This window comes from Microbulbifer sp. ABF4_107 (assembly GCF_056312215.1).
Window position 1 is genome coordinate 173,015 of sequence record NZ_CM149983.1, and the last position, 57,671, is coordinate 230,685.

Consider the following 57,671-nt stretch of genomic DNA (forward strand, 5'->3'; position numbering starts at 1 on the left):
GCCAACCCGGGGCTGAGAGATTTCGTGGTGCCGGCACGAATGGTCGAGGGACAGCAGGTTCCCGAAGAAATATCCCTGGACATAAACCCTACCAGTCGTCAGGTACTGGAAGAACTGAGTCGCAGTGGCGACCTCAACCGGCTGTTGCTTGCAGGCGCGCGCCTGCACCAGACCGGTTGCAACGGTTGTATCGGTATGGGCCAGGCACCAGCCACCGGACGTATCAGTCTGCGCACGGTACCGCGCAATTTCCCCGGACGCTCCGGCACCAAAGAAGACCAGGTGTACCTGTGTAGCCCGGAAACTGCGACCGCCAGTGCACTATCCGGAAAGATAACCGATCCCCGCGACATGGAGATGGAATACCCTGAATTTTCCGAGCCGGAAACACTCGGCGATATGCGCCCATTGATGCTGGCGCCGGAGGACCGCTCAAACGAAATTCCGGTTGAACTGGAAAAAGGCCCCAATATTCAACCATTGCCGGACTTTGACCCGCTGCCGGAAAAACTGACGGGCCCGATACTACTCAAGGCTGGTGACAATGTCTCCACGGATGAAATCCTGCCAGCGGGCACCGATATCCTGCCGCTGCGTTCAAATATTCCGGCCATTAGTCACTACACCTTTTCCCGCATCGACGAAACCTTTTACGCGCGAGCCAAGAAGCACGCCGGCGACTGCTTTGTCATCGGAGGTGAAAATTATGGCCAGGGGTCCAGCCGCGAACACGCGGCGATCGCACCGCGCTTTCTCGGCGTGCGCGCAGTGATTGCCGTCTCCATGGCCCGTATCCACCGCCGCAACCTGATCAATTTTGGTGTGGTACCACTGTTGTTCGCCAAACCCAGTGACCTCGCGAAACTGAAACAGGGCAGCCCATTGACCTTCAGCGATCTGGCCGGACAGTTACAGTCGGGGGATGTGGTGAACATTGAACTGGAAGACGGGAAGCAGCTCTCGGTCACCCACAATATGAGTGAAGACGAGGTGGCAACCGTGCTGGCGGGAGGGTTGATCAATCAGGTGCGGGACAGCCACTGATTTTCCTCTTGCCCGCTGACTGCGCTTCCAGCCTCCCTGACCTCACCGTTTGGGTTTAATGGTCGGTTCTGGTATTTGCGGGCTAGTGCGAACTTCTGGTTCGTAATTAACCCTGATCTTTAAATGAGGCCACCCTTTGCGGTGGCCTTTTTTTAGGGCTGATTTTACTGACAACGTTAGCCCTATAGAGCTAAGGCGGCCGATTAATCAGGCGCTGTAATTGCGTGTAATGGGTTTTCGGGGCTGAAAGCGTGACGTATTTATCATTTTGTGGCTAGATAGCGGTTTATATCCAGATATGGGCACTTCACGGGCTTTGGTACATATGTGGATACTTTGTGGGCAGATATAGGCATTTCGGTGTGTCCATATATGCACACGCCCACGAACAAACTGTTAAGCCTACAAAGGAATATCAACCGTTGAGTAAGTATGTCAGCTGTATTATTAATGAACTCGACGAGTCAGATTTAGTTGACGGCGATTTTGAATTATTCTTGATTTCTTTGAACATGGATGATTCTGGTGAAATTACATCAACTGAATCTATAGAGCCAATTAGTAAAGTTGGTTTTGATATCGAGAATGAAGAGTGTCTTTTGCATGTGAAGCCCGGGAAAAAGGCCGCAAAGATCTCCGATGCGTACGCGGAAATAGAAACGATGGATTCAGGTTTTTCACTTGTTTCTGCACTAGAGAAAAAATGTCAAGGATCATGGGTAAGGATAGATAATCCAGTGATAGGCTTTGGGGAAAATATCGATGAAAAGCGGTTCTTCATCGTCTGCAGGGCTTAACAAGAAGCGGCAGAGCGACAGCCAACGCTACGCACCTTTTGTGTTACTCGCTGGCGCTCAAACATTAACACAAAATGCGCTCCGCGCTGGCTGCGCCTGCGCTGGGCGTTTTTGGCAACCAAGTTCCCCCAAAAAAGTAGGCATATGAGCATCGAAGAAATTGAAAAAATAGTTACCATTGTTGGAAGCTTCGGTGTTGGAGCGATTCTAGGTGCTGGTGTTTTATTTTACTTCTTAAAGTCATACATTCCTGCGTATCTCTCTGAAAAAGGAAAAAACCTTGCTACAAAAGAAGATGTGGGAGCAATAACTGAAGAGGTAGAATCTGTAAAATCAGGTTATGCAGAGGTGCTAGAAGAAGTCAAAGTTGGTAACCAGCTTAAGATATCTGCGATCGAGCGCGAGCAAAATATAAAGAAAGAAGTTTATATGGAAGCTGTGGAAGCAATAACAAAAAGTCAAAATATGATTGCCAGCTTCTCAAACCTAAATATATCGGAAGAGAAAATCACTTCTGAATTTTCTGAGCAAGCGGGGAAAATAGCTAAGGTTCAAATGGTTGGTACTGCGGAGACTGTTCAAGCTGTAACTACGTTTATGGGGGAAATCGGAACCGCAACTCTTCATTTAATGCTAGAGCGCATGAGCTTAATTAATAGAAAGAATGATATTCAGATTTCAGTCGACCTTCGAGATAAGTACCAGAGTGAAGTGGAACGTTACCTTTCAATAATGAAAAATATGAATCTCGCAGGTAATCAAGACCAAGGCACATGGGATTATGTAAACAAGAGCTTTGAATTTGAGTGTGAGCGGCGAGACAAGCACAATAAAGATATAGACGAGCTTTGGGCTCTGCAAAATAAAGAACATTTAGTATATGTAAGGAAGTGCATGGCTACATTCTTTAAAATATCTGATTTTCTTCCTCAAGCTGTTCTCTCAGTTAGAAACGAACTAGGGTTAGAAATATCACCTGATGAATATTTTAATATATTCAATGAAAATATAGAGAAAGGAAAATCTGTGTTCGGTGAGTTTCTTTCTAAATTGGAGCCTGAAAATTCCTAACAATTTGCTCTAGCTGATGCAGCGGTCTTCGTTTCTTTTTTGTGCATTCGCTGCGCTCATTATCGCACAAAAGTCCACCTCAAACGCTACGCAATTGAGTAAGTCGTTAGGTATCAGTGTTACCCACAGAAAGTTGACGCTATGACAGCAATCGAATGTTTTCGGCCAGTAGGGCAGAAAGAGCTGGATCTGGTAAAAGAGTCCGGCTACAAAGTGTGGCCACCAAGACTGCCAGAGCAGCCAATCTTCTACCCAGTTACCAATGAAGAATACGCGATAGCCCTCACCCAATGGAACGTTACCGATTTTGGCAAGGGGTATGTCACTCGATTCTATGTCAATAAAGAATTTATGGACCGATACCCGATCAAGTGTGTCGGCGCTGCTGGTCATACGGAGTGGTGGATTCCCGCCGAAGATCTGGATGAGCTCAATATAAATATCGTGGGGAAGATCGAAGTGATCCGCGAGTACGGGCCATAGAGATAGTGATCTTACCCCCGCCTTAGCGGACACCCACTGTGGCAGCGACGCATTGCTGCTCACTAGGGCAGTTCCAGAAAATCGGCTTCAGAAATACAGCGTTCAAGATGAGCAACTGTAGTGTGATACGCCACCCGCATTGAAATACTCTTGGGGTCTCAAACGGTAGTACTTCTCTTCGATCTCTTTTGATTGTTCATCATATGGGTGGCTAAGGACCTCCTGCAGCTCCCTGATCAGGCTGTAATCACCCAGTGTGGCCTGTTGATAGGCTGGGACGATCAGCCATTCACGCCACGCATACTTCGGGTTGACGCGTTTCATCTTCTCCGCTGCCGTCGATAGGTCATGACCGGTCAACACGAGATCGCGCCAGCTAATCAACCAGGACTGCCATTTTTCGTCGATGTCAGCGGATGTTTTGACATAGAAACTCTTTTTCAATGGGGCAATATCTTCAGGTATTTGGGATAGCTCGCGAAAGAACATGGTGTAATCCACCTCGGAGCGACGCATGAGCGTAACCAGTTCCTTAAACAGATCCAGGTTAAACTCGGTGAGACCGAGCTTGGCGGCCCACATGCGATGCAACTGGTCCTGCATTACTTCCTGAAAATCACGGCGTATTTGATCCAGCCGTTCTAGCGCTTCATTGTCGTCCGCGAGCAGTGGGCGGATGGCTGTCCAGAACATGTGGAAGTTCGCCTCGGCGGCGGTTGGCTGGTTGAAGAATGAAAAATGCTGCCCGCCGCCGGTCCAGGGCTGGAACTCGGAGTCGAAAACTTCACAAAAACCAAATGGACCATAATCCAGCGTAAAGCCGCCAGCGGCGCAGTTGTCGCTGTTGAAATTTCCCTGGCAGTAACCGACGCGCAGCCAGTTGGCGACCAATACGCTAAGGCGCTGGCAAAATAATCTCGCTAACTCAATCAATTGATCTGAAAAGTTGAGGCTGGGGTCGATTTCGTCTTGGTATTCTCTGGCAATCAAATGCATAACGATCATACGCAGTTCTTCAAGCGCATTGTCATACGCATGGCTGCGGGCGCGGCGGGCAAATAATTCAATTTGTCCGACACGCAGGAACGAAGGCGCTACCCGTGTGGATATCGCGACCGGGTTCTCGGTGATGATGTCTGGATCAAATGCGTTGGAATGATCGGAATACCAGGGGCGGGAAACCGTATCGGTCTTTGATACATACAGGGTTAATGAGCGCGAGGTGGGCACACCCAGCGCGTGCATATACTCCTGTGCGAGAAATTCACGTACGCTTGAGCGCAATACCGCGCGCCCATCGGCTCCGCGGCAGTAGGGCGTGGGGCCGCCTCCTTTTAATTGCATTTCCCAGCGCTGTCCGTTAAATACCCCTTCGAACACGGAGATGGCCCGTCCATCACCATACCCATTGCCGGTGCCAAATGGGCATTGTCGGACATATTCAGTACCGTAAATTGATAGCGCATAACCGGTTGCCCAGCCGAAGTTGCGCATTGGGGCGCGGGCTGCGGAGATATCTCCAGAGAATAGCTGGGTAAATTCGGGGTCTTGGGCAAGTTCGTTGCTGAGCCCTAGCTCTTGAAAGAGACTGCGGCTATGGGCGACATATTCTGGCTGTCCAATCGGTGTTGGTGTTACCGGTACAAAGTGCCCGGAGAATACCTGGCGCGCACGGTGATCATCGCCATCCGTGGTGGCCTCTGGGTCGGCATTCAGGCTATCCATCAACGAATAATCTACCTGCTGGACAAATTCATCGTAGGTGGTCACCTTGGTTTTGTCCGCTGATGTGGATGGCTGAGTCATTGTTGTCAAAACCTATGGTTGTGCAGGCATATGGCTATGCGGGTATTTCGGTTAAATCGGCTTATGGGAAACTTGCTTCAGGCGAGCCTGCTTCATTGTTTTCACATTATATTGAAGTATTTCGCCATCGGCGGCACCCCCTGTCTCGGGAAATCGCGCCTGTATTTTAGGTGGCGATAGGAGGGTTCCGCCTAAAACGCATCCGGGTCGCGAATGATCTGCTGGGCACGGGCACGCAGGGCCCGCTTGTCCTCTTCGGGCATTTTGTCGAGCTGATGCAGCATCATGGACATGCGCGGGTTGTTCTGAAAGGCCTCGCGCTTTTCCATTAAAAAATGCCAGTAGAGGCTGTTGAACGGGCAGGCGTCGTCACTGGTGCGCTCCTGCACCTTATATCGACAAGCGTCGCAGTAGTTGCTCATTTTGTGAATGTAGCTGCCGCTGCTGATATAGGGCTTGGTGGCCACAAGTCCACCGTCGGCAAACTGGCTCATCCCCCGGGTGTTGGGCATTTCCACCCACTCGATGGCGTCGATGTAAATTCCCAGGTACCACCCGTCGACCTGGTCCGGGTGTACCTGGGCCAGTAGGGCAAAATTGCCGGTGATCATCAGCCGCTGGATATGGTGGGCGTAGGCATGCTCGAGACTGTTTTTTATCGCGTGATGCAGGCAGTTCATGTCTGTTTCGCCGGTCCAGTAGAAACCTGGCAGGTCCCGCTGGTTGCGCAGGCGATTATTGCGGCGGTAGCCGGGCATCTCTTTCCAGTAGATGCCGCGCATATATTCTCGCCAGCCCAGAATCTGGCGAACAAAGCCTTCTATCTGACTGACATCGATGGATTCCTGCTTCTCCTGCCAGGTCTCGACTGACTTTTCGATCACTTCCATCGGATGCAGCAGCTTGCAGTTCATGGCAAAGCTGAGTCGGCTGTGGAACAGGTACACCTCGTCCGGATCCATGGCATCCTGGTAGTCGCCGAAGTGCGGTAGCAGTACCTCACAGAAATGCCGGAGCATGGCCAGCGCATCGGTGCGGGTGGTCGGCCAGTTGAACTGCTCGGGGGAGATCGCCCCAAACGTGTTCATCCCGGCGCGCTCTATCCGCTTGAGGGTTTCCACAACCTGTTTGCGAAAGCCACGTTGTGGCGGGATCTTCGGCTCCCCCTTCCACTTGTTGCGATTGTTTTGATCGTAATTCCATTGGCCTCCCACCGGGCTGCCGTCTTTATTGAGCAGTATCCGGTGCTGCTTTCGCATATGCCGGTAAAAGCTCTCCATCAACAGCGACTTCTTACCGTCAAAAAATGTACTGAGTGACTGCCGGTCGGTGAGGAAGTGCTCGCTGTCGAAAGGTTCGCTCGGAATGCTGAGGTCATCTGCGAGCAACTTCAGCTGTTGATCCAGCCGGTATTCGTCTGGCAGTTGATACTGAAATCGTTCGAACTGGTGTTCAGAAACAAGCCGGGCGATATTGCTGCCCAGTTTCTGGGTGTTTTCCGGGGTATCCAGGGTGTAGTAAATGACGTTTTTGCCCCGGTCTTCCAGCCACTGCGCGAATTCGGCCATGGCCTCGAAAAAGGCCACCACTTTCTGAATATGGTGTTTGACGTAATCCGTTTCCTGGCGCATTTCGGCAATGAAGTACCAGGTGTCTTCATCGTCATCACTGAACCACGAGTGTTTGTGGTTGAGCTGGTCGCCCAGTATCAGTCGCAGAGTTTTCACACCGACCCCATCGTTGGCATCTAATAAGAGAATAGTCTCCAGAGGCCTTTGGTACGCGGTTGCAGGCGTTTGGATGACCTGCGCCGGGGACACTCGATAGAAGTGGGCTCTCGAAAGCTGCGGGCGCGCCGTTGTTTTTCCCCGGTCGACAGGCGGGTAACGGGCCTGTCCATGTATTATGCCGGCAGGCGCAGCGCCTCCGGAACGACCGAAACTTCGGGAAAGTGCGCCCCAAAGGTCTCTTCCCGCCAGACGCTTTCCGCCGGTACTAGCATCAACCGGGCAGTTTTTCACTGGCGGTGTCGCCAAGGGTGACATCTCCCCGGTTGTGCTCCAGGTAGACAATGGCGACCTGTTTCAATACAAGGCGGTGTGCTTCGTTCAATGAATTTCGTTTCACTCAGCCAAAGTAGCCGATGCCTTTGGCCATCAGTGCGGCGCACAGGGCCATGGCGAGGATGGCGGTCAACTCGGCGTGCACAATAATGCGCATCCAGCGGCGCTGACGGTCACTGACCACCGGCACTGTGCCCTGCTTGAGGGAGTTCCCCCAGCGCAGAAACTGGATGGTGGGGTAAATGGAAAGCAGTGCTGCGATCACAAACAGAGTCAGTTTTGCGTGGAAGGCACCGTTCTGAAAATAGTAACTGGCACCCTTTTCGAAATAGAAAACCCGTAAAAAACCCACCACCAGAAGCAGTGCCGCGGATCCGCCGAGGATGCGGTCGACAATACGGATCTTGCGCGCATTCTGCAGGGTGAATGCCTGATTCAGCAGCACCAGTTGCATGGTGAGCACGGCGGTCATCGAGAGGAACAGCAGGTGGTGGAGAAAGGCAAAGAGTGCGGGCATCGCTAACGTCCTGTCGTGATACAGACTGAGAAAGGCAACATTATCACAGGCTCGAGAAAGGTTCGTTGCCTGTATCCCACTGGCCCCATGCGGTGGGTGATATTGAGGATTGTCTGAAATACGTACAGCGGCGCAGGGTCGAATCGTGAGGGCAACCTTTGAACCGGCTGCGGCAGTCCGCCATAATCCCCCTCCTGTATCTCTCTTATCTGTCCAAATACCGATCAAAATAACGAGACTCTCGCAGTATGACCGAGCCCTCCGTGTTTGAAGCCTCCGAACGCCAGCACCTGGCGGACTACACCGAGAAGGCGTACCTGGACTACTCCATGTACGTGATCCTCGACCGCGCCCTGCCCAATATTGGCGACGGCCTGAAGCCGGTGCAGCGCCGTATTGTCTACGCCATGAGCGAGCTGGGGCTGAAGGCCAGCGCCAAGTACAAGAAGTCCGCGCGTACCGTGGGCGACGTGATTGGTAAGTACCACCCGCACGGCGACAGCGCCGTGTACGAGGCCATGGTGTTGATGGCGCAGCCATTCAGCTACCGCTACCCGCTGGTGGATGGCCAGGGCAACTGGGGCTCGCCGGACGATCCCAAGTCCTTCGCCGCCATGCGTTACACCGAATCCCGTATGGGCAAGTACTCCGAGGTACTGCTGTCCGAGCTGGGCCAGGGCACCGTGGACTGGCAGCCGAACTTCGACGGCACCATGGACGAACCGGCGGTGCTGCCCGCGCGGGTCCCCAATATCCTGCTGAACGGTACCACGGGTATCGCCGTGGGTATGGCCACGGATATCCCCCCGCATAACCTGCGCGAAGTGGTGGACGCCACCGTGCATATGCTGGAGAACCCCAAGGCCACCGTCAGTGAGCTGTGCGAATTTATCCAGGGCCCGGATATGCCCACCGAGGCCGAGATCATCTCGCCGCGGGCGGACCTGCAGAAAATGTACGAGACCGGCAAGGGCTCGGTAAAAATGCGCGCGGTGTGGACCAAGGAAGATGGCGATATCGTCATTACCGCGCTGCCGTATCAGGCCAGTGGCTCCAAGGTGCTGGAGCAGATTGCCGCGCAGATGCAGGCGAAGAAACTGCCCATGGTCAGCGACCTGCGGGACGAATCGGACCACGAGAACCCCACCCGCCTGGTCATCGTGCCCAAGTCCAACCGCGTGGACCTGGAGCAGGTGATGAATCACCTGTTTGCCACCACCGACCTGGAGAAGAGTTACCGGGTCAACCTGAATATGATCGGCGTCGACGGCCGCCCGCAGGTGAAATCCCTCGACAAGATCCTCACTGAGTGGCTGAGCTTCCGCACCGTTACCACACGGCGGCGCCTGCAATTCCGCCTCGACAAGGTGGAGAAGCGCCTGCACCTGTTGGACGGCTTGTTGATCGCCTTCCTGAATATCGATGAAGTGATCGAGATTATCCGCACCCACGAAGAGCCAAAGCAGGAGCTGATGCGCCGCTTCGAGCTGTCGGACGTGCAGGCGGAATATGTCCTCGACACCAAGTTGCGCCAGTTGGCCCGCCTGGAAGAAATGAAGATCCGCGGCGAGCAGGCGGAGCTGGAAAAAGAGCGCGATACCCTGAGCAAGACCCTGGGCAGCGAGCGTCGCCTCAAAACCCTGATCAAGAAAGAACTGCTGGCCGCCGCCGACGAATTCGGGGACGAGCGCCGCTCGCCCATCGTGCAGCGCGAAGAAGCCAAAGCGTTCAGCGAAACCGAACTGTTGAGCAGCGACCCGATCACCGTCGTGCTGTCCGCCAAGGGTTGGATCCGCCAGGCCAAGGGCCATGATATCGATCCGGAGTCCCTCAGTTACAAAGCCGGCGACGGCTTCAAATACGCCGCCCGCGGCAAGAGCAACCAGCCGGCGCTGTTACTGGACAGCACCGGCCGCAGCTACGCCATAGCCGCCCATTCCCTGCCTTCCGCGCGGGGCCAGGGCGAGCCATTGTCCGGCCGTATCAATCCACCTTCCGGTGCCACCTTTGAAGGTCTGTTGATGGGGGGGGATGACCAGAAGGTATTGCTGGCCAGTGATGCGGGCTACGGCTTTATCGCCAAATACGCCGACCTGCAGTCTCGCAACAAGGCCGGTAAAGCGATGCTGAGCCTGCCGAAAGGTGCACAGGTACTGCCGCCCCGGGAAATCGAAAACCCGGAAACTGCAGTACTTGCGGCGGTGACCAGTGAGGGACGTATGCTGGTGTTCCCGGTGTCCGAACTGCCGGAGCTTTCCAAGGGCAAGGGCAACAAAATCATCAATATCCCTGCAGCCCGCGCTGCGAGCCGCGAGGAAATTGTGGTGGGTATTGCAGTGCTGGAAGGTAAAGATCAGCTGATCATCCATGCAGGCAAGCGCCACACGAAGATCAAGCTCTCAGAGCTGGAACACTACGAAGGAGAGCGTGGACGGCGTGGCAACAAGCTGCCCCGTGGCTTCCAGAAGGTGGATAAGGTAGAGGTTGAAAGCAAGTAGAGCCGCTTTCAACCAGAGCTAAAATAAGAGGGCGTTATGCCCTCTTATTGGCTTATTTCGCCGGGTACCAGGTCTGGGTGCGGTAGAAGAAGCCCAGATAGCCGCGAACCTTCAGGTTGCCGCCTTCCTCCCACATCTTGCAGTCATAGACTTTGCCCTTGACCGGGTCGAGAATCTGACCGCCTTCGTACACATTGCCTTTTTTCACCATATCGGTGATCACATTCATGCCGACAATTTTCTTGCCCTTGTTGGAGCCAGGGCAGGCTTCACAGACGGTGTCATCCGGCTTCATCAGCAGGTCCACCACCTTGCCGTAATATTTGCCACCCTGTTCGTAGATTTCCACCACCGACTTTTTCTGGCCGGTTTCATCGTCAATGGTGGTCCAGCGACCGACCACATCGGCAAAGGCCAGCTGGGTGGAGAGAAGCAGGGCGCTCACAGCAGTAATCAGTGTTTTCATGGGGAGATCCATCGCTATTGGTCAGGGTGTGACCATAACATTTTTTATGGTCACAACAGCATTGGGACTTCAATATTAGTGTAGATGTTCCCGCTTTCCATGGGCGGTGAGTATCTGCTACCCGTGGAGTGGCAGTTAGTGGCAAAACTACGTAAACACAGGACTCACGATGAGCAGCTGATTGGCAGGTGCTTTCCTGCCTCCGGAGGTGCGGCTGCCCACTGCGCGTGTTGCCGGTGCTCGTCGAATGGCGACTGCAGCAAGTCAAACAGGGTCGCCAGGGGCTGGTAGTCCCCGGCCTCCGCCGCCTCGATTACCTGTTGCGCCAGATAGTTGCGCAATACGAATTTGGGATTGGTCAGCAGCATGTCCCGGCTGCGGGCTTCCGCGGTGCGGGTCTCCTTTTGCAGCCGTCGGTCATAGTGCGAGAGCCAGCTGGCGAGTGCTCCCTGTTCCGCCGGTTGTATCAACAGTTCCAGCGAGGCGGCGGGGCGCTCACCTTTGTAGTGGGAGAGGGTGCGGAAAAACAGTGGGTAATCGACGCGCCCCGCTTCCAGTACTTGCAGCAGGTCGGCACACAGTTGCTGGTCGCCATCATCTGCAATGGCGAGCCCAAGCTTTTGTCGCATACGCGCCGCGTAACATTCGATTAACAGCGGTTGGTACTGCCCCAGGCAATCTTTCAGTGTTTCCGTATCCAGCAGGCTGGAAAATGCGTGGGCCAGTGCATTGAGATTCCACAATACAACACCGGGCTGTGCGTCGAAGGCGTAGCGGCCGGTATGATCCGAGTGATTACAGATAAACCCCGGCTCGTAGTCATCCAGGAAGCCGTAAGGACCGAAGTCGAAGGTGTCGCCAATGATCGACATGTTGTCGGTATTCAGTACTCCGTGCGCAAATCCCACCGATTGCCAGCCGGCGACCAGCTCTGCACTGCGCTGAACGGTAAAGCGCAGCAGCGCTTCGGCCTGTTTCTGTATCGATTCGCCGGCGGACTCTGGCAGAAATTGCGCTGTTACAAACTCTACCAGCTTTTGCTGCGCTTCCAGCTGACGGGTGTAAAACAGGTATTCAAAATGCCCGAAACGGATATGGCTCTGGGCCACTCGGATCAGCGCTGCTCCGGTTTCCATTGTTTCGCGGGCGACCGGCTCGCTACTGCCGGCGATACTGAGGGCGCGGGTGCTGCGAATACCGAGGCCGGTCAGCGCCTCGCCCGCCAGATATTCGCGGATGGTCGAGCGCAGTACCGCGCGGCCGTCGCCAAAGCGGGAGTAGGGCGTTTTGCCGGCGCCTTTCAGGTGCAGGTCCCAGCGCTTTCCGCTGTGCTCGACTTCGCCCAGGAGCAGGGCGCGGCCATCCCCCAGCTCCGGGTTATAGCTGCCGAACTGGTGGCCGGTGTACTTCATCGCGAATGGCACACTGCCCGGGAAAAGCTTTGCGCCGCTGGTCAATTGCGCCCAGTCCGGGTGTTGCCGATCATCGGCGTTCAGCCCGAGATCTTCCATCACCGCCGGATTGACGTGAATGGTATGTGGATTCTGTAGCGGGGCAGGCTGCGTGGGGGTGCCAAACACGGCGCCAAGGTCGGCGTAGCGATGCTGCAGGTGCAGTTTGTTCAGGGGTGTTTTTGAACTCACGGGGACGATAATGCCAGCTTGATGCTTTTGTCTTCCCAGCAGTCCACTTCCATGTAGAGAAGGTCTTCGATCGCCGGGAACTGATACAGCCAATTAGCGGGCGCCTGTAAGTGGTAGCCCGGGCCTTCCGCGGATAGCTGCAGGCCATCGATTGCGCGATCCACATGGTCTCTATGCACAATGCAGGCGAGGCGCAGGCACAGCAGCAGGTCGTTGTTGGGATGGAAACCGTAGTGTTCCTGGACCGCCTTGATATCGCCGCGCTGGTTGCGCACCAGATAGGCGAGGTTTTCCTGCTCACTTTTACTGAAGCCTGCCATATCCGCGTGCTCAATCATGTAGGCGCCCAGCTTGCGGACACTGCTGTGGGACAGGGATAGCCCGAGCTCGTGTAGGTCCGCTGCCCAGTGCAACAATCGCCGTTGGCTCAGCATGGAGTGGGGATTGAGCTGGCCAAAAAACTGCAGCGCCGTATTGGCGACGCGTTTAGCCTGCCCCCGGTCAATTTCCCCTCGCTCCATGAGATTGGCGACGGTATCTGCGCGGCGGTCGCCGCCTGATGCGCGTCCGGCGAGATCGTGAACGATCCCTTCGCGAATGGCATAGGGGGAAATGTGCATCTCCTGGATATCCAGCTCGCGGAAAATACCGTGCAAAATAGCGAGGCCCGCCGCGAACACCGGTCGCCGCTCCGGGTCGAGATGCGGAAGTTCAATGGCATCAACGGTTTTGAACCTGGCCACTTTCTCTGCCAGGGCATCGATATCTTCGCGCAGGATTGGCAGCAGCTCGCCATCGTTGAGTACCCGGGCCACCGACTTGACGGTGCCGGAAGCGCCCATTACCAGTGCGTCATCCGCCATATGCTGCAACTCCTGCAGCTCGGCCTGGGCCGCGCGACGGGCGCGGACAAAGTTATTGTGCTTGCCATTTTCGATCTTGCCGCTGTCGAAAAAGCGTCGGTTAAATGCCACGCAACCCATGCTGATACTCTGCAGCTGGCGGGGCGCTTCCATGCCTCGTACCAGCTCCGTGGAGCCACCGCCGATATCAATGACGCACCGCAGGCGGGTCGGGCCCTCGGCGGCCGCCATGACACCGGAATAAATCAGACGCGCTTCTTCTATTCCGGAAATGATTTCGATGGGCGCGCCGAGAATTGCCTCCGCGGATTCCAGGAAACCATCGGCGCGTGTGCTGGCTGCACGCAGGGTGTTGGTGCCGACGACGCGCACACTGTCCAGTGGCAGGTCCTGTATGACTGGCGCAAAACGCCGCAGCGCTTCCAGTGCCCGTTCGGCTACCATGGGGTCGAGATTGCGGGCTGCATCCAGGCCCTCCGCCAGGCGCACCATGGCGCGATCAGTGTGCAGGCGCACCATGCGCTGATCGCGGAACTCTGCCAGCAGCAGGTGGAAGCTGTTGGAGCCGAGATCCAGTGCCGCGTAGCGTTCGTGGAGCTCTTCCTGCGGGGTGGCTGTCGAGGACTCTGTTGTCATGTTTTTCGCTGTCAAATCGCTGTAACAAAAATGTAGCAAACTGTGTCGCAATGAACTATGGCTTCAATGGAAGTTCACACACTTGAAACCGAATAATTTGGCGCAGCCAACGGGGCTGATACCCTCGGAAGACACCGGCGCCGCAACGCCTTCCACCGTAACTGCAGTAGAGAGTATGGCAAACGACATCCCCATCTATCCCAAAGAGCTCAGCTGGCTGTCTTTCAATGCCCGCGTATTGCAGGAAGTGGAAGACGAAAGTGTACCGATGATTGAGCGGGTGCGTTTTCTGGGTATCTTCTCCAACAACCTGGACGAATTCTACCGGGTTCGCGTAGCGGATGTGCGCCGCCTGGCCACTTTTACCAAAGGCAGCAAGAAGAAAGATGATTTTTCTGAACTGCTGGGCAATATCAATGAGAAGGTATTGCGTCTGCAGGCACGCTTCGGGAATGCCTACACCAAGGTGCTGGAGGATCTTGGCAAGAACAACATCCACCTGATCAATGAGCGCCAGCTCACCGAGGGCCAGCGGGAATATGTCGAAGAGTATTTCCACCGGGAAGTTCTGCCGGAGCTCGAACCCTTTTTCATAGACGATCGCGACACCATGCCGCTACTGAACGAAGCGAGCATTTACTTCGGTATTTATCTGGAACTTGAGGACGGCAGTCTGCGTTTTGCCGCATTGGAGATCCCCACGGATATCCTGCCGCGCTTTATCGCCATTCCCCACCGGGAGCAGAAGCACGAGAAGGTCTATATTGTGCTCGACAATGTGATCCGCGCCTGTCTGGTGGAAGTGTTCCGCTATGTGTTGCCCATTGAAAAAGCGGCGGCGTTTACTTTCAAAATCAGCCGCGACGCAGAGCTGGAGCTGGGGGAGCACGTTACCCAGAATATCGTCGACCGGGTGGCGAAGTCCCTGAAGAAGCGCAAGCAGGCGGAACCGGTGCGTTTGGTGTACGACTCCACCATGCCGGAAGCGCTGCTGCAGCTGATCAAGAAAAAACTGAAGATGGGGCGCTACGACAGCTACACCCCGGGTGGCCGCTATCACAACTCGAAAGACTTCATGAGCTTCCCGGCGGATATCAAGCAGCACACCTACCGCGCCATCAAACCCCTGCCAACACTGCCGGATAGCGCGAATATTTTTGACTGGCTCGACGCCAAAGAACGGCTTTGCTATTACCCGTATCACGACTTTCGCGTGATAACCAAACTGCTGGCCTCGGCTGCCATTGACCCCAAGGTACGGGAAATCCGTATCAACCTGTATCGGGTGGCGAAAAACTCCCGGGTGGTGGCTGCATTGGTAAACGCGGTGCGCAACCAGAAGCAGGTGACGGCTGTGGTGGAGTTGCAGGCGCGTTTTGACGAGCAGGCGAACATCCACTGGTCCAACGAGCTGAGCGATGCCGGCGTGGACGTTATTTACGGTGTGCCAGGCCTGAAGGTGCACTGCAAGTTGATTTCCATCGTGCGTGAAGAAAACGGCCGCGACCGCTATTACAGCCACTTTGGTACCGGAAACTTCAACGAGAGTACCGCGCGTTTTTACTGTGACTTCAGTCTGCTCTCCAGCGATACCAAGCTGGGGCAGGATGCCTACCGGGTGTTCGATTTTATCAAGCAGCCGCACCTGCAGCCCGAGTATCACCACATCTGGAGCTCGCCCCACAGCAACCGGCCCAATATCCTGGCAGCCATTGAGCGGGAGATTGACGCGGCCGCCGCAGGGCAAGCGGCGGAAATATTCATCAAGTGCAACAATCTAGTGGATCGCGAGATAATTGAATATCTATACCGCGCCAATGTGGCGGGCGTGCGAGTGCGGATTATAGTGCGCAGCATGTGTGCGCTGCAGTGTCAGGAAAAGGGGCTCTCGGACAATATCAAGGTGATCAGCCTGGTGGACAAGTTCCTGGAACACGCGCGGGTGTATGCTTTCCACAACGGCGGTGATCAGCGGGTGTACCTGTCCTCTGCAGACTTGATGACACGCAATCTGGACCATCGCGTTGAGGTCACCTTTCCGCTGCTGGCCGAGGAGCACCGCGAGACGGTGATGCATATTCTGGAGTTGCAGTGGCAGGATAATCAGAAAGCGCGAATACTGGATGCGGAACAGACCAACAGTCGTATCGCCAATCGCGCGAGTAAACGCAATGTGCGTTCGCAGGATGCCATTTACCGGTATCTGAAAAAACGCGAAATTTAGTTTTTGCTGAACCCCACCAACTTTCCGTTTTCGAATGAAAAGCGGTAGCGCTCACCCACTTTCAGGTGTGCTTTGCAGCGGGATTCTATGGTAATTCGTGGAAACTGGGGGGTGACAACCCAGGTGGAGAAGTCACCCTCGGGGCCACGGCCAATCAGCCAGTAGTGGTCGCCGTGGGCACAGTTGCCCTTCGCCATACAGTTGTCGTATCCCCATACGAAGGCGCGCACGTCGTATTTTGCGGGTGCATTTCCGGCGGGTCGGAAGGGATCTCTGGGATCGCCGGTGATCTCGTAGAGGTCGCCAAAGGTCACTACGTCATAGCCTTTGGCGCGAGTGTCGCAGCTGGCGGCGTGAACATTCACCCCCGCAGCAGTCTCCGGGGCTTTTGATGCGGTGGCCTTGGGTTTCGGCGCCATTTCACTGGGGAGATATCCACAGCCAGTCATTGCCATGCTCCACAGCGCCAAGCCTGTGCACAGTGTGCTACCACCGAAAAACCGCACTTTCTACCTCCTCGGTATCAATCCGCTCATTTAACTATAGCCGTAGTTGCCCGCCGTCCAGCCGCGCAAATGTGGATTTCAAGTCATGTACTTACTGGCGTGGCGTTTTGCTGCGCTTGAAGCGTACCTTGCGGCGATACGGGAAGGTGCTCTCCACGCGCCCGGCACGGATACGCTCCTGCAGTTTCTGCCAGTAGCGATAATCGTACAGATCACTGTGCTGGTCTGCGAAGGCCTTGCGCGCCACCGGGTTGCCGGAAAAAAACAGACGGAACTCTTCCGGGAATACATCGGCTTCGGCCACGGTGTACCAGGGCCTGTCCGCCAGTTCCTGTTCGCTGGTTTGGGGTTCGGGAATCTTGCGAAAATTGCACTCGGTGAGAGGGCAGAGCTCGTCGTAATCGTAAAACACCACGCGGCCATGTCGGGTCACACCGAAGTTTTTCAGCAGCATATCGCCGGGGAAGATATTCGCCGCCGCCAATTGTTTGATCGCATTCCCGTATTCTTCCATGGCCTCAATGGTCTGCTGTTCATCAGCCTGGTCGAGATACAGGTTGAGGGGCTCCATGCGCCGCTCTACATACAGGTGCTTGATGATCACCCACTTGTCGTCCACATGCAGCTTGGAGGGCGCCAGTGCCTGCAGCTCGCTCAGCAGCTCTTCACTGAAGCGGTTGCGGTAGAAAATAAAGTTGGTGTACTCCTGGGTATCCGCCATGCGTCCTACCCGATCGGCGCGGGATACAAACTTGTACTTCTCCTTGACGATTTCCTCGGTGACCGTCTTGGGATTGTCGAACTTGTCCTTGATGACCTTGAATACCACTGGGTATGAGGGCAGGGTAAACACGCTCATCACCATCCCCTTGATCCCCGGGGCGATCACGAACTTGTCGTTGCTCACCTTCATATGCGCGAGGATATGGCGGTAGAACTCGGTCTTGCCGTGCTTGTGGAAGCCGATGGAGTTGTACAGCTCGGACTTTTCCTTGAGCGGCATGATGGTGGACAGGAAGCGCACAAACCGCGAGGGAATGGGTGCATCCACCATAAAGTAGGAGCGGGTAAAACTGAAAATGATACTGGTCGAATCGTTGTCGTGGATCAGGGTATCCACAAACACATGGCCGCGACCGTTGTTGAGGCAGGGCAGGATCAGCGGGATGACCTCGCCGGCAAACATCAGGCGGCCCACCAGGTACGCCGCCTTGTTGCGGTAAAACACCGACTCCAGCATATCCACCCGCAGCCGCTGCTCGTCTTCCTCATCCTCCAGCTTGCCGGCGAGCGGACCCGCGCGCAGGGCCTCGCAGATGTTGTTCACATCCCGCGCCATGTCTTCCCAGGGAATTGAGAAACTGTAGTCGGCGAGGATATCCTCAATCATCGCCGTCAGGCCATCGCGCCCGCTGTAGCTGATATAGATGGAGTAGTCCCGCAGCGGCTTCTCGTCCGGTGCGCGGGACGGCTTTACGAAGATGTGGCTGTCGTGAATATGTGCGTGCTGGAACTGGCTGCAGAACACCGAATTGAAAAACGTCTCGGCAATCTCGTAGTTGTTGTGATTGGCAATCAACTGGCTGTAGGTGGACTTGGCCTGCCCCCAGAGCTCCAGCTGGGTGGTGTCCTTGCTGGTCACCGAGTGCACCAGTTTCAGCACCTGATTGACCTTGATCTTGTAGAGATCGATGCGCTCCTTGTTGGTCTCATGCACCGCAGGCCATGCGGCAGTCTCAAAGCGCGCCTTTGCCCCTAGTGTCATGTTCTGAAAATCCGCAAAATACGCATCGAACCCATTGAGGATGGTTTTGGCGATTCTGCGCGCTGTCGGGGAATGGTTTGTCATGCACTAGACTCTTATGGAATCATGTCCTCTATTTCTTCGATACTAGCACGGGCGAACGGGCAACCACTTGAACGATTGGATCAGCAGCTTTGTCTTTTTCTTTGCCGTCATTGACCCGGTGGGCACACTGCCGGTGTTTATTGCGGTCACGTCCCGCCATACCGAGTGGCAGCGGCGCAAAATTGCGCTGCTCGCGGTCGCGGTAGCAACCGGCATCCTGACGTTTTTCCTGTTGCTGGGGCAATACCTGCTGGAGGCCATTGGTGTGCCGCTGTCTGCGTTCCAGGTGGCGGGCGGCATCGTACTGTTCCTGTTTGCCCTGACCATGATCTTCGGCGAGGGCAAGCCGGAAAGTGAAGTGGAGATCATTCGCGATGGTCGTGAAACCGCTATTTTCCCCCTTGCCGTGCCCTCCATTGCCTCACCCGGTGCCATGCTGGCTGCGGTAGTGCTGACGGATAACCACCGTTTTGATCCCATCCACCAGGTAAAGTCCGCCACCGCCATGTTCGCGGTGCTGGGTATTGTGCTGGTATTGCTGCTGGCGGCGAACTGGATCTATCGCTGGATTGGCGATTCCGGAGCCAGTATTGTCAGCCGCGTAATGGGGTTGATTCTCGCCTCTGTCGCCACAACCAATGTACTGGTTGGGCTGCAACAGTTCTTTATGACCTGATCTTCCCTGGCAGCTAAACTGCCGCACAATTCTAAAACGCCGAACAATGGACGGTGCGCTTTGTGGTGCCCGTAAAAAAGAGTTCTCAGGAGGGGATTTGCACCACGATATCGCACTGATCACAACCATTTCTGTCGCCCTGGGCCTGGCGCTGATTCTGGGATTTGTCGCCGTGCGCCTGCGTATGCCGGCCCTGCTGGGCTACATGATCGCCGGTGTCCTGATTGGCCCGGCAACCCCGGGATTCGTGGCGGATGTGACGCTGTCGCAGCAGCTGGCGGAAATTGGCGTCATTCTGCTGATGTTCGGTGTGGGCCTGCACTTTTCTCTCAAGGACCTGATGGCGGTGCGTCGCATTGCCATCTTCGGCGCCATCGCCCAGATACTGGTGGCGACCGCCCTCGGTGCCGCGGTTGCACATTGGTGGGGGTGGAGCATTGGTGCCAGTGTGGTGTTCGGCCTGGCGTTATCGGTGGCGAGCACCGTAGTGCTGTTGCGGGGGCTGGAGTCGAGAGGCCTGCTGGACAGCCAGAACGGACGCATCGCGGTGGGGTGGTTGATCGTAGAAGACCTGGTCATGGTGTTTGCCCTGGTTCTGCTGCCGGCACTGGCGGGTTGGCTCGGGGGTGCGGTGGGCGCTCAGGACGCCGGCGCGCACGCCGGGACTGGTGGCGAGGCAACACTGCTGGTTACCGTTGCCCTGACCCTGGGCAAGGTGGCGATATTCATTGCGCTGATGCTGCTCGGCGGCAAGCGATTTTTTCCCTGGCTGTTGTGGCAGGTGGCGCGCACCGGCTCCCGCGAGCTGTTTACCCTTGGGGTGATCGCCATTGCCATGGGAATCGCCTATTTCTCCTCGATTATCTTCGGCGTGTCTTTCGCGCTGGGTGCGTTCTTCGCCGGCATGGTGTTGCGGGAGTCCGCTCTCAGCCATCGCGCGGCGGAAGAGTCGCTGCCCCTGCGCGATGCCTTTGCGGTGCTGTTCTTTGTATCGGTGGGAATGCTGTTCGACCCGGCCATGCTGGTCGAGGAGCCCCTGCGGGTCCTGACTGTGGTGGCGATCATTGTTTTCGGTAAGACCCTCGCGGCCTTTGTGCTGGTACTGCTGTTCCGCTACCCGCTGAATACGGCGTTTACGGTATCGGCGAGTCTGGCCCAGATCGGTGAGTTTTCTTTTATTCTCGCGGCGCTCGGGGCCTCTCTCGGGCTGCTGCCGGTTCAAGGGCAGAACCTGATCGTTGCCGGTGCGCTGATTTCAATTGCGCTCAATCCATTGCTGTTTAATCTGATTGAACCTGCCCAGCGCTGGGTGCGCAGCCGCTCCAGGCTCGCGCGGTTTATGGAGCGTACCGACGACCCGCTGGCGGAGCTGCCGATGACTACCGACCTGCGCTCCCTGACCGGGCATGCGCTGATTGTGGGATATGGAGGACTTGGCAGTCATATCGGTGCGCAATTGCGCAACACCGGGATGTCCGTGGTGGTGGCAGATATTCAACGGGAGCGGGTGGAACAGCTGCGCGCGCAGGGAATTCCTGCGGTCTGCGGCGATGGTGCTGACGAGGAAGTGCTGATTCAGGCGCATGTGGCCCGTGCGCGCATGCTCATCATTACGGTGGCGGATACGGTGCGCACCCAGAAGATGATGGCGACGGCGAAGCTGCTGCGACCGGAGATCAGTATCCTGGTGTGCGCGGAAAACGAAGAGGTGGAGCCGCTGCTGCGCAAGGAAGGGGCCACCGCGGTATTCGTCGGCGAGCGGGAGCTCGCGAACAATATGGGGGATTTCGCGGTCCAACGTCTGGCGGCGGAGGCCTGAGTACTTCCGTGGCGGCCGCTGAACGCCTCCCGAAAGCGTGTAAGAATCGGCCCGCAATGACGACCAACTCTCAATAGCGGCTTTAATTTCAGGAGAATACCGTGCTGATCAAATCGCCCCCTCGCCATCAGCTGTCTGAACAGCAGACCACTCCTGAATCCGCCTATGTTTCCCGGCGCCGTGTGATCTCGGGCCTCGGCGCCGGAATCGGCAGCCTGCTGCTCGCCGGTAACGCCCGCGCCCTGGATCTGTTCGGCGGCGAGCCGGAAAAGGCCGCCCCGCGCAAACCGCTCGCCTTCACGCCGCAGAAACCCGTCCCGGACCTGGTCCTCACCCCGCAGGCGAAGGTCATCAGCCACAACAATTTCTACGAGTTCGGGACCGGCAAAACCGATCCCGCGGAAAACAGCCAGGGGCTGAAAACCGAACCCTGGACGCTTACCGTGGAAGGGGAAGTGGAAAAGCCAGGCACCGTAGATGTGTGGAAGCTGATGGGGGAGATTGGCCTGGAAGAGCGCATTTACCGCATGCGCTGTGTGGAGGCCTGGTCCATGAATATTCCCTGGGTGGGCTTCGAGCTTGGCAAGTTCCTCAAGCGCTTTGCGCCGACAAGCCGCGCCAGGTATGTCGCCTTCGAAACACTGTACGATCCGCAACAGATGCCTGGGCAGCGCAACCGCTACATCGGTGGTGGCGTGGACTATCCCTACGTGGAGGGCCTGCGGATTGATGAGGCCACGCACCCGCTCACCATTCTTTCGGTGGGGCTTTATGGAAAAACCCTGCCGCCCCAGAACGGCGCCCCCATTCGTCTTGTGGTTCCGTGGAAATACGGCTTCAAGGGTATCAAGTCCATCGTCAAAATCAGACTGCTTGAACAGATGCCACCCACCAGCTGGAACAAGCTGGCGCCACAGGAATATGGCTTCTATGCCAATGTGAACCCGAAGGTAGATCACCCGCGCTGGTCCCAGGCCAGCGAGCGATTTATTGGCCCCGGCGGTTTATTCTCGGTGAAGCGACAGCCGACCCTGCCATTTAATGGCTACGCAGAAGAGGTCGCATCCCTGTACAGCACTATGGATCTGAGGAAGTTTTACTAGTGACGGGGCAGTGGAAAAAGCCCGTTGCCACCGGCCTGCAGGTCGCTGTGCATATCGGCGCTTTGCTACCGCTGCTGTGGCTGTTTGTCGCCATCAATCAGGGGCGTCTCGGCGGCGATCCGGTCAAGGAGCTGATTCACTACCTGGGTATGGGCACCATTCGCCTGCTGCTGCTCACCCTGCTGGTCTCGCCACTGGCAAAAACGCTGCACTTCGGCCAGCTTAATCGGTTGCGCCGGCCCCTGGGACTCTGGTGTTTTGCCTGGGCCAGCCTGCACTTTACCGCGTGGCTGGCACTGGATCTCGGCCTCGACTGGTCACTGATCGGTGCGGAGCTGATCAAGCGCAGCTATATTTTGCTGGGCTTTTTTGCCTGGCTGATTCTGCTGGCACTGGCGGTGACTTCCGTTCCCGCGCTGCTCAAAAAAATGGGGCGCAACTGGAAGAAGCTGCACGGCCTGCTCTACCTTGTGGTGCTGCTGGCCTGCTGGCATTTCTGGTGGGCGGTAAAAAGTGGCTGGATCGAGCCGGCCATCTACGCGGCGGTGGCACTGGCGCTCATGGCCTGGCGACGCCAGGCCGTGGTGCGGTGGGTGAAAAGCTTCCGCTAATCACACGTCAGCTGAATTCGCCAGAGATATATTCCTTGGTCAGGGTCTGCTGCGGATTCTCAAATACCTGCTCGGTATTGCCCATTTCTACCAGGTAGCCGGTGCGCCCGCCCTGGGAGATATCCACAGAGAAAAATGCCGTGTTGTCCGCCACGCGCATGGCCTGCTGCATATTGTGGGTAACAATGGCGACGGTGTAGCGGTTTTTCAGTTCGAGCATCAGCTCTTCGATCTGGCGGGTAGCGATGGGGTCGAGGGCGGAGCAGGGTTCGTCCATCAGCAGCACTTCGGGTTCCGAGGCAATGGCGCGGGCAATGCACAGGCGCTGTTGCTGTCCACCGGACAGCGATAGACCGCTGGCCTTCAGTTTGTCCTTCACCTCGTCCCACAGGGCCGCGCGCTTCAGTGCCTTCTCGACCTTCTTGTCCATGTCCCCTTTGAACTTATTCAGCTTGAGACCGAAGGCCACATTCTCGTAAATGCTCATGGAGAAAGGGTTGGGTTGCTGAAACACCATGCCGATATAGCGGCGTACCACCACCGGGTCTACATCCTTGGCATAGATATCCTGGCCGTGATAGTGCACCTGACCTTCAAAGCGAAATGTCTGGATCAGATCATTCATTCGGTTCAGACAGCGCAATACGGTACTTTTACCGCAGCCGGACGGCCCGATAAATCCGGTTATCTTTTTTTGCTCGATGGGAATCTTGCTGTCCCGCACGGCGAGAAAATCACCGTAGTGGATTTTGTCGATCTGACAATCGATAACGGTTTCTGACGGCGCCGTGTCGGCGGCTTGACTGCGAGGTAGGCTCATTTCCGTGCTCAGTTTTTCTTGCGGCTGATTGCGCGGGCAAACAAATTGAAGATCAATACGATGATCACCAGAACCAGTGACGCGGTCCACGCCAGCTCGATCTGGTTGTCAAAGGGCATTCCCGAAAAGTTGTAGATCAGCACCGACAGCGAGGCAGTGGGCTCGTTCATATGGGAAAGGTAATAGTTGCTGAACAGCGCGGTGAATAACAGCGGCGCGGACTCGCCGGCTGCACCGGCCACCGCCAGCATGACCCCGGTCATGATACCGGGCAGTGCCGTGGGCAGGGTGATTTTCCACATCACCTGGGTGGGCGTGCAGCCCATACCATAGGCGGCGTCGGTCATGCGTTTGGGTACCTGGCCGAGCGCTTCTTCCGCAGCGATGATAATGGTGGGCAGCATCAGTACCGCGAGCGCTACACCACCGGCCAGCGCCGAGTAACCGAATTTGATGACCAGCACCGCGTACACGAACACCCCGGACAAGATCGAGGGGAAGCCGGTAAGTACCTTGGCGGTAAAGTGGGCCCCATGAGCGAGCTTGCTTTCTCTTCCCAGTATTTTGATCGAGATGGCGGTGAGAATTCCCATGGGTACCGCGATGGTACTGGCGATAGCCACCATGACCAGAGTGCCGATAATCGCGGGGCCGATACCTCCGCCCATTTCAAATCCCGCAGGCGGCAGCTCGGTAAGTACCGGAACAAACTCACTGAACAGTCGCGCACCGCCGTGTTTCAGCAGCATGTAGATAATGGACAGCAGCGGAATGGCGGCGATCAGGGCCAGCAGCCACACCATACCGCTGAACACGCTGTTGCCGAGGGAGCGGCTCTCGAAGGGTTCGCGCTTGAGGTTGAGGCCTTTCCAGCCTTCCTTGCGCAGCTGCTTCGGCGTTTTCAGGTCCTTCACTTGCTGCCCTCGAATTTACGCATGGTGAGCTGCTGGATATACAGGCCTCCGAGGTTTACCAGGAAAGTGATCAGCAGCAGCACCAGTGCGGCGTACATCAGTGCCTGCACTTCCACACCGCCCGCTTCGGGGAAGCTGGAAGCCATCAAGGATGCCAGGGTGTTGGCAGGAGAAAACCACGACAGGCTGATCTGGTTGCTGTTACCAATCAGCATGGCCAGGGCCATGGTTTCGCCGAGGGCGCGGCCAAAACCAAGTACCAGGGCTGCAAGTAACCCGGAAGACGCGGTTGGCAGCAGCACCTTGAAGATCGCTTCCGCACGGGTAGTGCCCATACCGTAAGTGGCTTCTTTGACTTTTGCCGGGATCTGGCGGAAGGCATCCACAGAGATGGCGGCGACGGTGGGCAGAATCATTACTGCCAGGACCAGCGCCGCCGGCGCCATGCCGGGGCCACTCAGTTCCGTGCCGAAAAACGGGAACCAGTCAAAGTGTTCATGCAGCCAGTGCGCCACCGGGCGCAGCAGGGGAATCAGCACATAAATACCCCACAGGCCGTACACCACCGATGGGATTGCCGCGAGTAATTCCACGGTGAGGCGAAAGACACTGGCAATCTTGGCGTGAATGAAATCCTGGGTAAGAAAAATGGCAATAGTCACGCCGAGGATACCGCCCCAGATCAATGCCAGGATCGAGCTGTACAGGGTGCCCCAGATTTCGGGTAAAACGGCAAACTGCTGTTTATTCACATCCCAGGTGGTACCGGTAAGAAATCCGAAGCCATATTTTTCCATGGCGGGGATAGCCTGTTTGCCGATCATCCACAGGATAAACAGGATCAGCAGAATGATGGACCAGGCGCAGGCAATGGAGAAAAAGCGAAAACCCACATCCCCATAAATTTCACTGTTTCCCGGGGGGCGCGTAATACCTTTGCCGATTTTTTCTTTGAATAATGCTCTGGACATGCCCGGCTTCTGAATTTCTAAATTGCTGGTCAATAAACAGAATGCCCCGACTGGATTTTCCGGGTCGGGGCATTATCTGAATCTAATGGTGGCCGATATCTGTGTTGCCACATTTACTGGATATGTTTTGCAGCCTCGCGCACCTTCGCGCGCACATTCTGTGGCAGGGGGATGTAGCCCAGGCTATCCGCCTGATTCTGCGCCTCATCGCTCAGCATATATTCCACCAGCTTCTGCATCGCCGCGGCTTTCTGGTCGTCTTGGTCGGCGTACACCAGCAGCCAAGTAAAGCTGGCGATCGGGTAGGCGTTTGCACCGGCCGGGTCAGTGACCCACACGATCAGATTTGGAATCTCGGTGCCTGGAAGATTGCCTTGCGGAAATTCGGCACTGGCGAGTGCGGCAATACCCGCTTCCGGTCCTGGCGATACGAATTCACCGGCTTTGTTCTCGAGCTGCGCGACGGGCAGGCCGGTCAGCTTGGCAAAACCGTACTCCACATAGCCGATAGCGCCTGGAGTCTGTTTGATTTGCGCGGCAATACCGTCGTTTTTAGGAGCCTTGACGAAATTGGCACTATTCGGCCAATTGGGTGCCTTGGCCTGGCCTACAGCGGACTTGAAGTCGGCGTTGACAGCGCTCAGATGACCGGTAAATACGTAAGAGGTACCGGAGGAGTCCGAGCGGGTGACTACCGTGATTTTTGTGTCAGGGAGTTCGATGCCCGGGTTGGCGGCAGTGATCTTCGGGTCGTTCCAGCGGTCGATCTTGCCCAGGAATATTTCCGGATATACATCCCGGGGCAGTTTGAGCGCTTTCACACCTTCGAGGTTGTATGCCAGTACTACTTCACCTGCGGTCATCGGCAGTAGCACTGCACCTTTTTGTACCTTGGCGATTTCATCTTCTTTCATAGCGGCATCGGATGCGGCGAAATCCACTACGCCGTTGATGAAGTCCTGAATACCTGCACCGCTTCCCTTGGCCTGGTAGTCCACACGGATTCCGCTCTCGTTGCGAGAGAAGTCCTTGAACCACTTGGAGTAAATGGGAAAGGGAAAGCTGGCGCCGGAACCATTCAGCTGCACGCTGCCACTATCACCTGGTGTGTTCCCACCTGTGGCGTCGGAGCTGCTTTTTCCGTCGGATGAACCGCCGGAACAGGCAGTAATCATCGTCGCGGTAAGTAGAATCCCGGTGCCGGCGCAAAGCGCGCGATTGAATCGTTTCAGAATTGACAGCGTGAACATCATGCTAGGCCTTTTGATGAATGTGGAAAGCATCCGTGAGCAAAGCCACGTCAGGTAGTTAAGTGCGGCAAGCAGCCGTTAGGTACGCACTTCCGTAGATACTAGTTAAGCCAGTGCGCAAGGTGCACAAAGATTGTTGCAATTATGTGAACTTGTACAGGTATGCCAATTTAACCGTCAATTGTTACCCTGGTGTGACCGAATTGTTGCGATCAGTTGATTTTCCCGGGCAATCGCATTGCATCTGCCGGGTTCCTCGCGAGCCTTTGCTATACAAAGATCTAGTGATCCTTTTCTTCGTGGTGAAGTGCTGCACAAAAGGAATTTAATAAGCATGGTACTCGGATGAACCGGCGCAGAAATATAGCTCCCAATCGATCGCTACAGCTGATACTGCTGTTGGCGCTTATCGCCGTGCTCGTGGCGGTGGGTATCTCTCTGTTCAAGGATATCTCGCAAAGCCGGCACGACGATAATATCGACGGCCGTGCGCGCATACTTGGCGCTGGCGCCAGTTTCCCGGCACCACTGTATCTGCGCTGGTTCAGGGACCTGTACAAGAAAGAACAGCAATTCCAGGTGGACTACCAGAGTATTGGTAGTGGCGCCGGAATCACCAACTTTATGCAGGGGCGAATCGATTTTGCCGGTTCCGATTACCCACTGGATGACGAACGCATACAGCGGGTGGAGGGCGGCGTCCTACAGTTGCCGATGGCCGCCGGCGCTATTGTGTTTATCTACAACCTTGAGGGCGTGGAGCAGCTGAAGCTGTCTCGCGAGGTGTTGGCGAAAATTCTGCTCGGGGATATCCGTCAGTGGAACGATCCACTGGTGCAAAAAAGCAACCCGGGTGAAGACCTGCCAGACCGGAAAATAACGTTTGTGGCGCGCGCCGAGGCCAGTGGTACGACGCTGCATATGAGCCGGCATATCGAAGCGTATAGTCAGCACTTTGCCGAAAAAATCGGCGCTTCAAAAGACCCTCAGTGGCCATCCGAGCTGAAGGACAGTGGCAGTCTGATACGCGCTCGGGGCAACGCCGGTATCGCCAGAATGGTCGGCTCGGTGCCCGGTGCGATTGGCTACGTGCAATACGCCTACGCAGACAATGCGAAACTTGCCATGGCATCGCTGGAAAATCGTGCGGGCAATATGGTTGCACCAGGACCGGCGAGCTTCCAGTCTGCACTGAGCAGTTTTGAGGGACATCTGACCCGGCAAAACATTGCCGACCCCGGCGGCGAAAACGGGTATCCGATAATCAGCTTTTCCTGGCTGATCATGCGTAAATCCTATCGCAATCCGGATGTGTTTCCGGCGATGAATGCGATGGTGCACTACGGCCTGGGTGAGGGTCAGGAAGTTGTGGAAGAAATGGGTTATATCCCCTTTCCGGAAAGTGGCCGTAGGAAACTTCTCGAATATTTCGATTCCCGCGGCGCCAGCGGGCCGCTACCACAGCCGCAATAATGTACCGCAGCGGTAACGGCCCGTGAGCTGACTGCGCATGCGCGGTCAGCTGCCGACACTGCCCCCGTCGTTGCGGCGGATCGCAAGCACCGACGGACGCGGCGGCAGTTTGGGATCGTTGTCCGGCCAGCGGTGCAGGGGGTTGTCGAAGGTGGAGTTATCCGCATCCGCCGGGTGTTGCACCGCGACGAACAGGGTTTTACCGTCCGGAGTGAATTCAGGGCCGCAGATTTCGCCACCTACCGGGCAGCCGAAAAAGTGCTTGGGTGCTGCGCGAAGCTCACCCTCGGTCGCCATGGCCCAGAGGCCATCGTGAAAACCGAAATCTTCGCAGCCATCCGTTGCGATCCACATATTCCCCAGTTGATCGAAGGCCACATTGTCCGGGTTGGCGAACCAACCGTGGGCGGAAATATTGCCTGCTTGCTGTTGGCCGTAAGCACCGCGTTCGGCCGGGTCTTCCGCATTGGGGTTACCGCCGAGTAGAAAGGTATTCCACTGAAAGGTGTCACTGGCGTGGTCGCGCAGCCCGCTGCGCCCGGGCGGCACGATTTCCAGTACGTGGCCGGCGGTATTGCGCGCACGGGGGTTGGCCGGGTTTTCATCCCCGGGTTTGCGCCTTTTGTTTTTTGTGAGCATCACATAGGTGCAGTCATTCACCGGGTTGGTTTCGACATCTTCCGGGCGGTCCATGGGGGTGGCCCCCATCAACCTGGCCGCGCGGCGGCAGTCGATCAGTACGTCCGCCTGGTTGCGGAAGCCATTCTCCGGTGTGAGTGGGCCCTGTCCAAAAACCAGTGGCAGCCAGGTGCCGGCGCCACCTTCCCTGAATTGGCCGGCGTACAGTGTGCCCTCGGTCATCAGTTTACGGTTGTGGGTGTTTTCGCCGGGTCGATAAACATCGCTTGAGACAAACCGGTACACAAACTGGTGTTCGTCGTCGTCGCCGCCGTACGCCACGATAGGTTCCCCGGGTTTGCTGACCACGGTAAAACCTTCGTGCTCAAAACGGCCGAGGCTGGTCAACTTGCGGGGCTTGGAATCCGGGTCGTAGGGGTCGAATTCCACCATCCAGCCGAAGCGATTGGGCTCATTGGGCTCGACGGTGATGTCAAATCGGCGGTCGTAGTCTCCCCAGTTGCGGTTGCCTTCCTCGATGCCAAAGGCGTGGTGATTACGCGCTTCCACCTCGTCCGCCACGTTGTCCGGGTCGCCCTGAAAGGCGCCGCCAAAACCTTCCTCGGCGATCAGTACCGTGCCCCAGGGCGTTTTGCCGCCTGCGCAGTTGCCCACGGTGCCAAATACCTGGGTACCACTTGGGTCTTCACTGGTTTGCAGGCGCTTGTCGCCGGCGGCGGCGCCGACGATGTCCATCGCGGTGCTCAGGGTAATACGCCGGTTATACGGGCTGCCCAGTACCGGCTGCCAGCCGTCCTCGGTCAACTCGATCTCTACCACGCTGTGGCCGCAGGCCTGCTGTTCCACTGCGACATGCGCGTCACTGGTGCCGCGCACCGAACTGGCCTCGGTGTATCCCGCAAACATCAGATGCGGCTGTGTGTACTCGTGATTGACACACAGCAGCCCCCGCGCGCTGTTGTTACTCCGGCTGTGCGCGTCGCGATCGCCGGGGGCGGCTTCGGGATCCAGTGGCATAAACGCAATGAAGTCGTTGTTGTAGCCGAAGCGGCGGGACTGCTCCCTGGCGTCGAGCTTGTGCGGAGAAAAGGATTCGGCGAAGGCATCCAGTGGATCGCCCCAGCGCAGTAACAGGTCGGCGCTGTAGTCCTCCGGAAGGTGGTGTTTAAAGTCGAGCTTGTGGGGAATTTCTGAAAATCCCAGATTCTGTGTGGATGCCTTCTTCTGCTCACCGCAACCAGGCAGCAGGGCGGCACCCGTTGTTGCTGCGGTGGCAGCGCCGATGGCTTTGAACAGGGTGCGGCGGGTCAGGCTGGCGGGCTGCTCGTTGCTGGCGACGTCATCTGTGGGGCTTGTCATAAATTATTCACCATTTGGTTCACTTCCCTTTCAGGTGGCAGCAATAGGCCGGAAACGTTCGCTGCGCCTGTGTTGTCGGGAATTGGTTCGCGAATTCGAGAGCAAGATTACAGGCGCAATATGACAAATTTAAAAAAACGGTAACGCAAATTTCACATGCCAAGTCTAGCCTGCGCGCACAAATCAACAGGCCGGGCATGGTTTTTCACGTCATAGCGCCGGTCGTGCAACTGCTTCTTGTATTACAGCCAATTCCATAATGGGGACGGGGAACTATGACTAAGCCTGTATTTAATTTGAAGATGGTGGCGCCTCTTGCCGCAGCTATCATCAGTGTCAATGCTACCGCCCAGAGTGCGGCCAATGAATCTGTCGCAATGAGCGCGAGCTCCGGAGTTGAGGAGATCGTTGTCACCGGTACTAACGTGTACCGCGATCGCACCGACGACATTAACCCGACACTGTCTTTCGACCTGGACTTCTTTCAGCGCTTCGAGCCCCTGACCGTTGGTGAAATGCTCAAGCGCACCCCGGGTGTTGCCTTCACTTCTGATGTTCTTGAGTACGACGCGGTACAGCTGCGTGGTATGAACGCCGAGTACACTGAAGTTCTGATCAATGGCCGTCCGATCCCGGGCCAGGGCGCAGACCGCACCTTCTTTGTTGATCGCATCCCCTCCGAGCTGGTTGAGCGTATCGAAATCATCCGCTCTCCGTCTGCGGACATGACTTCTCAGGGCGTCGCTGGCTCTCTGAACGTGATCCTGAAAGATGGCGCCAAACTGGAAGGTATTACTACCCGCCTGGGTAGCACTTACTACGCCGACTCTGAAGATTTCCGCACCATTGGCTCCGCCGCCATCGCGCATGCCGGTGAGAGTTATGACTTCTGGCTGGGTGCGAACATTCAGGAGCGCTTTAACCCCAAGCGCAAGACCGAAGCCTACTTCGATGAGGAAGTTCTGGAAGGTTATGCCTTCGAAGAGGACACCCGCGATGGTAACGATAACTCTCTGAACGGTTCTCTCGGCTTCCAGCTGGACGACACCTCCGAGGTGCGTTTCAACGCCTACTACGTATTTACCGACCGCACCGAAAACGAGCTGGTTACCGAATACGAAGGTGATGTGATCAGCCGCACCGAGGGTGATCTGGTGGCAATCGCTACTCAGGAAGAGCAGATTGATCAGACCAGCTGGGGTATCGACGGTGTGTACGTCACCGCACTGGGTTCCGGTGAGCTGGAGCTTTCTGCGGCTCTTTCCCAATTCAAGGAAGACACCGTCAACTTCGAAACTGAAGAAGAGTTTGACGACGGAGTTTCCGAAGGTGTGGAAGAGGGCGATGAAGTCCTGTTTATCGAAGACAAGAACTACTCCCTGGAAGGCAGCTATAAAATCGCCCTGGGTGCGACCGAGCTGAAAACCGGTCTCTCCTATGGCGCCAGCGAGCGCACCGGTCTGCAAGCGGGCTTCTTCGATGTGGATGCCGATATCGAGGAAACGCGCGTTGCGCCATACGCCAAGCTGACCTTTGATATGGCGGAGAACCTGAGCCTGGAAGGTGGTCTGCGCTATGACATTTACGAGCGCGAAGTTTCCAACGAAGATGGCAGCGCGAAAAGCGATAGCAATGAACTGCTGCCATCCATGAGCTTGCGCTGGGACATGGATGACGACAACCGTGTGACCGCCTCTGTTGCGCGCACCCTGCGTCGCCCTGAGTTCGACCTGGTATCCCCGTTTGAAGAAGACGAGACGCCGGACGATGAAGACGTAACCGTGGGTAACCCGGATCTGGCTTCCGAGCTGGCCTGGGGCTTCGACCTCGGCTTTGAACACCGCCTGCCCGGTCGCGGCATTCTGGGGGTAAACTTCTTCTACCGCGATATCGACGACGTCATCGAACTGACCGACACCGGTGTTGAAACCGAAGCCGGCGGTGCACTGTTTACCCCGATGAATGTGGGTAACGGTACTTCCCGCGGCGTCGAATTTGATATCTCCATGCCGCTGGCCTTCGTCGGACTGGAAAACACCGGTTTCTACGCCAACTACGCCTACCTCGATTCCGAGATCAAAGATCCGTTCACTGGCGAAATGCGCACCTTCCGCAACCAGCCGGATTCCGTGTACAACATCAGCCTGACCCAGGACCTGCCGGGCTTTGGTGGCGCCGGTATCTCTTACCAGAAGCGCAGCGAATCCCTCGAGACCGAATTCGAGGAATACGTCATCACCGAATACGACGGCAACCTGGAAATGTTCGTCGAATGGAATGTTTCCGAGCAATCGGTACTGCGTTTCAGCGGCACCAACCTGCTGGATCAGGAGAAGGTTGAGTACATTCGCGACTACGGTGAGCCGGTCAACGAAATTCAGTATGAAGACAGCACGCCGACTTACAGTCTGACCTGGCGTTCTGCTTTCTAAGGTTGGATTTATTTCACAAAAGCCCGGTACCGGTGGAAGTCGGTACCGGGCTTTTTGCTATTTTTTATATATCGAACAGATGCGTCATCTGTTTGCCACTTTACTGTAATGCTGTGGGTGTAAATTGCTGCCCACAATATTCACCCTGCCAGGGAAACCCGGATAGTCGAAAAATCATGTCATCAAATACCTTCAAAATTGCCGGTTTACTGGCCTTTACCGGTCTGCTCGGTGCCTGCCAACCTCAAGATGATGTTACCGCAGAGGCGCCTCAGCCCATCCAGTCTCAATCAGCCCTTGTTCTTACGGACGTGGTGTCCAGTCAACTCGCGCCGGTAAGTCTGGCGGGAGAGGATTACTTGCTGCTGGCCAGTGAAAAGCGCGGACTGGTTCTGGTGAGTGCGCGCGGTGAGGAGAAGCTCGCGCTGGATGGCGGTACCGTGGAGCGCTTCGCTCTGCAGAAGCTGGCTGATGATCGCTGGCTGGTTGCGATGTATAACGAAGACAGTGCCGAATTGCAGCTGCGTCTTCTGGATATGGAGGATGGGAGCCCGCGAATTCGCTATCTGGCAGCAATGGCGACCAGCGCTCCGCAGGTGGCCATGTGTTTCTCTCGCCAGGCAGGGCGCACGCACCTGTTTGCCATTGATGAAAACGGCCTGGGGCATGAATACGTGGTGCACCCGCGCGAGCAGGCGTGGGAATTTACCGGCGTGCGCCCTGTTTATTTCGGTGAACAGGTTTCTTCCTGTGCAGTGGACGATCGCAATGGCAAATTGCTGGTGGCGCAACCGCCACTGGGCATCTGGAGCCTGAATGCCGATGCAGAAATGGATGAGGGCCGCGAAGTATTCGCCGCCTCCGCCGACCTGCCTGAAGGTGAATTTGGTGGTATGTGGCTGGATGATGCCAGTGGCAACCTCTGGCTAACCGCTGGCGAGCGGGTGCTGGCATTCAATATCAACACTCCGCGCCAGGCGCCGCGTTTTGTCGAGACTCTGGCAGAGATCGAGCCGGTTTCCGCCGCGATACAGCAGGGCGCTTTACTGGCGCTGGCGGAGGAGAGTGATCAGGTGCATCGCTTTGCCGTCACGCTGCCGGAGCCGGCTGCAGAGATGCAGGCATTCCGCGGGCCAGTGGAAATCCCACGGGTGCGTGCCAGCGGCCAGACCGCGCCGGTGGCCTCTGGTGGCGACGCTGCAGATGACCCCGCCATTTGGGTCAATCCAGTGAACCCGTCTGCCAGTCTGATTCTGGGCACCGACAAAAAGAGCGGTCTCACTGTGTACGACCTGAACGGCAAGCTGCTGGAGCACTTTGCTGTCGGGCGGGTCAACAACGTCGACCTGCGCCCCATGCAGCACGGCAAGTTTGTCGCCATCGCCGCGGCCAGCAACCGTACCGACCCCGGTGTCAGTCTGTTCGGTATCACCGCCGAGGGTGTGGTGGAACACCTGGGCCTGCGCAACCTGAAAATGGACGACCCTTACGGTCTGTGCGTATATCGCAAGGGCGCGGACCTGATGGCATGGGTTTCCGATAAAGAGGGCCCCTTGCAGCTTCTGCAAATAGTGCCCGGCACCGGCGATGTGGACTGGAGTCTCAAAAAGATTGCCGCGTTACCGGTGGCCAGTCAGGTGGAAGGTTGTGTCGTGGATGACGAGCAGCAGATGCTGTTCTTCGGTGAGGAAGACGGCGGCATCTGGCGCCTGGATATCGCGGCCTTTACTGCCGGCGAAGCTAAACCGCAGCTGATTGCACCGGTAGACGGTGAGCGTCTGGCGGCAGATGTGGAAGGTATGGGCTTCTACCACGCCGGCGACAAGAGCTATCTGGTGGTGTCCAGCCAGGGTAATAACAGCTACGCACTGTTCTCGCGTGACGGCAGCCAGTTTGTGGGCCACTTCAAGGTGGATATCAATCTGGATAAAAATCTCGATGGCAGCTCTGAAACCGATGGTCTGGAAGTCTCCAGTGCGGCTCTAGGCAGCCAGTACCCGCAGGGGCTGCTGGTGGTGCAGGATGGCCGCAACCGTATGCCCAGTCAGAGCCAGAACTTCAAGCTTGTTTCCTGGGCGGATATCGCTGAAACGCTGAAACTGCAGTAAGCCTGTGCGGGGGGAGGAACAAGCCTCCTCCCATATGTGCGAGAATCCGCCGGACTCTTCTGATCCGGCGGATTTTTTATGCAGCGCACATCTTCCTCTCTCGCACCCGATCTTTCTTTTTCCCGCATCGCTTTTGGCCTATGGCGCCTGACCGACTGGGGCTATTCCCCGGCCGAGCGTGTGTCGCTGTTTGAGCAGATGCTGGACCTGGGTGTGACAACCTTTGATCTTGCGGATATCTACGGGGACTATCGCTGCGAGCAGTTTTTTGGCGAGGCACTGAAGCTGCAACCACAATTGCGCGAGCGCATGGAGATTGTCAGCAAGTGCAGTATTCGCCTTGCGGGCGAGGCATCCGGTGCGCGGATCAATCACTACGATACCAGTGCGGGGCATATCCGCTCGGCGGTAGAAACCAGCCTGCGGGATATGGGCGTCGAGCAGATGGATCTGTTACTGCTACACCGCCCCGATCCGTTGATGGATGCGGACGCGCTGGCCGGCGTTCTCGAGACCCTGGTGCAGGAAGGCAAGGTAAAACACCTCGGGGTTTCCAATTTCCTTCCGCACCAGTTCGACCTGTTGCAGTCCCGCCTGTCTCTACCCTTGGTTGCCAACCAGATCGAAGTGTCACTATTGCATTCTCAGTCTATGTTTGACGGCCAGCTGGATCACTGCCAGCAACACAAGGTAATCCCCATGGCCTGGTCACCATTTGCGGGCGGACGCTTGTTCAGTGGCGACGACACAGATGCGACGCGAGTACACCAGGAGTTGGCTCGCTTGAGTAAATCACTCGGGTTAGATGCGGAAAACGGCCCCATGCAATTGGCGCTGGCGTGGTTGCTGAAACATCCCTCACACATGGTTCCGGTGCTGGGGAGTGGTAATCCCAAGCGTCTGGTTGCAGCGCTGGCCGCGTTGGAAATGGAACTGGATCGAGAAGTGTGGTTTGAGTTGTTGCGTGCTGGGCGTGGCAGAGATGTGGATTAGTTTGGGTTTGGTGGTATTTCTTCTTGCGGCCCTCCGGTGGCGCCGGAGCACTGGGGTGTTGTATTTGGAACCGAGCTGGGCGCCCCCCTGTGGATACATCCCTGTACGCTGCGTCGCAAACGTCCCTGTTTGCGACGCTTCCAAATACAACACCCCAGCACTCCAGCTTCAATTTGAACGAGTGTGCTTCGTAAGCAAATGTTGAATCGGGGTAGTTTAGCCAGATGTGAAGGTGCCGACGGTGGGGGAAGTTCGCGAGACCTTCAAAAACAGGATGTTTTTGCAGAGCCCCCAGGGATGGGTTCACGGCGTGTCTCGCGAACTTTCACCACTGGCGGCGCCGCCAGTGGAAGTGCTACGAAGTACCGTAGCAAAAACCACAGAGGTTTAAATTACCCTGCGTAAGCGTTATCCGGCACCAGATCGTAATTCACATCCCCGAGGTCAAACTGCTCAAGAGGAGCAAGGTGCATGGGGACGCGGTAGCAGCGAAGCAGTTCGTCACCGCGGCGATCCATCACTTCCAGTTGTTCACCGGAAATGCTGTGCAGCAGACGATCGAACTCGGTAACGGCAGAGGCAATTGCCATCTTGTATTCCAGCTCGTCGCCCAGCTTGATATAGCGCGCATCGCCATCCACCAGCTCGATTCGCAGCCAGCCCGGTCCGCGCTCGGCGCCGGCGACGCCCAGAACCAGCGGGCCCTGTTGATCCTGGCAAATAGGGGCGAGCTCGTAAGTGGAAGGCTCCGCATCCGCCTCCTGGCCAACCCACACCCATCCAGGCAAGCCGATACGAGTGAGGTGCCATTCCGAGAGCCACACCGTCTGGTCGTCATCCACGCGGAACTCGCTGTACTCCCGCTGGCCGCTGCCCGGCGCCAGGCTCACATTGGCCTCAGGGTTTTGCTTGCGGAAATTGTGCAGTTGCTGGGTCATCTCATAATTGACTTCCCACTGCTTTTGCAGGCGCCACTGCATGGGGTATTCACCCCATTCCACCAGATATTCCTCGCGCTCGCGCAGAGTTTCCGCTACGCGCCAGAAGGCTCCGTCGATCAGAATGCAGGTATCGCCGGGCTTGCTACCGGGGGCAATAATGCTGTGCTCGGGGGAGGCCTCTGAGGCGTTGACCACGTGTTCGCTGCGGCCCTCAATCACCTCGTACCAGGGGAAACCGTGGCGCAGGGGTGGCGGGAAAGCCAGGGGCGGACGGCCGGCGAGAAGGCGACGGAAAAGGACGGATTTCTCGATTTCCAGGTCAGACAGGGTATAGCCTTCTTTCTGGGTGATCTGGCCCCAGGCAAAGGCTGCCCGTACCAGTTGTTTTTCTCTGTCTGAAAAGCTCATCTCGGCGGGTTCGTTGCTTATTCTGTAGTCAAACGACGGCAAACCATACCACTCGGCGCCGACGGACGCTACGGCAATCTCCTGTATCCCCGGAGGTTTGCCGGAGTGCGGTGAATGGAGAGCACAGCGGTGGCGGGAAAACTTCGGTAGACTGCGGAAGCGACAAATAATGCGCGGGTATCCGATGTTGAAGCAAAAAAGAATGATAAACGGCAGCAAGCGACTGTTTTTGGCGACAGCCCTGGGGTTATCGGGTGTGTGTGCCATGGCTGAGCCGACGCCGGTGACACAGCCTCTTGAATCGAAGCCTTGCTACGGCAGTGGCTGGTCCGATGCGCTGCGCTGTTACCGGGTGCCGGTCACTGGCCCGCAAGCCGGGCAGGGAGCAGAGCTTGCGGTACTGGTGGCGCCGGCATTGAACGGCGGCCAGCAGGAGCCGCTTTATATGCTGGCGGGGGGGCCGGGGCAGGCGGCATCGGATCTGGTGCAATTGCTCAATCCGCTGCGCAAAATCAATCGTGAGCGCGATGTGGTGTTTGTGGACCGCCGCGGTGCCGGATTGTCAGATATGTTCGACTGTGGCGTAAGCACCGCGCCGCCCTCTGACCTGGAGCGGTTTGCCGCGCTGATTGCCCAGTGCTATGCGCGCGCCGCCGACCGGCCAATGACCCTCAATAGCCGCCAGACAGTGGAAGACCTCGAGCAGGTACGCAAGGCGTTGGGGCACGACAAGATCAGTCTATGGGGCGGCTCCTGGGGCACGCGGACGGCACTGCTGTACCAGCAGTGGTACCCGGATTCCCTGCGCAGCCTGGTACTCGACGGCGTGGCCCCCATTGAAAGTAAAGTATTCCTGACCGCTCAGGAGGCGGAATCCGCGCTGCAGCAGTTGCAGCGCGACTGCGCGGAAGACCCCGTATGTCGAGAGTTTGGCGACTGGCGCGCGGCGCTGGATCAGATGCTCGCAAGCTGGGACCGGGCGCGTGCGGTAAGTTTCCCGGATCCGTTTACCGGTTTCCCTGCGGAAGAGCCGGTGGAGGGGTGGATGTTGGCCAATGCGGTGCGCACGGCTCTATATGATCCCGGTGCCGCGGCGCAATTGCCGTTTGCTGTGGATCAGGCCGCCAAGGGGAACCTGATGCCGCTGGCCGGTATTGTGGGCCTGTTTTCCGCAATGGAAGGCAGCATGGCCATGGGACTGACCTTCTCCGTCGCCTGTGCGGAGGAGATACAGCGTATCAGCGCGGACGAAATGGCCGCGGACAGCGCGGGCACATTTCTGGGGAATGCATTCCTGCAACCGTTTGTGCGCGGCTGCGAGAATTGGCCTGTGCCCCCACGCGGCTATGCGCCGAGTGAATCCCGCGCGCATCCTGTATTGCTGATCTCTGGAAGTGCGGATCCGATCACCCCACCGCATTACGCAGAGGAATCACTGGGTTATCTGCAAAACAGCCAGCACCTGATCGTGCAGGGCGGGGGGCACATCAATAGCGCCCGCGGCTGTATTCCCGATCTGATCCTGGAATTCCTGGACGGTGAAAGTGCCGAGCTGGATCAAAGCTGTGTGGCGGATATCAAGCGTCCACCCTTTATGGCGGCGGCCTTTGGGCCTGAATTTGCGCCGGAGCAGGTGCCGGGCGCATCGATGGAAGGTGCGGCTATGACCGCCAGCGAACAAGATGGAGGCCAGCCGTGATTCGAGTACAGGGAATCAGCAAGTCGTTTGCTGGCCAGCCGGTTTTGCGCGAGCTCAGCTTCGAGGTCCCGGATGGGCGTATTACCGCATTGCTCGGTGCCAATGGTGCCGGTAAAACCAGTTGCCTGCGGATTGTCTGTGGATTACTGGGTGCCGAAAGTGGTCAGGTGCTGGTGGGAGGCCTGGATCCGGCCGTGGACCCGCAGGGCGTGCGCAGGCAGCTCGGTGTGGTCGGTGATCGGGAGGGGCTGTACGAGCGCCTGACCGTTGACGAATACCTCAACATTTTTGCGCGTATGCAGGGACTGTCCGGCAGCGAGCTGAAACGGGCGCTGGAATCCATTTGTGAAGAACTGGAGCTCCATGCACTGTGGCGGCGTCGCATGGGGGGCTTTTCTCAGGGGGAGCGCATGAAGGTTTCTCTGGCCCGCGCCCTGGTGCACCGCCCTCAGCATCTGATCCTCGATGAGCCAACCCGCGGCCTGGATGTGCTGGCGGTGAGGCTGTTGCGCCGCACGCTATTGCGCCTGCGCGAATCGGGTACTTCAATCCTGTTCTCAAGCCATGTCATGCCGGAAGTGGCAGAGCTCTCCGATCGCGTGCTGGTAATGTCCCGGGGGCAAATTGTTGGGCGCGGTACCCCCGGAGAGTTGTTGCAGCACACAGGTTGCGACAATCTCGAAGACAGTTTTGTGGCGCTCGCCTACGGTGAGCGCTCAGCGCAGGTAAAAGAGGCGCTGGTATGAGTGGAGCAGGTAAATTCGTGTTGCGATATGAACCGTTGAAATTGATGTGGCCGCTACTGCGCAAAGAATTTCTCGAGGCCTGGCGCGACCGCCGCGCATTGATCATGGCCGTGAGCTTCGCTTTGATGTTCCCGGCAATGATGGCTGGTGGCTCGATGTTTATGATCAAGAAGAAATCCGAGGAGGTGACGCGGGTCGCGATACTTGGCGGAGAGTATGCGCCATTGCTGGCAGAGCGGCTGCGCGGTCCAGGGGTTGAGATTGATAACCTGGTCGGCGGTGAGCCCCGCGCGTTGCTTGCGGCGGACTATCATCTGGTATTGGAATTTGGCGAAGACTTCGCTCAGCGCTACCGGGATTTTCGTGCGCCGCCCCTGTATCTGTATGTCGATACCTCCAGCACCGATGCCGGCCGCACCCAGCGCCAGCTACAGGAGCGGTTGGGGGGCTTGCAGCAGATGGTGGTGACCCAGCGGCTGGCTGCGCGTGGTGTTGCGCCGCAATTACTGTCCCCGTGGAAGCTGGAAACCCGCGATGTGAGTACCCCCTCTGCACGCGGTGCGCTGCTGCTGGCCATGGTACCGGGGCTGCTGATTCTCACCCTGTTTGTGGCGAGCCTGGCAACATCGGTGGATACGTCCGCGGGAGAGCGAGAGCGGCTCAGTATGGAGACGCTACTGCTGCAGCCGCTGCCGGCGTGGCAGATTATTACCGCCAAAATGCTCGCAGTGGCGAGCCTTGGTTGGCTGGGGGCGCTGTTGGCCATCGGTGCGCTTGTGGCCCTGATGCCGGTGATGCCGCTCGCCGAGCTGGGTATTCAGCAGGCCACCACCGTATCCGGTGTCATTAGTATGGGGCTTTTACTGCTGCCGCTGGCGCTGTTGGTTGCGGTGCTGCAGATCTTGCTGGCGCTGCGTTCGCAGTCGTTCAAGGATGCCCAGACCCAGCTGAGTATCCTGCAGATTGCGCCGCTAGTTTTGTTGATGGGGTTGGATATGGCCCAGGTCAGCCTCGTTGATTCCTGGCAATTGCTGCCGCTGATCGGGCATCAGCAGTGGTTAAAAGGTTTGCTTGTGGGTGAAGAGGTTTCACTGGCCTGGATGCTTGCCGGGTCTGTGGTCACTCTACTCTTTGTTGCTGCTGCCGTGGTGACGGGCGCCCGCGCCCTGCGCCGGGAATCCCTCCTCTCTGCCGGTTAAATGAGGTAAAGGTGTCAATAACGGAATCCGAACGCGAAGGACTGCTGAGCATTGATCGGGGGGCGATTGTCGCAAACTACCAGCGCTTGTGCTCAATGCTCTCTGAGCCCGGCCAGTGCGCGGCAGTGGTCAAGGCTGATGCCTACGGCCTGGGCATGGCGCAGGTGGTGGTACCCCTGTATCGCGCCGGCTGTCGGGAATTTTTTGTCGCCACTCTCGCCGAGGGGCTTGAACTGCGCGAGGTGTTTCGCGGTGAGTTTGGCAGCGAGGCTGAAAGTGATCGCGTGGAAATCTACCTGCTCACCGGTGTGCGCCAGGGCTGTGAGTTGGCGTGTGCGGCCGCCGGTCTGACCCCGGTACTGGTGACGCTCGACCAGGTGCAGCAGTGGTGTGCGGCAACGGCCAAGAGAGGGTCGGCCGCACCCTGTGCGCTCAAGGTGGACACGGGTATGACCCGGCTCGGCATGAGTGCCGAAGAGTTCGATCAGTTACTGGCAGACTTGCCCCTTCTGGCGCGCAGCAATATCCAGCTACTGATCAGCCACCTGGCGTGTGCCGAAGAGGTCGGGCACCCGCAAAACCGCTGGCAGCTGGATGCGTTTACCGAATTTCTCAAGCGACTGCGGGTGCACCGCCCCGAGACGCGCGCGAGCCTCGCCAATTCCTCCGGCATTTATCTTGGGCCGGAATATCATTTTGACCTGGTGCGTCCGGGATCAGCCCTTTACGGCATCAATCCAGTGCCGGGGTCAGAAAACCCTATGAACGCAGTGGTAAACCTTCGCTTGCCGGTACTGCAGCAGCGGAAAATAACTGATCACCGCGCGGTGGGGTATGGGGCTACGCAATCGGTTTCAGCCGGTAGCTGGCTGGCAGTGGTGAGGGGGGGCTATGCGGACGGTATACTGCGCACCCAAAGTGGCCGGGGGCGTGGCTGTGCTGTGATCGGGGAGCGCCGTGTGCCGGTGCCTATGGTGGGGCGGGTATCCATGGATACATCGGTGTTTGATATCAGCGCACTGAGCGAAACGGAGCGTCAGCAGCTTGAGATTATTGAGGTGCTGAATGACATCCTCACCGTCGATCACATGGGTGCCGCCGCGGGAACCATTGGCTATGAAATTCTTACCGCTCTCGGCCCGCGTTACCGTCGTCGCTATTTGTAGAGAGGATGTGACAAGTGGGCATTGAAATGAGTAGTCACCAGAATAAGTTTGGCGCGCGGGAGAGCTCGCTTTGAGCGTGCAGACAAGCGCTACCCTTGGAGCCTTGCGTCCGTTGCTGTCGCAGTTGGCGGACGGCAATGTCCATTCTGGTGAGGCCCTCGGGGAGGTGCTGGGGGTGAGTCGTGCGGCGGTTTGGAAGCAGCTGCAAAAGCTCGAGGCATTTGGGTTGCAGGTGGAATCGGTAAAAGGGCGGGGCTACCGCCTGCCCGGTGGCCTGGATCTGCTGGATGGCGCGCGTATTCGCGCGGCGATGGATTCCGATGCTGCACGGCAGCTCGCCGAGCTTCAGGTGTTCGACCTGGTGGACTCCACCAATGCGCAGGTGCTTTCTGCTCTGGATGCCGGGCGCGGACATGGGCTGGTCACTCTGGCCGAGCAGCAAACCGCTGGCCGCGGACGTCGCGGCCGCCAGTGGCAGAGCCCGTTTGCCGCCGGTATCAGTCTCTCTATCGGTTGGCAGTTTAATGGTGGTGTGCAGTTACTCGAAGGTTTGAGCCTTGCTGTGGGCGTAGCCCTCGAGCGCGCGCTCGCGCGATTTGACGTGCCGGATATCCGCCTCAAGTGGCCCAATGATGTGTGGTGTCGCGGACGTAAACTGGCCGGTGTTTTGCTGGAACTGAACGGCGACCTTACCGATCGGTGCGGCGTGGTAGTGGGCATCGGCCTGAATATGCACCTGCCGGAATCTGTGTCGGAAGCCATCGGCCAACCTTGGATCGATCTCGAGGCGGTACACCCGGGTATTTCCCGCAACGAGCTGGTTGCGGCGATGCTGGATGAATTGCTGCCAATGCTCGCGGAGTATCCGGAAACGGGCTTCACTCCCTGGCGTCAGTCCTGGATGTCTCTCGACCAGTTTGCCGGCGCCGAGGTATGTGTGCAGTCGGCGCAACAGCGCTGGTGTGGCATTGCCTGCGGGGTCGACAGCAGTGGCGCCCTGCTGCTGGAAATAGACGGGCAGCAAAAGGTATTTCACGGAGGGGAGGTCTCTCTCCGCCCCGCCACTGGCTCAGCGGGCGAATATCGTGAGTGACATTTTTCTCGAGCTGGATCAGGGGAATACCCGCGGTAAGTGGCGATTAGTGCGCAGCACCCAGGCCGGAAGTGTGGATATCATTGCCCGCGGTGCTTTTGCGCCCGGGCCCTGGTGGCAAGACGGGCGTTTGCCTCCGAGCTGGTCGCAATATCGGCTGGCAGGGGTCCGCTGTGCGAATGTTGCCGGTGCAAAGGTCTCCCTCGCGATTGATGCGAGACTCCAGCGGGAATTGGGTATCTCCGTGGCATTTGCCCGGGTAACAGCCGAAAGTGCCGGGGTGTCTTGTGCGTACGAGGATGTATCCCGCCTGGGAGTGGATCGGTGGTTGGCGGTGCTTGCGGCACACGGGCGGGCAAAAACGCCGGCACTGATCGTGGATTGCGGTAGTGCGGTCACTCTGGATCTGCTGGCGGAAAGTGGGCAGCATCTGGGCGGGTATATCGTTCCAGGCCTCGGGCTAATGCGCCGAGCCCTGTACAGCGACACAGATGCGGTGAAAGTTGCTGAGTCGTTTGCCGGAGGGATGTCTCTGGCGCCGGGCTGCAATACAGAGGATGCGGTCAATCGGGGGTTGCCGCTGATGGTGTTGGGGGCGGTTGAAGGAGCGCGTGAGGCTTTGCTGGGACGATTGTCGGGCGGTAAAGGCATGCAGCCCCGGGAGTCGGCCTCGGCGATGCGGCTGTTGTTCACTGGTGGTGACGGTGCCCTGATCGCCGCACTCTGCCCGCATCCGGCGGAGGTGGTGGAGGATCTTGTCATGGAGGGGTTGGCGTACGCCGCCCTTGCTGGGCCCAGCGTGTGATGCGTGGCTGCAGCGCACAATCTTCGATGACGCACTTACTTTGATGAATGGTGCCGTGCGCGCACAACTTATTAACTGATGAATCAATAAACTTGTATGCGCTGGATATTTTTCTTGTTGTTGACTGTAAACCTCGGGTTGCTCGGGTGGTTTTTGAGCGCAGACCGCACACCTGCGGCCAAGGCAGTTGCGGTGGCGACGGACACCGGGGTGAATACTATCTCGCTGCTGAATGAGGTGGACCCCGATCAGCTGGTGCGAGAGCGGCCGGCGCCTGCGGTTAAGCCTGGGCAGGCGGAAGCTGGGGAGTCTGTTGTTGAGGCTGCACCCTTGTGTACTTTGGTGGGTCCATTTGAGGAGGCCTATCAGGGCGAGGATGTGGTGCGGCGTTTGCAGGCACTCCAGGTCGACGCGGCGCTAAGAGATGTCGAGATGCAGGGGCAAATGCGCTACTGGGTCTATCTGGCACCGTTGAACTCCACCAGGGAGGCTTTCCGCAAGTTGCGTGAGCTCCAGGCGGCGGGTGTCGATAGTTATGTGATTCCAAAGGGATCGCTGGAAAATGGTATCTCCTTCGGTATTTTTTCCGAATTGGAGCGAGCCGAAGCTCTGGCCAGGGAGTTGCAGGGGCGTGGATTTGCCGCGGAGTTCCGCGAAGAGCCGCAGACCTATCTCGAGCGCTGGGTTGTCTTGTCGGGAGCGTCTGGTGTGAAAGGTACTGAGGAGGGCGCGGTTCTGGGGGAAGAGTTTTGGCAGCAGTTGCAGCTCGACTACCCGGATATTGGGCGCCGGCAAAACCTGTGCAGCGAGATTCAGCAGGGCAGCAAAGAGTTGTAGCCGAAGAGGAAAAGCAATTTGCCTGCCGGGGTTAAGAAAAGCGACAACAGGCTGTTGCTTGTCGAGATCACTTCCCCTAGAATCCCGCCTCCACTTCAGGGGGTGTCAACAGTCGCTGAAGTGTGCGGAGCTTTCGGGCTTCAAATTTAGAGATGCTGGCGTAGCTCAGTTGGTAGAGCAGCTGACTTGTAATCAGCCGGTCGGGGGTTCGACTCCTCTCGCCAGCTCCATCTCTTTTCCGTTTCGCGGGCTGCTGAAGAAGATCAGTTAAGTGTGTGAAATTTAAGGAAAAACTTGTTGACATAGAAGAGGTCGCTGTAGAAAATACGCACCGCTTTCGAGCAGGGGTTCCCGAGTGGCCAAAGGGATCAGACTGTAAATCTGACGCGCAAGCTTCGGTGGTTCGAATCCACCCCCCTGCACCATTATTTCGAACAGTTTGCCCTATGGGTGGCAGGCAGTTCAGCGTAGCCCCTGAGGGGTGGGTGAGAACCGCCGCGGTTCGACCCCGACTGCGCAGCAGGCGGTGAGCGTCGCATAGCGACGACCCGAAGGGTGAGGCCGAAGGCCGAATAATCCACCCCCCCTGCACCATTATTCAGATGCCTGTGTGCTGGCATCGAAGGTAGAAGAGGATTTTTGGTCTTCTATCTGGAGGTTATCGCACGCGATAGCGCGGGCATAGTTCAATGGTAGAACCTCAGCCTTCCAAGCTGATGATGCGGGTTCGATTCCCGCTGCCCGCTCCATTTCATTGTGCGGAGCCTGGTTGGCAAGCTTGAATGAGCTTGGTTCTAAAGTCGTCCAGCTTGTTGGGTTGGGCGCATGCAGGCAGCCCCGCCTGCGCCGGCAGGATTGCTGGCTTCTGGAGTAAGCTCATGTAGCTCAGGGGTAGAGCACACCCTTGGTAAGGGTGAGGTCGGCGGTTCAAATCCGCCCATGAGCTCCATTATTCGTAGCCGCGGTGACCTGTGTCTCCGCGGCTATTTGTATCCGGGTTTTTTGTCGTTAGGCGCCCCGGGTGCGCAGGCTCCCGAACGGACTCTTGTCTGTGGCTATATGGGAGCCGTTCTTGGTAATAGTCGCTAGTTCGGCTCACGCTTATATTGGGAGGCCCGCAATGGGAAAAGAAAAGTTTGAACGTTCCAAGCCCCACGTAAACGTGGGCACCATCGGTCACGTTGACCACGGTAAAACCACCCTGACCGCTGCGCTGACTCGCGTATGTGCCGAAGTGTGGGGCGGCGCTGCCGTTGCCTTCGACGGTATCGACAACGCTCCGGAAGAGCGTGAGCGCGGTATCACCATCGCGACCTCTCACGTTGAATACGAGTCCCCGACCCGCCACTACGCGCACGTAGACTGCCCGGGACACGCCGACTACGTTAAGAACATGATCACCGGTGCTGCTCAGATGGACGGCGCTATCCTGGTATGTGGCGCGACTGACGGCCCTATGCCGCAGACCCGTGAGCACATCCTGCTGTCTCGTCAGGTAGGTGTACCTTACATCGTTGTATTCCTGAACAAAGCAGACCTGCTGGCAGAAGACTGTGGCGGCGTAGGCTCTGAAGAATACGCAGAGATGCTGGAACTGGTAGAGATGGAGCTGCGCGAGCTGCTGGATCAATACGAATTCCCAGGTGACGACACTCCGATCATCGCTGGTTCTGCCCTGATGGCCCTGAACGGCGAAGACGACAACGAGCTGGGCACCAGCGCTGTTAAGAAGCTGGTAGAAACTCTGGACGAGTACATCCCGGAGCCAGAGCGCGCTGTAGACCAGCCGTTCCTGATGCCGATCGAAGACGTATTCTCCATCTCTGGTCGCGGTACCGTAGTAACTGGCCGTGTAGAGCGTGGCATCATCAACACTGGTGACGAAATCCAGATCGTTGGTATCAAAGAAACCACTTCTACCACCTGTACCGGTGTTGAAATGTTCCGCAAGCTGCTCGACGAAGGTCGTGCGGGTGAGAACATCGGCGCCCTGCTGCGTGGCACCAAGCGTGACGAAGTTGAGCGTGGTCAGGTACTGGCGAAGCCGGGCTCCATCACCCCGCACACCAAGTTCGAAGGTGAGGTTTACATCCTGTCCAAGGACGAAGGTGGCCGTCACACCCCGTTCTTCAAAGGCTACCGTCCGCAGTTCTACTTCCGTACCACCGACGTAACTGGTGCGGTTGAGCTGCCGGAAGGCACCGAAATGGTAATGCCGGGCGACAACATTCAGATGTCTGTGACTCTGATCTGCCCGATCGCCATGGAAGAAGGTCTGCGCTTCGCGATCCGTGAAGGTGGCCGTACCGTTGGTGCTGGCGTGGTAGCCAAGATCATCGAGTAAGCGATGTATTGTGTGGCCGTCAAATGAATTGGCGGTCGCGCTTGCAAATGTGGGGTTGGATGGTATGATCCGCCCCTCATTTTTTCCGGGGTGGCGCTGTCTGCTTCCGGGAGTGTTCCAGGCCAGTAGTTCAATTGGTAGAGCACCGGTCTCCAAAACCGGCTGTTGGGGGTTCGAGTCCCTCCTGGCCTGCCAACTTTCAGATGCCCGCAAGGGGCCTGCAGTTGGGCTATCCTGTACTGCTGTCGCTCTTTGTGGTCGTTGGCAATAAAGGCGCCTTGCGGTATTGGGGCGCGCTAAAGGCTTCTTTGTATGAACGCTAAAGTAGAGGCGAAAACCTTTCGTCTTGACGGCCTCAAGTGGCTGCTGGTGGCGCTGTTGGTAGGCGCTGCGGTTGCCGGCAATTCCTACTACGCCGAAATTCCCCTGCTGTATCGTGTGCTGGCAATTGTTGTGCTTTGTCTGGCGGCAGTATTTGTTGCGGTGCAGACCGAGAAGGGTAGTGCCTTCTGGAATCTGCTTCGGGAAGCACAGAATGAGGTGCGCCGCGTAGTATGGCCGACCCGCCAGGAAGCGACCCAGACCACTCTGATTGTGGTGGTGTTTGTGCTGCTGATGGCAGTCATTCTGTGGGCATTGGATTCCGGTCTCGGCTGGATTGCTTCCAAGATCATTGGCTAAAGGTTAATCCATGGCAAAGCATTGGTATGTGGTTCAGGCCTACTCCGGCTATGAAAAGCGTGTAAAAAACACGCTCAAGGAGCGCATTGAGCTGCACGAGATGGATCACCTCTTCGGTGAGGTTCTGGTTCCCACCGAGGAAGTGGTGGAAATGCGTGCCGGCCAGAAGCGCAAAAGTGAGCGCAAGTTTTTCCCCGGTTACGTGCTGGTGGAAATGGAGCTGAACGACGACACCTGGCACCTGGTCAAAGAGACCCCGCGTGTGCTGGGCTTTATCGGTGGCAAGGCGGATAAGCCGGCCCCGATTACCGACCGCGAAGCGCAGGCGATCCTGAATCGCATCGACGACTCTGTCGACAAGCCCAAGCCCAAGACGCTGTTCGAGCCGGGCGAAATGGTGCGCGTTATCGATGGTCCGTTTAATGACTTCAACGGTGTGGTTGAAGAGGTCAACTACGAGAAGAGTCGCCTGCGGGTGGCGGTGTTGATCTTCGGACGCTCCACACCGGTAGAGCTGGAATTCGGCCAGGTAGAAAAGAGCTGAGTTCGAGCTGAAAGGATTCGGCCCTCTTTCGCTGTGTGCGGAAGGGGGCTTTCGCGTCCCTGAAATCCCGGTATGCCTGTTTCGGCTGTCTGGTTCAGGGCAAACAGGGGAGCTGAGCGTTGCACGTTTGTATAAGTGTACAGCGCAGGCGCTAGTACCCAGTTAAAGAGGAAGCTGTAATGGCTAAGAAAATCGAAGCTTACATCAAGCTGCAAGTAAAGGCCGGTCAGGCCAACCCGAGCCCCCCCGTCGGCCCTGCACTGGGTCAGCACGGTGTGAACATCATGGAGTTCTGTAAAGCGTTCAACGCGCAGACTCAAGGTCTGGAGCCGGGCCTGCCGGTGCCGGTTGTGATCTCTGTATACAGCGATCGCTCCTTCACCTTCATCATGAAGTCTCCGCCCGCCGCAGTACTGCTGCGCAAGGCTGCCAAGATCAAGAGCGGTTCCGGCCGTCCGAACACCGACAAAGTTGGTAAAGTGACCCGCGCTCAGATCGAAGAAATCGTGGAAATGAAAAAAGCTGACCTGACTGCTTCCGATATGGACGCAGCGGTGCGCACCATCGCGGGTTCTGCGCGCAGTGCCGGTATCGAAGTGGAGGGTCTGTAAGTGGCTAAATTGACCAAGCGTCAGCGCGCAATGGCTGAAAAACTGGAAGCTGGCAAGGCTTACGGTATTGAAGAAGCAGTCGCGCTGCTGAAAGAGTTCTCCAACGTTAAATTCGCCGAAACCGTTGATGCTGCCATCAATCTGGGTATCGATCCGCGTAAATCCGACCAAGCTGTTCGCGGTGCGACCACCCTGCCGCACGGTACCGGTAAAGAAGTACGCGTTGCCGTATTCACCCAGGGTGCCAATGCCGACGCCGCTAAAGAAGCTGGCGCCGACATCGTAGGCATGGACGAGCTGGCTGCAGAAGTGAAAGCTGGCAAGATGGATTTCGACGTGGTTGTGGCTTCCCCGGACGCCATGCGCGTTGTGGGTCAGCTGGGCCAGATCCTCGGCCCGCGCGGCCTGATGCCGAACCCGAAAACCGGCACCGTAACTCCAGACGTTGCGACTGCGGTTAAGAATGCCAAAGCTGGTCAGGTGCGTTTCCGCGCTGACAAAGGCGGCATCATCCACGGCGGTATCGGTAAAGTGAGTTTTGACGCCCAGTCTCTGAAAGAGAACCTGGAAGCGCTGGTTGCTGACCTGAAAAAGGCCAAGCCGGCTTCCGCGAAAGGCGTGTACCTGAAAAAGATCACCCTGAGCACCACCATGGGCCCGGGTCTGACTCTGGATCAGGCATCTCTGGACGTTAAGTAATTCCTGCGGGATTCACTGCGTTCAGTAAAAAGAACTTTGGGGTCCGCTGATTGCTTTGGCATGAGCGCGGGCCGTCAAAGACCGTAGGTGCGGCGGGTGTTTGAGGTTTAAATGCCCCCGCTTAATCCACTCTCTGGCCAGGTTTGGCCGCTAGGTGTTAATAACCGAAGAGAGTGAGCCTACGCAGACGGTGTGCCCAAACCAGTATTTTTACTGGATTTGAGCTTGAGCGAAGTTAACCGCTTCGCTCGTACACCGGGAACGGATCGGGTTCATGATGTCCCGATCTTTTTTCAAATCCAGGAGTGACACTATGGCTATTGGACTCGTAGACAAGAAAGCGATTGTCGCGGAAGTCCAGCAGGCTGCTGAGGGTGCTCTGTCTGCGGTTGTTGCGGATTCCCGTGGCGTAACCGTGAATGACATGACTGCCCTGCGTAAAGAGGCTCGCGAGAACGGCGTTTGGTTGAAGGTCGTCCGCAATACTCTGGCGCGTCGCGCTCTGGCCGGTACCGAATTCGAATGTCTCATTGAGAACTTCGTCGGTCCCAGCATCATTGCTTTCTCCAACGAACACCCGGGTGCCGGCGCGCGCATCCTGAAGGCGTTCGCGAAAGACAATGAAAAGCTGGAACTGAAAGGTGCCGCCTTCGAAGGCGTAGCGACTGACATCGCACTGTTGGCAAGCCTGCCGACTTACGATGAAGCAATCGCTAAGCTGATGAGCTGCATGAAAGAAGCGTCTGCTGGCAAACTGGTTCGCACTATTGCGGCCGTTCGCGACCAGAAAGAGCAGGAAGCTGCGTAATTATTTCGCAAGAGCGAAATGGCAGTTTTCCACTTTTAAAGAAATTACGAGCAGTTTCCTGCTCACACGAAATCAGGTACTAACTCATGTCTCTGACTAAAGAAGATATCATCAATGCGATCGCCGAAATGTCTGTTAAGGACGTTGTTGAGCTGATCGAAGCTATGGAAGAGAAATTCGGCGTAACCGCAGCTGCTGCTGTTGTTGCTGGTGGCGCTGCTGGCGGCGAAGCTGCTGCAGAAGAGAAAGACTCTTTCGACGTAGTTCTGGCAAGCGCTGGCGACAAGAAAGTAAACGTGATCAAGGCTGTTCGCGGCATCACCGGTCTGGGCCTGAAAGAAGCCAAGGCACTGGTAGACGGCGCTCCGAGCCCGATCAAAGAAGGCGCTACCAAGGACGAAGCCGAGGAAGCGAAGAAGCAGCTGGAAGAAGCCGGCGCTACTGTAGAACTGAAGTAATTCGGTTTTACACATTACCGCCAGTGGCTGCTTGAATTAGCGGTGGCTGGCGGAAAGGCTGGTGGACTTTTGTCCGCCGGCCTTTTTGCCGTTTGCGGCATGGGCGTTTTATCCGCCATTTCGCAACGGAATTTCGAGAGGTTTGTGCACAGGGCAGCTTGTTTTTTGAGCGCCTGTTTTGAAAGCATAGTGCAACGGCTGCTGCATTGTGCAGAGACTTCTCGCCCGGATGGACTGCGTATCGTCAGAAATCTGACCGCAGTTCTGATGAAGTCTTGTCACCGATCAAGCTGGGGAATATGAATGGCTTACTCATACACTGAGAAAAAACGTATCCGCAAGGATTTTGGCAAACTGCCTAAGGTCATGGACGTGCCTTTCCTGCTTGCGATACAGCTGGACTCGTATCGCAAATTTACTCAGGCCGACACGCGCCCGGATGAGCGCCTGGATATCGGCCTGCAGGCTGCGTTCAAGTCTGTATTTCCGATTGTCAGCTACTCTGGCAACGCTGCTCTGGAGTATGTGAGCTACACACTCGGCAAACCTGCCTTTGATGTCAAGGAATGTACCCTGCGCGGCGTGACCTACGCCTGCCCGCTGCGTGTACGTGTTCGCCTGATTATTTACGATAAGGAATCCGCGAATAAGTCCATCAAGGACATCAAGGAACAAGAAGTGTACATGGGCGAAATTCCGCTCATGACTGAAAACGGTACCTTCGTTATTAACGGTACCGAGCGCGTAATCGTGTCCCAGCTGCACCGCTCCCCGGGTGTATTCTTCGATCACGACAAAGGCAAGACCCACTCCTCCGGTAAACTGTTGTACGCCGCGCGAGTAATTCCTTACCGTGGTTCCTGGCTGGATTTCGAATTCGATCCGAAAGACCTGGTCTACGTACGTATCGACCGTCGTCGTAAGCTGCCGGCCACCATTCTGCTGCGCGCCCTGGGGTACAGCTCCCAGGAAATGCTGGAAATGTTCTTCGAAACCAGCAAGTTCACCCTGGAAGACGAAACCGTCAGCCTCGACCTTATCCCGTCCCGCCTGCGCGGTGACGTTGCCTCCTTTGATATTAAGGACGGCAAGGGCAAGGTGATCGTAGAGGAAGGCCGTCGTGTTACCCCGCGCCATATTCGCCAGCTGGAAAAAGCCGGTGTGGAGAAGCTGGAGGCGCCGATCTCTTACTTGTACGGCCGCGTACTTGCACACGATGTGATCGATGACTCCACCGGTGAAGTGGTTGTAGAGGCGAACGCGGAGATCACCGAAGAAGTGATCACTAAGCTGCGCGTCCTCAACGTCAAGAATATCGAGACGCTGTACACCAATGACCTGGACTGTGGTCCGTTCATCTCCGATACCCTGCGTGCCGATCCTTCCCGCACCGAGCTGGAAGCGCTGGTAGAAATCTACCGCATGATGCGCCCGGGCGAGCCGCCTACCAAAGAGTCTGCTGAGTCTCTGTTCGAGAACCTGTTCTTCTCCGACGAGCGCTATGACCTGTCTGCAGTTGGCCGCATGAAGTTCAACCGCCGCCTGAACCGCGAAGACGAGACTGGCCAGGGTACCCTGAGCAAAGACGACATCGTCGATGTTCTGAAAACCCTGATCGAGATCCGCAACGGCCGCGGCATGGTGGACGATATCGATCACCTGGGTAACCGTCGTGTGCGCTCCGTGGGCGAGATGGCCGAGAACCAGTTCCGCGTGGGTCTGGTACGTGTAGAGCGCGCGGTAAAAGAGCGTCTGTCCATGGCGGAGTCCGAAGGACTGATGCCGCAGGACCTGATCAATGCCAAGCCGGTGGCCGCTGCGGTGAAGGAATTCTTCGGTTCCTCCCAGTTGTCCCAGTTTATGGACCAGAACAACCCGCTGTCGGAAGTTACCCACAAGCGTCGTGTATCCGCGCTTGGTCCGGGTGGTCTGACCCGCGAGCGCGCGGGCTTCGAGGTGCGAGACGTGCACCCGACCCACTACGGCCGCGTATGTCCGATCGAAACGCCGGAAGGTCCGAACATTGGTCTGATCAACTCCCTGGCGACCTATGCCCGCGCCAACCACTACGGCTTCCTGGAAAGCCCGTACCGCAAGGTTGTCGACGGCCAGGTAACCGACCAGATCGAATACCTGTCTGCCATTAACGAAGCCAACTACGTGGTTGCACAGGCTTCTGCAGCGGTCGACGAAAACGGTCGCTTTACCGATGACCTGGTGAGCGTGCGTCACCAGTACGAATTTACCCTGAAGACCCCGGACGAAATCCAGTACATGGACGTGTCCGCCCGTCAGGTAGTGTCTGTTGCTGCGGCAATGATTCCGTTCCTGGAACACGATGACGCCAACCGCGCATTGATGGGATCGAACATGCAGCGTCAGGCGGTTCCGACCCTGCGCGCTGAAAAGCCGCTGGTAGGTACTGGCATGGAGCGCACCGTAGCGCGCGACTCCGGTGTCTGTATCGTGGCCAAGCGTGGCGGTGTGATCGAGCGTGTTGACGCCAGCCGTGTGGTTGTACGCGTACGCGACGAAGAAGTGGAAGCCGGTGATGCGGGTGTGGATCTGTACGGTCTCACCAAGTACACCCGTTCCAACCAGAACACCTGTATCAACCAGCGCCCGATCGTGAAGACCGGCGACGTGGTTGCCCGCGGTGACATTCTGGCCGACGGCCCGTCCGTTGACCTGGGTGAGCTGGCTCTGGGTCAGAACATGCGCATCGCGTTCATGCCGTGGAACGGCTACAACTTCGAGGACTCCATCCTCGTATCCGAGCGTGTGGTTCAGGAAGACCGCTTCACCACCATCCACATTCAGGAACTGACCTGTATTGCCCGTGACACCAAACTGGGCAGTGAAGAAATCACCGCGGATATCCCCAACGTGGGCGAATCTGCGCTGAACAAGCTGGACGAGTCCGGCATCGTGTACATCGGTGCAGAAGTGGGCGCTGGCGACATCCTGGTTGGTAAGGTGACTCCGAAAGGCGAAGCCCAGCTGACGCCGGAAGAAAAACTGCTGCGTGCGATCTTCGGTGAGAAGGCCTCTGACGTTAAAGACACTTCCCTGCGTGCGCCTTCCGGCACCCGCGGTACCGTGATCGACGTACAGGTCTTCACCCGCGACGGTCTGCAGAAAGACCAGCGCTCTCTCGCCATCGAGAAGGCCCAGCTGGACGAAGTGCGCAAGGACCTGAACGAAGAGTACCGCATCGTTGAAGGTGCAACCTTCGAGCGTCTGGCGGCTGCACTGGACGGACAATCCGTTGCCGGTGGTAAGGGCGTCAAGAAAGGCGACGTACTGAACGCTGAAATCCTCGCCGGCCTGCCGCGCGAAGACTGGTTCAAGCTGCGCATGAGCGAAGACAGCCTGAACGAGCAGCTGGAAAAAGCCGAAGCCCAGCTGAAAGAGCGTCGCAAGCTGCTCGACGAGCAGTTTGAAGACAAGAAGAAAAAACTGGAATCCGGCGACGACCTGGCGCCGGGCGTGCTGAAAATCGTCAAGGTTTACCTGGCGATCAAGCGTCGCATCCAGCCTGGTGACAAGATGGCCGGCCGTCACGGTAACAAAGGTGTTATCTCCGTGATCAAGCCTGTCGAAGACATGCCGTACGACGAAAACGGCGAGCCGGTCGACGTGGTTCTGAACCCGCTGGGTGTACCGTCTCGTATGAACGTTGGTCAGGTTCTGGAAATGCACCTGGGTATGGCGGCGAAAGGTCTCGGTGTGAAGATCGATCGCATGGTCAAGGAGAAGCAGGAAGCGGCGAAGATTCGCGGATTCCTGGAAGAGGTCTACAACTCCACCGGCGGTCGTTTCGAAGATCTGAACGAGCTGTCTGATGAAGAAGTTCTGGCCATGTCCGAAAACCTGCGTCGCGGTGTACCCATGGCGACTCCGGTATTCGACGGTGCCGCTGAGCCTGAAATCAAGAAGCTGCTGCGTCTGGCGGACATCCCGGATTCCGGCCAGATCACGCTGTACGACGGCCGTACCGGTGACTCTTTCGAGCGTCCGGTAACCGTGGGCTACATGTACATGCTGAAGCTGAACCACCTGGTAGACGACAAGATGCACGCGCGTTCTACTGGTTCCTACAGCCTGGTTACCCAGCAGCCGCTGGGTGGTAAGGCGCAGTTCGGTGGTCAGCGCTTCGGTGAGATGGAGGTGTGGGCACTGGAAGCTTACGGTGCCGCTTACACCCTGCAGGAAATGCTCACGGTCAAATCCGATGACGTGGAAGGTCGTACCAAGATGTACAAAAACATCGTGGATGGCGACCACCGCATGGAGCCGGGCATGCCCGAATCCTTCAACGTACTGGTCAAGGAAATCCGCTCGCTGGGTATGAACTTCGAGCTGGAAAACGAGTAACACTGGTATTAATCGGATTTAGTAGACAGAGGCCGGTGGCGGCGATCGGGAATCACCACCACCGGCACTTCCGGCCCCAGAGGCAGTTGGCCGGAATGACTACCCCCTAGTGGAGGAAAGGCCTTGAAAGATTTGTTAAACCTGGTGAAAGCCCAGGATCAGCTCGAAGAATTTGACGCTATCCGTATCGGTCTGGCTTCGCCGGACATGATTCGCTCCTGGTCCTACGGCGAAGTGAAAAAGCCGGAGACCATCAACTACCGTACCTTCAAGCCGGAGCGCGAAGGCCTGTTCTGTGCCAAGATTTTTGGCCCGGTAAAGGACTACGAGTGCCTGTGCGGTAAGTACAAGCGCATGAAGCACCGCGGCATCATCTGTGAAAAGTGCGGCGTTGAAGTCACCAAGGCGAAAGTGCGCCGTGAGCGCATGGGCCACATCGAACTGGCGAGCCCGGTTGCGCACATCTGGTTCCTGAAATCCCTGCCGTCCCGTATCGGCCTGCTGCTGGATATGACCCTGCGTGATATCGAGCGCGTGCTGTACTTCGAATCCTACGTGGTGACCGACCCGGGTATGACTACCCTGGAGCGCGGCCAGCTGCTGAACGACGAGCAGTACTTCGAGGCGATGGAAGAGTTCGCCGATGAGTTCGAAGCGAAAATGGGTGCAGAAGCCATCCAGGAGCTGATGAATGACATCGAGCTGCCGTCCGAGATCCAGCGTCTGCGCGAAGAGATCCCGGCGACCAACTCCGAAACCAAGATCAAGAAGCTGTCCAAGCGCCTGAAGCTGCTGGAAGCCTTCTACAAGTCCGGCAACAAGCCGGAGTGGATGATCATGCAGGCACTGCCGGTACTGCCGCCGGATCTGCGCCCGCTGGTACCCCTAGACGGTGGCCGCTTCGCGACCTCCGACCTGAACGACCTGTACCGTCGCGTGATCAACCGTAACAACCGTCTGAAGCGCCTGCTCGAGCTGAACGCGCCGGACATCATCGTGCGCAACGAAAAGCGCATGCTGCAGGAGTCTGTGGACGCACTGCTGGATAACGGCCGTCGCGGTCGCGCCATCACCGGTTCCAACAAGCGCCCGCTGAAATCCCTGGCCGACATGATCAAGGGTAAGCAGGGTCGTTTCCGTCAGAACCTGCTGGGTAAGCGTGTGGACTACTCCGGTCGTTCCGTGATCGTGGTTGGTCCGACCCTGCGTCTGCACCAGTGTGGTCTGCCGAAGAAAATGGCCCTCGAGCTGTTCAAGCCGTTCATTTTCGGCAAGCTGGAAGCCCGCGGCCTGGCCACCACCATCAAGGCGGCCAAGAAAATGGTCGAGCGCGAAGAGGCGGTGGTATGGGACATCCTCGACGAAGTGATTCGCGAGCACCCGGTACTGCTGAACCGTGCACCGACCCTGCACCGTCTGGGTATCCAGGCGTTCGAACCGGTACTGATTGAAGGTAAAGCGATCCAGCTGCACCCGCTGGTGTGTGCGGCGTACAACGCCGACTTCGACGGTGACCAGATGGCGGTACACGTACCGCTGACCATCGAAGCGCAGCTGGAATCCCGCGCGCTGATGATGTCCACCAACAACATCCTGTCGCCCGCCAACGGTGAGCCGATTATCGTACCGTCTCAGGACGTGGTACTGGGTCTGTACTGGATGACCCGTGAGCGTGTGAACGATAAAGGCGAAGGCATGTTCTTCTCCGATATCAAGGAAGTGAGTCGCGCCTTCTACGCCAAGCAGGTTGGCCTGCAGGCGAAGATCAAGGTGCGTATCGACGAGACTTCCATCGGTGAAGACGGCGAGAAGCAGGTTACCCGCACTGTGTACGACACAACCGTTGGTCGCGCACTGCTGTGGAACATCGTGCCGGAAGGGCTGCCCTTCGAACACGTGAACCAGCCGATGAAGAAGAAGGCGATCTCCCGCGTTCTGAACGAGTGCTACCGCAACGTGGGCCTGAAGGCGACCGTCATCTTTGCTGACCAGCTGATGTACACCGGTTTCGATTTCTCCACCAAGTCCGGTTCCTCCATCGGTGTGAACGACTTCGAGATCCCGGCGGCCAAGGCCGACCTGATCGCTTCTGCGGAAGAGGAAGTGAAAGAGATCGAAACCCAGTTCGCGTCCGGTCTGGTAACCGCGGGCGAGAAATACAACAAGGTCATCGACGTTTGGTCCCGTACCAACGACAAGGTGACCCAGGCGATGATGGCCGGTATCAAGAAAGAGCCAGTCATCGATCGCGAAGGTAATGAGACCGAGCAGGATTCCTTCAACTCCGTATACATGTACGCCGACTCTGGCGCACGGGGTAGTGAGGCGCAGATTCGTCAGCTCGCCGGTATGCGTGGTCTGATGGCGCGTCCGGACGGTTCCATTATCGAGAACGCCATTACCGCGAACTTCCGCGAAGGTCTGAGCGTACTGCAGTACTTCATCTCGACCCACGGTGCGCGTAAAGGTCTGGCGGATACCGCACTGAAAACCGCGAACTCCGGTTACCTGACCCGTCGTCTGGTAAACGTGGCCCAGGACGTGGTAATCACCGAAATCGATTGTGGTACCGACGATGGTCTGACCATGGCACCGGTGATCGAAGGCGGTGACGTCATCGA

The 57,671-nt window shown here is 57.1% G+C and carries 44 protein-coding genes, 5 tRNA genes and 1 other RNA gene (2 of these 50 running past the window's edge); 36 read left to right on the plus strand and 14 right to left on the minus strand.

Annotated features, from left to right (window positions below; translation table 11 throughout):
* From ACYX4K_RS00575 to ACYX4K_RS00590, 4 genes are all read left to right on the plus strand, one after another.
* On the plus strand, window positions 1–1,044 hold the 3' portion of the coding sequence (locus ACYX4K_RS00575) for an aconitate hydratase (protein ID WP_475090728.1). 897 nt of this gene lie to the left of the window's left edge; only the last 1,044 of its 1,941 coding nucleotides appear in the window; its start codon lies off the left edge, out of view; its stop codon occupies window positions 1,042–1,044.
* Window positions 1,045–1,466: 422 nt separating this feature from the next.
* Entirely contained in the window at window positions 1,467–1,841 is a 375-nt protein-coding gene (locus ACYX4K_RS00580; protein WP_476178742.1) for a hypothetical protein, read from the plus strand.
* A 144-nt stretch (window positions 1,842–1,985) separates the two neighbouring features.
* Window positions 1,986–2,912, plus strand: a complete 927-nt coding sequence (locus tag ACYX4K_RS00585) for a hypothetical protein (RefSeq protein ID WP_475090725.1) — start codon at window positions 1,986–1,988, stop codon at window positions 2,910–2,912.
* Window positions 2,913–3,053: 141 nt separating this feature from the next.
* Entirely contained in the window at window positions 3,054–3,395 is a 342-nt protein-coding gene (locus ACYX4K_RS00590; RefSeq protein WP_475090724.1) for a hypothetical protein, read from the plus strand.
* 102 nt (window positions 3,396–3,497) lie between these two features.
* On the opposite strand, the gene ACYX4K_RS00595 is transcribed toward ACYX4K_RS00590, so the two are convergent.
* From ACYX4K_RS00595 to ACYX4K_RS00605, 3 genes are all read right to left on the minus strand, one after another.
* Complete coding sequence (locus ACYX4K_RS00595; RefSeq protein WP_475090722.1) at window positions 3,498–5,201, minus strand: protein adenylyltransferase SelO; 1,704 nt, start codon at window positions 5,199–5,201, stop codon at window positions 3,498–3,500.
* A gap of 191 nt (window positions 5,202–5,392) precedes the next feature.
* Window positions 5,393–6,928, minus strand: a complete 1,536-nt coding sequence (locus ACYX4K_RS00600; protein ID WP_475090721.1) for a cryptochrome/photolyase family protein — start codon at window positions 6,926–6,928, stop codon at window positions 5,393–5,395.
* A 400-nt stretch (window positions 6,929–7,328) separates the two neighbouring features.
* Window positions 7,329–7,781 carry a DUF2214 family protein gene (locus tag ACYX4K_RS00605; protein WP_475090720.1) on the minus strand — a complete coding sequence of 151 codons (453 nt, stop codon included), beginning with the start codon at window positions 7,779–7,781 and terminating at the stop codon, window positions 7,329–7,331.
* Between the two features lie 248 nt (window positions 7,782–8,029).
* Here ACYX4K_RS00605 and parC point away from each other — a divergent pair, with 248 nt between their 5' ends.
* Window positions 8,030–10,279, plus strand: coding sequence for a DNA topoisomerase IV subunit A (gene parC, locus ACYX4K_RS00610; RefSeq protein WP_475090719.1), 2,250 nt, complete (start codon window positions 8,030–8,032; stop codon window positions 10,277–10,279).
* Window positions 10,280–10,331: 52 nt separating this feature from the next.
* Here parC and ACYX4K_RS00615 read toward each other — a convergent pair whose 3' ends face one another.
* The 3 genes from ACYX4K_RS00615 to ACYX4K_RS00625 form a co-directional block, all read right to left on the minus strand.
* Window positions 10,332–10,745: a DUF2147 domain-containing protein gene (locus tag ACYX4K_RS00615; protein WP_475090717.1), complete on the minus strand. Its 414-nt coding sequence runs from the start codon at window positions 10,743–10,745 to the stop codon at window positions 10,332–10,334.
* Between the two features lie 164 nt (window positions 10,746–10,909).
* Window positions 10,910–12,388 carry a protein adenylyltransferase SelO gene (locus tag ACYX4K_RS00620; protein ID WP_475090715.1) on the minus strand — a complete coding sequence of 493 codons (1,479 nt, stop codon included), beginning with the start codon at window positions 12,386–12,388 and terminating at the stop codon, window positions 10,910–10,912.
* Window positions 12,385–13,887 carry a Ppx/GppA phosphatase family protein gene (locus ACYX4K_RS00625; RefSeq protein WP_475090714.1) on the minus strand — a complete coding sequence of 501 codons (1,503 nt, stop codon included), beginning with the start codon at window positions 13,885–13,887 and terminating at the stop codon, window positions 12,385–12,387. Before ACYX4K_RS00625 ends, ACYX4K_RS00620 begins: the two co-directional genes overlap by 4 nt.
* A gap of 82 nt (window positions 13,888–13,969) precedes the next feature.
* Here ACYX4K_RS00625 and ppk1 point away from each other — a divergent pair, with 82 nt between their 5' ends.
* Entirely contained in the window at window positions 13,970–16,111 is a 2,142-nt protein-coding gene (ppk1, locus tag ACYX4K_RS00630) for a polyphosphate kinase 1 (protein WP_475090713.1), read from the plus strand.
* Here ppk1 and ACYX4K_RS00635 read toward each other — a convergent pair.
* Window positions 16,108–16,617, minus strand: a complete 510-nt coding sequence (locus ACYX4K_RS00635; RefSeq protein ID WP_476178743.1) for a hypothetical protein — start codon at window positions 16,615–16,617, stop codon at window positions 16,108–16,110. The two genes, ppk1 and ACYX4K_RS00635, sit on opposite strands and share 4 nt — an antisense overlap.
* Before the next feature lie 91 nt (window positions 16,618–16,708).
* Window positions 16,709–18,466, minus strand: a complete 1,758-nt coding sequence (gene aceK, locus ACYX4K_RS00640; protein WP_475090711.1) for a bifunctional isocitrate dehydrogenase kinase/phosphatase — start codon at window positions 18,464–18,466, stop codon at window positions 16,709–16,711.
* Between the two features lie 67 nt (window positions 18,467–18,533).
* Between aceK and ACYX4K_RS00645 the strand changes: the two genes are divergently transcribed.
* The 4 genes from ACYX4K_RS00645 to ACYX4K_RS00660 all read left to right on the plus strand — a co-directional run bounded on the left by ACYX4K_RS00645 (window position 18,534) and on the right by ACYX4K_RS00660 (window position 22,675).
* Window positions 18,534–19,142 (plus strand): MarC family protein, encoded by a 609-nt coding sequence (locus ACYX4K_RS00645; protein ID WP_475090710.1) that lies wholly within the window; start codon window positions 18,534–18,536, stop codon window positions 19,140–19,142.
* A 97-nt stretch (window positions 19,143–19,239) separates the two neighbouring features.
* Window positions 19,240–20,961, plus strand: a complete 1,722-nt coding sequence (locus ACYX4K_RS00650) for a cation:proton antiporter domain-containing protein (protein WP_475090709.1) — start codon at window positions 19,240–19,242, stop codon at window positions 20,959–20,961.
* Window positions 20,962–21,062: 101 nt separating this feature from the next.
* Window positions 21,063–22,064: a protein-methionine-sulfoxide reductase catalytic subunit MsrP gene (gene msrP, locus ACYX4K_RS00655; protein WP_475090708.1), complete on the plus strand. Its 1,002-nt coding sequence runs from the start codon at window positions 21,063–21,065 to the stop codon at window positions 22,062–22,064.
* Complete coding sequence (locus ACYX4K_RS00660; RefSeq protein WP_475090706.1) at window positions 22,064–22,675, plus strand: protein-methionine-sulfoxide reductase heme-binding subunit MsrQ; 612 nt, start codon at window positions 22,064–22,066, stop codon at window positions 22,673–22,675. Before msrP ends, ACYX4K_RS00660 begins: the two co-directional genes overlap by 1 nt.
* A 7-nt stretch (window positions 22,676–22,682) precedes the next feature.
* On the opposite strand, the gene pstB is transcribed toward ACYX4K_RS00660, so the two are convergent.
* From pstB to pstS (ACYX4K_RS00680), 4 genes are all read right to left on the minus strand, one after another.
* Window positions 22,683–23,495, minus strand: a complete 813-nt coding sequence (gene pstB, locus ACYX4K_RS00665; protein ID WP_231759479.1) for a phosphate ABC transporter ATP-binding protein PstB — start codon at window positions 23,493–23,495, stop codon at window positions 22,683–22,685.
* Between the two features lie 8 nt (window positions 23,496–23,503).
* Window positions 23,504–24,409, minus strand: a complete 906-nt coding sequence (gene pstA, locus ACYX4K_RS00670; protein ID WP_475090703.1) for a phosphate ABC transporter permease PstA — start codon at window positions 24,407–24,409, stop codon at window positions 23,504–23,506.
* A complete protein-coding gene (gene pstC / locus ACYX4K_RS00675; RefSeq protein ID WP_475090701.1) occupies window positions 24,406–25,380 on the minus strand; it encodes a phosphate ABC transporter permease subunit PstC in 975 nt (324 codons plus the stop codon). The genes pstA and pstC overlap by 4 nt, the downstream gene beginning before the upstream one ends.
* Window positions 25,381–25,493: 113 nt before the next feature.
* Complete coding sequence (gene pstS, locus ACYX4K_RS00680; RefSeq protein WP_476178744.1) at window positions 25,494–26,630, minus strand: phosphate ABC transporter substrate-binding protein PstS; 1,137 nt, start codon at window positions 26,628–26,630, stop codon at window positions 25,494–25,496.
* 345 nt (window positions 26,631–26,975) lie between these two features.
* Between pstS (ACYX4K_RS00680) and pstS (ACYX4K_RS00685) the strand changes: the two genes are divergently transcribed.
* On the plus strand, window positions 26,976–28,103 hold the full coding sequence (pstS, locus tag ACYX4K_RS00685) for a phosphate ABC transporter substrate-binding protein PstS (RefSeq protein WP_475090697.1): 1,128 nt from the start codon (window positions 26,976–26,978) through the stop codon (window positions 28,101–28,103).
* Window positions 28,104–28,148: 45 nt separating this feature from the next.
* Here the strand turns inward: pstS (ACYX4K_RS00685) and ACYX4K_RS00690 are convergent, their stop codons facing one another.
* The gene (locus ACYX4K_RS00690; RefSeq protein WP_475090695.1) at window positions 28,149–30,101 is read right to left on the minus strand and encodes a PhoX family protein; all 1,953 of its coding nucleotides are present in this window, start codon (window positions 30,099–30,101) and stop codon (window positions 28,149–28,151) included.
* A 275-nt stretch (window positions 30,102–30,376) separates the two neighbouring features.
* On the opposite strand from ACYX4K_RS00690, the gene ACYX4K_RS00695 reads away from it, so the two are divergent.
* From ACYX4K_RS00695 to ACYX4K_RS00705, 3 genes are all read left to right on the plus strand, one after another.
* On the plus strand, window positions 30,377–32,533 hold the full coding sequence (locus tag ACYX4K_RS00695; RefSeq protein WP_475090693.1) for a TonB-dependent receptor plug domain-containing protein: 2,157 nt from the start codon (window positions 30,377–30,379) through the stop codon (window positions 32,531–32,533).
* A gap of 176 nt (window positions 32,534–32,709) precedes the next feature.
* Window positions 32,710–34,641 carry a phytase gene (locus ACYX4K_RS00700; RefSeq protein ID WP_475090691.1) on the plus strand — a complete coding sequence of 644 codons (1,932 nt, stop codon included), beginning with the start codon at window positions 32,710–32,712 and terminating at the stop codon, window positions 34,639–34,641.
* Between the two features lie 78 nt (window positions 34,642–34,719).
* Window positions 34,720–35,634 (plus strand): aldo/keto reductase, encoded by a 915-nt coding sequence (locus ACYX4K_RS00705; RefSeq protein WP_475090689.1) that lies wholly within the window; start codon window positions 34,720–34,722, stop codon window positions 35,632–35,634.
* 392 nt (window positions 35,635–36,026) lie between these two features.
* Here the strand turns inward: ACYX4K_RS00705 and ACYX4K_RS00710 are convergent, their stop codons facing one another.
* Window positions 36,027–36,983, minus strand: a complete 957-nt coding sequence (locus ACYX4K_RS00710) for a hypothetical protein (RefSeq protein WP_475090687.1) — start codon at window positions 36,981–36,983, stop codon at window positions 36,027–36,029.
* A gap of 265 nt (window positions 36,984–37,248) precedes the next feature.
* On the opposite strand from ACYX4K_RS00710, the gene ACYX4K_RS00715 reads away from it, so the two are divergent.
* From ACYX4K_RS00715 to rpoC, 22 genes are all read left to right on the plus strand, one after another.
* Window positions 37,249–38,682, plus strand: coding sequence for an alpha/beta fold hydrolase (locus ACYX4K_RS00715; RefSeq protein ID WP_475090685.1), 1,434 nt, complete (start codon window positions 37,249–37,251; stop codon window positions 38,680–38,682).
* Window positions 38,679–39,428 (plus strand): ABC transporter ATP-binding protein, encoded by a 750-nt coding sequence (locus ACYX4K_RS00720; protein WP_475090683.1) that lies wholly within the window; start codon window positions 38,679–38,681, stop codon window positions 39,426–39,428. The genes ACYX4K_RS00715 and ACYX4K_RS00720 overlap by 4 nt, the downstream gene beginning before the upstream one ends.
* The gene (locus tag ACYX4K_RS00725) at window positions 39,425–40,627 is read left to right on the plus strand and encodes an ABC transporter permease (protein ID WP_475090681.1); all 1,203 of its coding nucleotides are present in this window, start codon (window positions 39,425–39,427) and stop codon (window positions 40,625–40,627) included. Before ACYX4K_RS00720 ends, ACYX4K_RS00725 begins: the two co-directional genes overlap by 4 nt.
* Before the next feature lie 11 nt (window positions 40,628–40,638).
* Entirely contained in the window at window positions 40,639–41,793 is a 1,155-nt protein-coding gene (alr, locus tag ACYX4K_RS00730) for an alanine racemase (protein WP_475090679.1), read from the plus strand.
* 76 nt (window positions 41,794–41,869) lie between these two features.
* Window positions 41,870–42,886 carry a bifunctional biotin--[acetyl-CoA-carboxylase] ligase/biotin operon repressor BirA gene (gene birA, locus ACYX4K_RS00735; protein WP_475093894.1) on the plus strand — a complete coding sequence of 339 codons (1,017 nt, stop codon included), beginning with the start codon at window positions 41,870–41,872 and terminating at the stop codon, window positions 42,884–42,886.
* On the plus strand, window positions 42,879–43,691 hold the full coding sequence (locus ACYX4K_RS00740) for a type III pantothenate kinase (protein ID WP_475090677.1): 813 nt from the start codon (window positions 42,879–42,881) through the stop codon (window positions 43,689–43,691). Before birA ends, ACYX4K_RS00740 begins: the two co-directional genes overlap by 8 nt.
* A 114-nt stretch (window positions 43,692–43,805) precedes the next feature.
* A complete protein-coding gene (locus ACYX4K_RS00745; protein ID WP_475090676.1) occupies window positions 43,806–44,528 on the plus strand; it encodes an SPOR domain-containing protein in 723 nt (240 codons plus the stop codon).
* A 154-nt stretch (window positions 44,529–44,682) separates the two neighbouring features.
* Window positions 44,683–44,758: transfer RNA gene (locus ACYX4K_RS00750), tRNA-Thr, on the plus strand.
* A gap of 111 nt (window positions 44,759–44,869) precedes the next feature.
* Window positions 44,870–44,953: transfer RNA gene (locus tag ACYX4K_RS00755), tRNA-Tyr, on the plus strand.
* A 39-nt stretch (window positions 44,954–44,992) separates the two neighbouring features.
* Window positions 44,993–45,122, plus strand: a non-coding RNA gene (locus tag ACYX4K_RS00760) — RtT sRNA.
* Window positions 45,123–45,203: 81 nt separating this feature from the next.
* A tRNA-Gly gene (locus tag ACYX4K_RS00765) sits at window positions 45,204–45,277 on the plus strand.
* A gap of 125 nt (window positions 45,278–45,402) precedes the next feature.
* Window positions 45,403–45,477, plus strand: a tRNA-Thr gene (locus ACYX4K_RS00770).
* A 171-nt stretch (window positions 45,478–45,648) separates the two neighbouring features.
* The gene (gene tuf / locus ACYX4K_RS00775) at window positions 45,649–46,872 is read left to right on the plus strand and encodes an elongation factor Tu (RefSeq protein ID WP_475090664.1); all 1,224 of its coding nucleotides are present in this window, start codon (window positions 45,649–45,651) and stop codon (window positions 46,870–46,872) included.
* A gap of 119 nt (window positions 46,873–46,991) precedes the next feature.
* Window positions 46,992–47,067, plus strand: a tRNA-Trp gene (locus tag ACYX4K_RS00780).
* Between the two features lie 117 nt (window positions 47,068–47,184).
* Window positions 47,185–47,553, plus strand: coding sequence for a preprotein translocase subunit SecE (secE, locus tag ACYX4K_RS00785; protein ID WP_475090675.1), 369 nt, complete (start codon window positions 47,185–47,187; stop codon window positions 47,551–47,553).
* Between the two features lie 10 nt (window positions 47,554–47,563).
* Entirely contained in the window at window positions 47,564–48,097 is a 534-nt protein-coding gene (nusG, locus tag ACYX4K_RS00790) for a transcription termination/antitermination protein NusG (RefSeq protein ID WP_066967245.1), read from the plus strand.
* A 179-nt stretch (window positions 48,098–48,276) separates the two neighbouring features.
* Entirely contained in the window at window positions 48,277–48,708 is a 432-nt protein-coding gene (gene rplK, locus ACYX4K_RS00795; protein WP_043320779.1) for a 50S ribosomal protein L11, read from the plus strand.
* Window positions 48,709–49,407 (plus strand): 50S ribosomal protein L1, encoded by a 699-nt coding sequence (gene rplA / locus ACYX4K_RS00800; RefSeq protein WP_475090672.1) that lies wholly within the window; start codon window positions 48,709–48,711, stop codon window positions 49,405–49,407.
* A gap of 313 nt (window positions 49,408–49,720) precedes the next feature.
* Window positions 49,721–50,215, plus strand: a complete 495-nt coding sequence (gene rplJ, locus ACYX4K_RS00805) for a 50S ribosomal protein L10 (RefSeq protein ID WP_475090671.1) — start codon at window positions 49,721–49,723, stop codon at window positions 50,213–50,215.
* An 86-nt stretch (window positions 50,216–50,301) separates the two neighbouring features.
* Window positions 50,302–50,673, plus strand: a complete 372-nt coding sequence (gene rplL / locus ACYX4K_RS00810; RefSeq protein ID WP_475090669.1) for a 50S ribosomal protein L7/L12 — start codon at window positions 50,302–50,304, stop codon at window positions 50,671–50,673.
* A 303-nt stretch (window positions 50,674–50,976) separates the two neighbouring features.
* A complete protein-coding gene (gene rpoB / locus ACYX4K_RS00815) occupies window positions 50,977–55,050 on the plus strand; it encodes a DNA-directed RNA polymerase subunit beta (RefSeq protein ID WP_475090668.1) in 4,074 nt (1,357 codons plus the stop codon).
* A 123-nt stretch (window positions 55,051–55,173) separates the two neighbouring features.
* On the plus strand, window positions 55,174–57,671 hold the 5' portion of the coding sequence (gene rpoC, locus ACYX4K_RS00820; protein WP_476178745.1) for a DNA-directed RNA polymerase subunit beta'. 1,732 nt of this gene lie beyond the right edge of the window; only the first 2,498 of its 4,230 coding nucleotides appear in the window; the start codon lies at window positions 55,174–55,176; its stop codon lies beyond the right edge, outside the window.

Bases quoted from the DNA above. Each gene is read 5' to 3' on its own strand.
- ACYX4K_RS00585 (WP_475090725.1), top strand. From the start codon at position 1,986: ATGAGCATCGAAGAAATTGAAAAAATAGTTACCATTGTTGGAAGCTTC.
- ACYX4K_RS00590 (WP_475090724.1), top strand. From the start codon at position 3,054: ATGACAGCAATCGAATGTTTTCGGCCAGTAGGGCAGAAAGAGCTGGAT.
- ACYX4K_RS00595 (WP_475090722.1), bottom strand. From the start codon at position 5,201: ATGACTCAGCCATCCACATCAGCGGACAAAACCAAGGTGACCACCTAC.
- ACYX4K_RS00605 (WP_475090720.1), bottom strand. From the start codon at position 7,781: ATGCCCGCACTCTTTGCCTTTCTCCACCACCTGCTGTTCCTCTCGATG.
- parC (WP_475090719.1), top strand. From the start codon at position 8,030: ATGACCGAGCCCTCCGTGTTTGAAGCCTCCGAACGCCAGCACCTGGCG.
- ACYX4K_RS00615 (WP_475090717.1), bottom strand. From the start codon at position 10,745: ATGAAAACACTGATTACTGCTGTGAGCGCCCTGCTTCTCTCCACCCAG.
- ACYX4K_RS00625 (WP_475090714.1), bottom strand. From the start codon at position 13,887: ATGACAACAGAGTCCTCGACAGCCACCCCGCAGGAAGAGCTCCACGAA.
- aceK (WP_475090711.1), bottom strand. From the start codon at position 18,466: ATGACAAACCATTCCCCGACAGCGCGCAGAATCGCCAAAACCATCCTC.
- pstB (WP_231759479.1), bottom strand. From the start codon at position 23,495: ATGAGCCTACCTCGCAGTCAAGCCGCCGACACGGCGCCGTCAGAAACC.
- pstC (WP_475090701.1), bottom strand. From the start codon at position 25,380: ATGTCCAGAGCATTATTCAAAGAAAAAATCGGCAAAGGTATTACGCGC.
- pstS (WP_476178744.1), bottom strand. From the start codon at position 26,630: ATGTTCACGCTGTCAATTCTGAAACGATTCAATCGCGCGCTTTGCGCC.
- pstS (WP_475090697.1), top strand. From the start codon at position 26,976: ATGAACCGGCGCAGAAATATAGCTCCCAATCGATCGCTACAGCTGATA.
- ACYX4K_RS00690 (WP_475090695.1), bottom strand. From the start codon at position 30,101: ATGACAAGCCCCACAGATGACGTCGCCAGCAACGAGCAGCCCGCCAGC.
- ACYX4K_RS00695 (WP_475090693.1), top strand. From the start codon at position 30,377: ATGACTAAGCCTGTATTTAATTTGAAGATGGTGGCGCCTCTTGCCGCA.
- ACYX4K_RS00700 (WP_475090691.1), top strand. From the start codon at position 32,710: ATGTCATCAAATACCTTCAAAATTGCCGGTTTACTGGCCTTTACCGGT.
- ACYX4K_RS00705 (WP_475090689.1), top strand. From the start codon at position 34,720: ATGCAGCGCACATCTTCCTCTCTCGCACCCGATCTTTCTTTTTCCCGC.
- ACYX4K_RS00710 (WP_475090687.1), bottom strand. From the start codon at position 36,983: ATGAGCTTTTCAGACAGAGAAAAACAACTGGTACGGGCAGCCTTTGCC.
- ACYX4K_RS00715 (WP_475090685.1), top strand. From the start codon at position 37,249: ATGGCTGAGCCGACGCCGGTGACACAGCCTCTTGAATCGAAGCCTTGC.
- ACYX4K_RS00725 (WP_475090681.1), top strand. From the start codon at position 39,425: ATGAGTGGAGCAGGTAAATTCGTGTTGCGATATGAACCGTTGAAATTG.
- tuf (WP_475090664.1), top strand. From the start codon at position 45,649: ATGGGAAAAGAAAAGTTTGAACGTTCCAAGCCCCACGTAAACGTGGGC.
- secE (WP_475090675.1), top strand. From the start codon at position 47,185: ATGAACGCTAAAGTAGAGGCGAAAACCTTTCGTCTTGACGGCCTCAAG.
- nusG (WP_066967245.1), top strand. From the start codon at position 47,564: ATGGCAAAGCATTGGTATGTGGTTCAGGCCTACTCCGGCTATGAAAAG.
- rplK (WP_043320779.1), top strand. From the start codon at position 48,277: ATGGCTAAGAAAATCGAAGCTTACATCAAGCTGCAAGTAAAGGCCGGT.
- rplJ (WP_475090671.1), top strand. From the start codon at position 49,721: ATGGCTATTGGACTCGTAGACAAGAAAGCGATTGTCGCGGAAGTCCAG.
- rplL (WP_475090669.1), top strand. From the start codon at position 50,302: ATGTCTCTGACTAAAGAAGATATCATCAATGCGATCGCCGAAATGTCT.
- rpoB (WP_475090668.1), top strand. From the start codon at position 50,977: ATGGCTTACTCATACACTGAGAAAAAACGTATCCGCAAGGATTTTGGC.